Source organism: Thalassotalea sp. LPB0316, from assembly GCF_014898095.1.
In the GTDB taxonomy this organism is placed as follows: domain Bacteria; phylum Pseudomonadota; class Gammaproteobacteria; order Enterobacterales; family Alteromonadaceae; genus Thalassotalea_G.
Map to the genome: position 1 here is coordinate 980,415 of NZ_CP062946.1, position 57,671 is coordinate 1,038,085.

Annotated in this window: 49 protein-coding genes (2 of these 49 cut by a window edge); 39 read left to right on the plus strand and 10 right to left on the minus strand. The window is 41.8% G+C overall.

Going from position 1 to position 57,671, the window contains the following annotated elements; genetic code table 11:
* The 6 genes from hflX to LP316_RS04370 all read left to right on the plus strand — a co-directional run.
* On the plus strand, positions 1 to 912 hold the 3' portion of the coding sequence (hflX, locus tag LP316_RS04345; RefSeq protein WP_193022856.1) for a ribosome rescue GTPase HflX. It extends 369 nt beyond the left edge of the window; the window shows 912 of its 1,281 coding nt (coding positions 370–1,281); its start codon lies off the left edge, out of view; its stop codon occupies positions 910 to 912.
* A gap of 90 nt (positions 913 to 1,002) precedes the next feature.
* Positions 1,003 to 2,139: an FtsH protease activity modulator HflK gene (gene hflK / locus LP316_RS04350; protein WP_193022857.1), complete on the plus strand. Its 1,137-nt coding sequence runs from the start codon at positions 1,003 to 1,005 to the stop codon at positions 2,137 to 2,139.
* A 3-nt stretch (positions 2,140 to 2,142) separates the two neighbouring features.
* Positions 2,143 to 3,024: a protease modulator HflC gene (gene hflC / locus LP316_RS04355; protein WP_193022858.1), complete on the plus strand. Its 882-nt coding sequence runs from the start codon at positions 2,143 to 2,145 to the stop codon at positions 3,022 to 3,024.
* 75 nt (positions 3,025 to 3,099) lie between these two features.
* Positions 3,100 to 3,288 (plus strand): DUF2065 domain-containing protein, encoded by a 189-nt coding sequence (locus LP316_RS04360; RefSeq protein ID WP_193022859.1) that lies wholly within the window; start codon positions 3,100 to 3,102, stop codon positions 3,286 to 3,288.
* A 160-nt stretch (positions 3,289 to 3,448) separates the two neighbouring features.
* Complete coding sequence (locus LP316_RS04365) at positions 3,449 to 4,744, plus strand: adenylosuccinate synthase (RefSeq protein WP_193022860.1); 1,296 nt, start codon at positions 3,449 to 3,451, stop codon at positions 4,742 to 4,744.
* A 445-nt stretch (positions 4,745 to 5,189) separates the two neighbouring features.
* Positions 5,190 to 6,431 (plus strand): malic enzyme-like NAD(P)-binding protein, encoded by a 1,242-nt coding sequence (locus LP316_RS04370; protein WP_193022861.1) that lies wholly within the window; start codon positions 5,190 to 5,192, stop codon positions 6,429 to 6,431.
* Between the two features lie 744 nt (positions 6,432 to 7,175).
* Here LP316_RS04370 and metJ read toward each other — a convergent pair.
* Positions 7,176 to 7,505 carry a met regulon transcriptional regulator MetJ gene (gene metJ / locus LP316_RS04375; RefSeq protein ID WP_193022862.1) on the minus strand — a complete coding sequence of 110 codons (330 nt, stop codon included), beginning with the start codon at positions 7,503 to 7,505 and terminating at the stop codon, positions 7,176 to 7,178.
* A 167-nt stretch (positions 7,506 to 7,672) separates the two neighbouring features.
* On the opposite strand from metJ, the gene metB reads away from it, so the two are divergent.
* The 9 genes from metB (at position 7,673) to argA (ending at position 20,616) form a co-directional block, all read left to right on the plus strand.
* Positions 7,673 to 8,833 (plus strand): cystathionine gamma-synthase, encoded by a 1,161-nt coding sequence (gene metB / locus LP316_RS04380; protein WP_193022863.1) that lies wholly within the window; start codon positions 7,673 to 7,675, stop codon positions 8,831 to 8,833.
* 34 nt (positions 8,834 to 8,867) lie between these two features.
* Positions 8,868 to 11,306 carry a bifunctional aspartate kinase/homoserine dehydrogenase II gene (metL, locus tag LP316_RS04385; RefSeq protein WP_193022864.1) on the plus strand — a complete coding sequence of 813 codons (2,439 nt, stop codon included), beginning with the start codon at positions 8,868 to 8,870 and terminating at the stop codon, positions 11,304 to 11,306.
* A gap of 132 nt (positions 11,307 to 11,438) precedes the next feature.
* Complete coding sequence (locus LP316_RS04390; RefSeq protein ID WP_193022865.1) at positions 11,439 to 12,917, plus strand: hypothetical protein; 1,479 nt, start codon at positions 11,439 to 11,441, stop codon at positions 12,915 to 12,917.
* 376 nt (positions 12,918 to 13,293) lie between these two features.
* Positions 13,294 to 14,334: an N-acetyl-gamma-glutamyl-phosphate reductase gene (gene argC, locus LP316_RS04395; RefSeq protein ID WP_193022866.1), complete on the plus strand. Its 1,041-nt coding sequence runs from the start codon at positions 13,294 to 13,296 to the stop codon at positions 14,332 to 14,334.
* Entirely contained in the window at positions 14,334 to 15,107 is a 774-nt protein-coding gene (argB, locus tag LP316_RS04400) for an acetylglutamate kinase (RefSeq protein ID WP_193022867.1), read from the plus strand. The genes argC and argB overlap by 1 nt, the downstream gene beginning before the upstream one ends.
* A 49-nt stretch (positions 15,108 to 15,156) precedes the next feature.
* The gene (locus tag LP316_RS04405; protein WP_193022868.1) at positions 15,157 to 16,071 is read left to right on the plus strand and encodes an ornithine carbamoyltransferase; all 915 of its coding nucleotides are present in this window, start codon (positions 15,157 to 15,159) and stop codon (positions 16,069 to 16,071) included.
* A 42-nt stretch (positions 16,072 to 16,113) separates the two neighbouring features.
* The gene (locus LP316_RS04410) at positions 16,114 to 17,349 is read left to right on the plus strand and encodes an argininosuccinate synthase (RefSeq protein WP_193022869.1); all 1,236 of its coding nucleotides are present in this window, start codon (positions 16,114 to 16,116) and stop codon (positions 17,347 to 17,349) included.
* Positions 17,350 to 17,351: 2 nt separating this feature from the next.
* Positions 17,352 to 19,283: an argininosuccinate lyase gene (gene argH / locus LP316_RS04415; protein ID WP_193022870.1), complete on the plus strand. Its 1,932-nt coding sequence runs from the start codon at positions 17,352 to 17,354 to the stop codon at positions 19,281 to 19,283.
* 10 nt (positions 19,284 to 19,293) lie between these two features.
* Positions 19,294 to 20,616 (plus strand): amino-acid N-acetyltransferase, encoded by a 1,323-nt coding sequence (gene argA / locus LP316_RS04420; protein ID WP_193022871.1) that lies wholly within the window; start codon positions 19,294 to 19,296, stop codon positions 20,614 to 20,616.
* Between the two features lie 215 nt (positions 20,617 to 20,831).
* Here argA and LP316_RS04425 read toward each other — a convergent pair whose 3' ends face one another.
* From LP316_RS04425 to LP316_RS04445, 5 genes are all read right to left on the minus strand, one after another.
* Positions 20,832 to 22,586, minus strand: a complete 1,755-nt coding sequence (locus tag LP316_RS04425; protein WP_193022872.1) for a sugar phosphorylase — start codon at positions 22,584 to 22,586, stop codon at positions 20,832 to 20,834.
* A 17-nt stretch (positions 22,587 to 22,603) separates the two neighbouring features.
* Positions 22,604 to 23,824 (minus strand): glycosyl transferase, encoded by a 1,221-nt coding sequence (locus tag LP316_RS04430; protein WP_193022873.1) that lies wholly within the window; start codon positions 23,822 to 23,824, stop codon positions 22,604 to 22,606.
* A complete protein-coding gene (locus LP316_RS04435) occupies positions 23,817 to 24,689 on the minus strand; it encodes an HAD-IIB family hydrolase (RefSeq protein ID WP_193022874.1) in 873 nt (290 codons plus the stop codon). Before LP316_RS04435 ends, LP316_RS04430 begins: the two co-directional genes overlap by 8 nt.
* On the minus strand, positions 24,679 to 25,548 hold the full coding sequence (locus LP316_RS04440) for a kinase (protein ID WP_193022875.1): 870 nt from the start codon (positions 25,546 to 25,548) through the stop codon (positions 24,679 to 24,681). Before LP316_RS04440 ends, LP316_RS04435 begins: the two co-directional genes overlap by 11 nt.
* Positions 25,549 to 25,733: 185 nt before the next feature.
* Positions 25,734 to 28,340: a penicillin-binding protein 1A gene (locus LP316_RS04445; RefSeq protein WP_193022876.1), complete on the minus strand. Its 2,607-nt coding sequence runs from the start codon at positions 28,338 to 28,340 to the stop codon at positions 25,734 to 25,736.
* Positions 28,341 to 28,466: 126 nt separating this feature from the next.
* Here LP316_RS04445 and LP316_RS04450 point away from each other — a divergent pair, with 126 nt between their 5' ends.
* The 9 genes from LP316_RS04450 (at position 28,467) to LP316_RS04490 (ending at position 37,441) form a co-directional block, all read left to right on the plus strand.
* Positions 28,467 to 29,546 carry a pilus assembly protein PilM gene (locus LP316_RS04450; protein WP_193022877.1) on the plus strand — a complete coding sequence of 360 codons (1,080 nt, stop codon included), beginning with the start codon at positions 28,467 to 28,469 and terminating at the stop codon, positions 29,544 to 29,546.
* A complete protein-coding gene (locus LP316_RS04455) occupies positions 29,534 to 30,112 on the plus strand; it encodes a PilN domain-containing protein (RefSeq protein WP_193022878.1) in 579 nt (192 codons plus the stop codon). Before LP316_RS04450 ends, LP316_RS04455 begins: the two co-directional genes overlap by 13 nt.
* A complete protein-coding gene (locus LP316_RS04460; protein WP_193022879.1) occupies positions 30,109 to 30,702 on the plus strand; it encodes a type 4a pilus biogenesis protein PilO in 594 nt (197 codons plus the stop codon). The genes LP316_RS04455 and LP316_RS04460 overlap by 4 nt, the downstream gene beginning before the upstream one ends.
* Complete coding sequence (locus tag LP316_RS04465; RefSeq protein ID WP_193022880.1) at positions 30,699 to 31,235, plus strand: pilus assembly protein PilP; 537 nt, start codon at positions 30,699 to 30,701, stop codon at positions 31,233 to 31,235. The genes LP316_RS04460 and LP316_RS04465 overlap by 4 nt, the downstream gene beginning before the upstream one ends.
* 17 nt (positions 31,236 to 31,252) lie before the next feature.
* Positions 31,253 to 33,289 carry a type IV pilus secretin PilQ gene (locus LP316_RS04470; protein WP_193022881.1) on the plus strand — a complete coding sequence of 679 codons (2,037 nt, stop codon included), beginning with the start codon at positions 31,253 to 31,255 and terminating at the stop codon, positions 33,287 to 33,289.
* 341 nt (positions 33,290 to 33,630) lie between these two features.
* A complete protein-coding gene (aroK, locus tag LP316_RS04475) occupies positions 33,631 to 34,149 on the plus strand; it encodes a shikimate kinase AroK (RefSeq protein ID WP_193022882.1) in 519 nt (172 codons plus the stop codon).
* Positions 34,150 to 34,152: 3 nt separating this feature from the next.
* Positions 34,153 to 35,220: a 3-dehydroquinate synthase gene (gene aroB / locus LP316_RS04480; protein WP_193022883.1), complete on the plus strand. Its 1,068-nt coding sequence runs from the start codon at positions 34,153 to 34,155 to the stop codon at positions 35,218 to 35,220.
* Between the two features lie 13 nt (positions 35,221 to 35,233).
* The gene (locus tag LP316_RS04485) at positions 35,234 to 36,565 is read left to right on the plus strand and encodes an SPOR domain-containing protein (protein WP_193022884.1); all 1,332 of its coding nucleotides are present in this window, start codon (positions 35,234 to 35,236) and stop codon (positions 36,563 to 36,565) included.
* 45 nt (positions 36,566 to 36,610) lie between these two features.
* The gene (locus LP316_RS04490; protein WP_193022885.1) at positions 36,611 to 37,441 is read left to right on the plus strand and encodes a Dam family site-specific DNA-(adenine-N6)-methyltransferase; all 831 of its coding nucleotides are present in this window, start codon (positions 36,611 to 36,613) and stop codon (positions 37,439 to 37,441) included.
* A 1-nt stretch (position 37,442) separates the two neighbouring features.
* Here LP316_RS04490 and LP316_RS04495 read toward each other — a convergent pair whose 3' ends face one another.
* Positions 37,443 to 37,634, minus strand: coding sequence for a DUF2970 domain-containing protein (locus LP316_RS04495; RefSeq protein ID WP_193022886.1), 192 nt, complete (start codon positions 37,632 to 37,634; stop codon positions 37,443 to 37,445).
* 205 nt (positions 37,635 to 37,839) lie between these two features.
* Here LP316_RS04495 and LP316_RS04500 point away from each other — a divergent pair, with 205 nt between their 5' ends.
* Both LP316_RS04500 and LP316_RS04505 read left to right on the plus strand, forming a co-directional pair.
* A complete protein-coding gene (locus LP316_RS04500) occupies positions 37,840 to 38,475 on the plus strand; it encodes a PEP-CTERM sorting domain-containing protein (RefSeq protein ID WP_193022887.1) in 636 nt (211 codons plus the stop codon).
* A gap of 118 nt (positions 38,476 to 38,593) precedes the next feature.
* Positions 38,594 to 39,700 carry an MltA domain-containing protein gene (locus tag LP316_RS04505; RefSeq protein ID WP_193022888.1) on the plus strand — a complete coding sequence of 369 codons (1,107 nt, stop codon included), beginning with the start codon at positions 38,594 to 38,596 and terminating at the stop codon, positions 39,698 to 39,700.
* A gap of 71 nt (positions 39,701 to 39,771) precedes the next feature.
* On the opposite strand, the gene LP316_RS04510 is transcribed toward LP316_RS04505, so the two are convergent.
* The 3 genes from LP316_RS04510 to LP316_RS04520 all read right to left on the minus strand — a co-directional run bounded on the left by LP316_RS04510 (position 39,772) and on the right by LP316_RS04520 (position 43,682).
* A complete protein-coding gene (locus LP316_RS04510) occupies positions 39,772 to 41,769 on the minus strand; it encodes a polysaccharide biosynthesis protein (protein WP_193022889.1) in 1,998 nt (665 codons plus the stop codon).
* Between the two features lie 101 nt (positions 41,770 to 41,870).
* Complete coding sequence (locus LP316_RS04515; RefSeq protein WP_193022890.1) at positions 41,871 to 43,049, minus strand: DegT/DnrJ/EryC1/StrS family aminotransferase; 1,179 nt, start codon at positions 43,047 to 43,049, stop codon at positions 41,871 to 41,873.
* A gap of 24 nt (positions 43,050 to 43,073) precedes the next feature.
* Complete coding sequence (locus LP316_RS04520; protein ID WP_193022891.1) at positions 43,074 to 43,682, minus strand: sugar transferase; 609 nt, start codon at positions 43,680 to 43,682, stop codon at positions 43,074 to 43,076.
* A gap of 128 nt (positions 43,683 to 43,810) precedes the next feature.
* Between LP316_RS04520 and LP316_RS04525 the strand changes: the two genes are divergently transcribed.
* The 13 genes from LP316_RS04525 to ompR all read left to right on the plus strand — a co-directional run.
* Positions 43,811 to 44,248: a serine O-acetyltransferase gene (locus LP316_RS04525; protein ID WP_193022892.1), complete on the plus strand. Its 438-nt coding sequence runs from the start codon at positions 43,811 to 43,813 to the stop codon at positions 44,246 to 44,248.
* Entirely contained in the window at positions 44,238 to 45,362 is a 1,125-nt protein-coding gene (locus LP316_RS04530) for a glycosyltransferase (protein WP_193022893.1), read from the plus strand. The genes LP316_RS04525 and LP316_RS04530 overlap by 11 nt, the downstream gene beginning before the upstream one ends.
* Positions 45,355 to 46,467, plus strand: coding sequence for a glycosyltransferase (locus tag LP316_RS04535; protein WP_193022894.1), 1,113 nt, complete (start codon positions 45,355 to 45,357; stop codon positions 46,465 to 46,467). Before LP316_RS04530 ends, LP316_RS04535 begins: the two co-directional genes overlap by 8 nt.
* Positions 46,468 to 46,728: 261 nt before the next feature.
* Positions 46,729 to 47,784 (plus strand): O-antigen ligase family protein, encoded by a 1,056-nt coding sequence (locus LP316_RS04540; protein WP_193022895.1) that lies wholly within the window; start codon positions 46,729 to 46,731, stop codon positions 47,782 to 47,784.
* A gap of 1 nt (position 47,785) precedes the next feature.
* Positions 47,786 to 49,297 (plus strand): oligosaccharide flippase family protein, encoded by a 1,512-nt coding sequence (locus LP316_RS04545; RefSeq protein WP_193022896.1) that lies wholly within the window; start codon positions 47,786 to 47,788, stop codon positions 49,295 to 49,297.
* Entirely contained in the window at positions 49,297 to 50,409 is a 1,113-nt protein-coding gene (locus LP316_RS04550) for a glycosyltransferase family 4 protein (RefSeq protein WP_193022897.1), read from the plus strand. The genes LP316_RS04545 and LP316_RS04550 overlap by 1 nt, the downstream gene beginning before the upstream one ends.
* 24 nt (positions 50,410 to 50,433) lie before the next feature.
* Complete coding sequence (locus LP316_RS04555) at positions 50,434 to 51,153, plus strand: AzlC family ABC transporter permease (RefSeq protein ID WP_226960802.1); 720 nt, start codon at positions 50,434 to 50,436, stop codon at positions 51,151 to 51,153.
* Positions 51,150 to 51,467, plus strand: coding sequence for an AzlD domain-containing protein (locus LP316_RS04560; RefSeq protein ID WP_193022898.1), 318 nt, complete (start codon positions 51,150 to 51,152; stop codon positions 51,465 to 51,467). Before LP316_RS04555 ends, LP316_RS04560 begins: the two co-directional genes overlap by 4 nt.
* Positions 51,468 to 51,496: 29 nt before the next feature.
* Complete coding sequence (locus tag LP316_RS04565) at positions 51,497 to 52,054, plus strand: YSC84-related protein (RefSeq protein WP_193022899.1); 558 nt, start codon at positions 51,497 to 51,499, stop codon at positions 52,052 to 52,054.
* A gap of 105 nt (positions 52,055 to 52,159) precedes the next feature.
* Positions 52,160 to 52,663 carry a hypothetical protein gene (locus LP316_RS04570; protein WP_193022900.1) on the plus strand — a complete coding sequence of 168 codons (504 nt, stop codon included), beginning with the start codon at positions 52,160 to 52,162 and terminating at the stop codon, positions 52,661 to 52,663.
* 265 nt (positions 52,664 to 52,928) lie between these two features.
* Positions 52,929 to 54,944 (plus strand): DUF3857 domain-containing transglutaminase family protein, encoded by a 2,016-nt coding sequence (locus LP316_RS04575; protein WP_193022901.1) that lies wholly within the window; start codon positions 52,929 to 52,931, stop codon positions 54,942 to 54,944.
* Positions 54,945 to 54,955: 11 nt separating this feature from the next.
* Entirely contained in the window at positions 54,956 to 57,109 is a 2,154-nt protein-coding gene (locus LP316_RS04580) for a tetratricopeptide repeat protein (RefSeq protein WP_193022902.1), read from the plus strand.
* A gap of 212 nt (positions 57,110 to 57,321) precedes the next feature.
* Positions 57,322 to 57,671 carry the 5' end (the start) of a two-component system response regulator OmpR gene (ompR, locus tag LP316_RS04585; protein WP_193022903.1) on the plus strand. 376 nt of this gene lie beyond the right edge of the window, so 350 of the gene's 726 nt are visible here — the first part of the coding sequence; its start codon is at positions 57,322 to 57,324; its stop codon lies off the right edge, out of view.

The window sequence follows — 57,671 nt, forward strand, 5'->3', positions numbered from 1 at the left end:
GTCGAACTTGCTCAATTGAGACATATCAGCACCCGTTTGATCCGAGGTTGGACTCACCTTGAACGACAAAAAGGTGGTATTGGTATGCGCGGTCCAGGTGAAACACAACTAGAGACCGACCGTCGATTGTTACGCGAGCGGATGAACAGCATTCAAAAGCGTTTAGAGAAAGTAGAAAAGCAACGCCAACAAGGCAGGCGTTCGCGCACGCGCGCTGAATTGCCAACCGTTTCTTTAGTCGGCTATACCAATGCAGGAAAATCTACTTTATTTAACACCATCACGCGCGCTGATGTTTATGCCGCAGACCAATTATTCGCGACACTTGACCCCACTTTGCGAAAAATCGAAGTCGAAGATGTTGGCCGAGTAATTTTAGCCGACACCGTAGGTTTTATTCGTCATTTACCACACGATTTAGTCGCGGCCTTTAAGGCTACGTTAACTGAAACTCGCGAAGCGCAATTATTACTTCACGTTGTTGATATTTCTGACGAGCGTCGGCAAGAAAATATCGAGCAGGTTGAAGACGTCTTAACAGAAATTGACGCTGGCGATGTTCCGCAATTATTAATTTGTAACAAAATAGATAACCTAAATGATATTGCACCGCGTATAGATAGAGACGAAAATGGCTTGCCTATTCGGGTTTGGTTATCCGCTCGGGCAAATCAAGGCATCGAGTTACTCTACAAGGCATTGGCTGAGCGCTTAGGCGTGCAAATTGTCAGGCATACCTTGAAAATTCCGCCTTCTGCAGGCAGATTGCGCGGTGAGTTCTATCAGCTTAATTGTATAACTGATGAGACCTATGATGAGCAAGGAAACTGCATTCTAGCGGTCAAGCTACCTGAAAAAGAGTGGAATCGGATTGTTAAAACGGAAACAATTGAACACTTTATTGAGTATTAACAGCCTGATATATTGTTTTTTCACCTGTTTTTGTCGAAAATGACAATATCATCAAAATTAATTTTTTATAGAGACTATTCGGAGAGCATCATGGCTTGGAATGAACCGGGGAAAGACGATAAAGATCCCTGGAAAAACAAAGGCGGTAATAACCAAGGACCACCTGACTTAGACGATTTATTTAAAGATTTAGGCAGCAAGTTTGGCTTTGGTGGCTCTGGAGGCTCGTCAAGCAGCGCCAATAATAGTTTCCCAAATGCCCTTATTATCGTGGCAGTTTTGGTAGCCGTCGTGATATACGCATACTCGTGTATTTACACCATTAAAGAAGCTGAGCGCGGTGTAAAACTGCGCTTTGGTGAATACGTAGAGCTCGTTGAACCAGGTTTGAGTTGGAAATGGACGTTTATTGAGAACATCATTCCAGTTGACGTACAAACAACGCGAGATTTGCCTGCAGCTGGCTTTATGTTAACGCAGGACGAAAATGTCGTGCGCGTTGAAATGCAAGTGCAATATCGTGTGGTTAATGCTCGTGATTATATCTTCAGTGTAACCAACGCCGATGAAAGCTTAAGCGATGCGCTCGACAGTGCACTGCGCTATGTTGTTGGTCAGGCTAAGATGGATGATGTGCTGACTAGCGGTCGTGAAGTGGTTCGCCAAAAAGTATGGGCGGAGTTAGACGATATTATTGAAACATACAACTTGGGCCTTTCAGTGGTAGACGTTAACTTTAAAGATGCGCGTCCACCTGAAGAAGTTAAAGAAGCGTTCGATGATGCGATTGCTGCTCAAGCAGACGAAGAACGTTATATTCAAGAAGCCGAAGCGTATGCATTGAGTATTGAGCCTCGTGCCCGTGGTCGTGTTAAGCGTCTTGAACAAGAAGCACTAGCCTATAAACAGCAGACAGTATTGGACGCAGAAGGTGCTGTCGCGCGTTTTGAAAAGTTATTGCCTGAGTATCAAGCAGCGCCAGAAGTTACGCGTCAACGTTTATATATGGCGACCATGGAAAAGGTTTATAGCAATACATCAAAAGTGATGGTTGATGTCGAAGGTGGTAACAATATGATGTACTTGCCATTGGATAAGATTATCAATCAACAACAAAGTGTCCCACGTACAATGCAGCAGCCGGTGCAATCGGTACCACAATCGGTACCAAGCTCAACCAACAGCTCAACTGGCCGTACCGATCGTTTTAACAGTGGGAGAAACTAACCGATGAAAAATTTCTTAGTTGCATTAGGTGCAGTAATTTTTGTAATTGCAGTTTCTTGTGTTTTTGTGGTTGCAGAAGGTGAGCGCGGTATTGTCTTCCAGTTCAAAAAAATCAAGCGTGATAGCGCTGGTGAAATGGTGGTCTATCAACCAGGCTTGCATTTTAAAGTGCCATTTATTGAAACGGTTAAAAAGTTAGATGCGCGTATTCAAACACTTGATGAAGCGCCAGACCGTTTTGTAACCGCAGAGAAAAAAGACTTAATGGTCGACTCATACGTGAAATGGCGTATCGTAGATTTCTCGCGTTTTTACCTGCGTACATCGGGTAGTTTTGATAACGCTTCGGCGCTATTAAAGCAAAAAGTTAACAACGGATTACGCACAGAATTTGGTACCCGCACGATTCAAGAAATTGTTTCCGGTGAGCGCGATGACCTCATGGCAAAAGCCCTAGAAAGTACAGCGAGTAGCCGTGACGAATTAGGTATTGAAGTGGTTGATGTTCGCGTGAAGGCGATCAATCTTCCAAATGAAGTCAGTAATTCAATTTTTGAGCGTATGCGTGCTGAGCGAAATGCCGTTGCTAAAGAGCACCGCTCTAAAGGTCAAGAGCAATCAGAGATCATTCGCGCAACAGTCGATGCAAAAGTTACCGTTATGTTGGCTGATGCGCAAAAGAAAGCGTTTGAAATTCGTGGTGAAGGTGACGCCTTGGCAGCGAAAGTCTATGCCGATGCATATAACAAAGACGCGGAGTTCTACAGCTTTTATCGCAGCTTAGAGGCTTATGAAAATAGCTTTAATAGCAAAAGCGATATTATGGTCGTGAAACCAGATAGTGATTTCTTTCACTATTTGAAAGACAATAAAAAAGCAAAATAGTTAAATTTAAGCCATGACAACGTCATGGCTTTTTTATATTAATCTTTTAATTAATCAAGTTGTTATCATCATCTTATGACACTCGAGTTACTTTTAACTGCGCTCGGTTTAGCTTTGATCATTGAGGGTCTTGTACCGGCGTTATTCCCTAACAAATGGAAAGCCTATGTTGCAAAACTAGGCCAAGAGCCGAGCAGTTCTATTCGCAACATCGGCCTGTCAATTATGACTATTGGTGCCGTGCTTTTGTGGATGTTAAATTAGTAACGATCATTGCTATCAATAAACTGATTATTAAAGTAAGCGTTAAAACAAAGGCTTGTGAAATAAATTGTAATTTGGTTAAAAAGTGCTCGATTAGCACTTTTACTACTACGTGATATTTGTTAGAATCCCCGCCTAATTTTCTTACCAACATGTGCAAATGGGTAAAAACGTCGTAGTTCTAGGCACCCAATGGGGTGACGAAGGTAAAGGTAAAGTTGTTGACTTATTAACGGACAAAGCAAAGTTTGTTGTGCGTTATCAAGGTGGTCACAACGCAGGTCATACATTAATCGTTAACGGTGAAAAAACCGTACTTCATCTAATTCCGTCAGGTATTTTACGCGATAACGTAAAGTGTTTGATTGGTAACGGTGTAGTGCTGTGTCCTAAAGCGTTAATGACAGAAATCAAAATGTTAGAAGAACGCGGCGTACCAGTACGTGATCGTTTGCTTATTTCTGACGCATGTCCATTGATTCTTCCATATCACAATGCATTAGATGCTGCGCGTGAAAAAGCGCGCGGTAGTAAAGCTATCGGAACCACCGGCCGTGGTATTGGTCCGGCATACGAAGATAAAGTTGCTCGTCGCGGTTTACGTGTGGGTGATTTGTTTTGCCCAGAGTCATTTGCTGCTAAGTTAAAAGAAATTATGGAATACCATAACTTTGTTTTAACTTCATACTATAAAGCAGAGCCGGTTAGCTATGATGAAGTACTTGCTGATGTAATGGCTGTTGCCGACATTATCAAGGACATGGTCGCTGATATCGCTGAGACATTAGATCAAGCGCGTTTAGCCGGCGATTCAATCATGTTCGAAGGTGCCCAAGGTACTTTACTAGACATTGATCACGGTACATACCCTTATGTAACTTCATCAAATACCACTGTTGGTGGTGTTGCAACAGGTTGTGGCTTTGGTCCTCGTCATATCGATTACGTTTTAGGTATTACTAAAGCTTATACGACGCGTGTTGGTTCAGGTCCATTCCCGACTGAGTTAAAAGACGAAATCGGCAATCACTTAGGTACCGTTGGCCATGAGTTTGGCGCTACAACAGGTCGTGAGCGTCGTTGTGGTTGGTTTGACGCTGTCGCGATGCACCGCGCAGTTCAAGTAAACTCAATTAGCGGTTTCTGTTTAACCAAGTTAGATGTATTAGATGGCTTAAAAGAGTTAAAAATCTGTACTGGCTACCAAACAGAACATGGTGACATTATCACTGTGCCACCGACAGCTGCTGAAGGCTACGAAAAAATTAGCCCAGTATACGAAACATTGCCAGGTTGGAGTGAGTCTACTGTTGGCGCAACAACGGTTGAACAATTACCTGAAAATGCTCGTGCCTACATTAAGCGCCTAGAAGAAGTAACAGGCGTACCAATTGACATTATCTCAACTGGTCCAGATCGCGTCGAAACGATGATCTTGGTTAACCCGTTTGAATAATAAACGTCAACGGATCAATGAAAGCCAACCTTAGGTTGGCTTTTTTTATGGCTGATAACAAAAAAATATAATGTACTTTATTAGATAATTATTTATCTAAAATCATGCTTGGCAATCACCTCATTGCCAAAACCTGCACGCTATTTACCGCAATTAAGATCACGAAATACACGGTAACAATCGCGAAAATTCTCGAACTGTCGCTACTGGTCGTTATTTTAAAATACTAACAAACTTTCATATTGGCTGATGCTATAGCGAATATTTAACAAAATTATGTGAATTTTGGTTAGAGCTGTTGCACTATTTTTATTGAAGAGGTAACTGGTAAGCTTTGTCAGCTCTTGAATTGCCGGAAAGTAATCACTTACCATAGGCGCGCCTGAAAGTTTAAAGAAAACTTTCATCTTCATTTTTATCTACTGTTAGCATTTTAGGAATAGCCATGACAGATTTACGTCAGCAAGCTTTGGATTACCACCAATACCCAACCGCAGGAAAAATTAGTGTAGAAATTACTACCCCAGCTGAAACTTCTAAGGATCTTGCTCTCGCCTACAGTCCGGGTGTTGCTGAGCCAGTACGTGAAATTGCAGCTAATCCTGACGATGTTTATAAGTACACGGGCAAAGGCAATACTGTTGCTGTTATCTCAAATGGTACGGCGATTTTGGGGTTAGGTAATTTGGGACCTATGGCGTCAAAGCCAGTCATGGAAGGTAAAGCGCTATTGTTTAAACGCTTTGCCGGTATCAATTCGTTCGACATTGAAGTTACCCATAATACAGTTGAAGAGTTTATTTCAACGGTAGCAAATATTGCTGATAGTTTTGGTGGTATTAACCTAGAAGATATTAAAGCGCCAGAGTGTTTTCAAATTGAAAAAGCCTTAATCAGTCGTTGTAAAGTACCGGTTTTCCACGATGATCAACATGGTACCGCTATTGTCACCGCCGCGGGCATGTTGAATGCCTTAGAGATTCAAGGTAAGAGTATCAAACATGCAAATATCGTTTGTATGGGGGCTGGTGCAGCAGCGATTGCCTGTATGGAGCTGTTAATCAAATGCGGTGCTCAGCGTGAAAAAATCTACATGCTAGATACCAAAGGCGTGGTTCATACTCGTCGTGATGACTTAAATGAGTATAAAAAGCTATTTGCTAACAACACAGATAAGCGCACACTTGAAGAGGCGATTGATGGTGCTGACGTATTTGTCGGTGTATCAGGACCTAACTTACTCTCTGCTGAGCAGCTTGCGTTGATGGCGCCAAATCCTGTGGTTTTCGCCTGTTCAAACCCTGATCCTGAGATTAAACCCGAACTCGCCAAGGCGACCCGTGATGATGTCATCATAGCAACTGGCCGCTCTGATTATCCAAACCAAGTGAATAACGTACTGTGTTTCCCGTTTATTTTCCGTGGTGCCTTAGATGTTCGAGCAACTAAAATTAATGATGCAATGAAAGTTGCAGCGGTTGATGCGATTCGCGAACTGGCAAAAGAGCCGGTGCCTGAGGATGTGCTAGTCGCTAGCGGTGATCAATCTCTTGAATTTGGTAAAGAGTATATTATTCCAAAACCAATGGACTCACGTTTATGCGCACGAGTTGCCAGAGCGGTGGCTTTAGCTGCAGTAGAGTCAGGCGTTGCCCAAATTGACATGCCCGAGAATTACTTCGTCTAATGAGTTATGATCTCGCGACTATATTGGATATTTTTAATCAAGGGGCTATTACTTTAACTTATGGTTAGTTAAATAGTATAAATACTTTCGAGTTTAGGACCTTTTCAGATTATATTGTCGGGGTGCCGACAGCACTAAAGAGGGAAAAAGCGCCTGTTTCCCTCTTTAATCTCCCTCGGCGCCCACGCAATAGACAACATTAATTTTTCACTTGTGTTTATCATACCAAGTTCATTAAATAGTTGGTCATTCAGCGAGAATTAAATGGCTTATAGGCAAGGCTTTGATTGCCGGTAATGGTTATTCCCTTAGCAAAATCAGTAACGAAGCATATAAGCCATTTAAACTCGCCCTTGGGAGCTCGTCAGAAAAGTGATAACTTTACAAATTGCCTTGATATGGAATAACCATACCTGCACCAATTTGCTTTGTTCTAACTTCCCTGACGTAGCTCTGAATGATTAACTATTTAACGAAATTGGTATTAGCTGTTCCTGAAGAAGATACGTCCTGTATGACATCAGTGCTCGGCGTCCTGCCTCGCCCAGCAATAAACATGGAAGTGAAAAATTAATCTATTGCGAATGGGAGTGGTGTGTAATTCGAGGCTCACTGTTTTATCCACTGATAAATATGAAAGCTCTATCATGGTTAGTACCTAACGCTGCTTTGGTTTAAAAGCAAAAAAGGGTCAGTGTGTTAAGCGCTGACCCTTTCTAACATCATTAGAAATAATCGAGAGTATTACTCTTCGTCGTCTTCAAAAATTGAAAAATCGGTGATGCCGTTTTCAACGAGTACTTTTCTTACGCTCGCCGGAATTTTTTCTGGATTGTCTTTAGCTAGGTCGGCGTCATCTGGTAATGGTTGGCCAGTGAATGCATGCAAAAATGCTTCGCAAAGCAATTCACTATTCGTTGCGTGACGGAGGTTATTGACTTGGCGGCGAGTACGCTCATCCGTTAATACTTTTAGTACACGTAAAGGAATGGACACTGTTATTTTTTTAACTTGTTCGCTTTTTTTACCATGTTCGGCATATGGGTTTATATATTCACCATTCCACTGCGCCATGAAAATACCTCTAAAAGTTTTTAAACCATAGGAATTGTACTGGTTGTATGAAAACAGTCAACTATGAATGTGTAGAAGTTTAGACGGCTAAAAACAGCTTGACCACTATAGCGAATACGTTTAGAGTTATAGACGTCTAAACGCCTATAAAATTTTGGATAGTGATCATGAGTAAACAACACATAGAAACACAAGCTGCCCGCGGTGGTATTAATATCGATCAACACCATGGTGCTGTTGTTGCTCCGCTACATTTATCGAGTACCTATTCATTAAAAGGGTTTAATGAAAAACGTGATTACGATTATTCCCGCACCGGCAATCCAACGCGTGCTACGTTCGGACAAACGGTTGCTGAGCTTGAAGAGGGCACGACAGGGATCGTAACTAGTACAGGAATGTCTGCGGTCCACTTGTTGCTGCAATTAGTGAGTGTTGGCGACAAAGTTGTCATCCCACATGATTGTTACGGTGGTAGCTATCGCCTGTTTACTTTTTTAGCAAAAAAAGGCAATTTTGAATTAATCGTTGTTGATCAGCGTGATGAGCAGGCTTTAGCTCAGGCGTTAGCGACTAAACCCAAACTTGTACTTATTGAAACGCCAAGCAACCCTTTATTGCGTATTGTTGACATTCAAGCCATTTCAGCCAAAGCTAAGGCGGTTGGAGCACTTGTCGCCGTCGACAATACCTTTTTATCGCCAGTGATTCAAAAGCCGCTATTACTCGGCGCTGATATTGTTTTCCACTCAACAACTAAATACTTAAATGGCCACAGTGATATTGTCGGTGGTGTTTTAGTGACTAAAGATCAAACGTTAGGCGAAGAGCTAGCGTGGTGGGCCAATTGTATTGGCATTACCGGCTCAGCCTTTGATAGCTATTTGGCATTGCGCGGTTTAAAAACCTTGCCGTTGCGCATGGCAAGGCATCAAGAAAATGCCATTAATGTCGCGGAATTTCTCGCTAGCCATCCAGCGATAGAACAAGTTTATTTTCCAGGTCTTACCAATCACCCACAACATGAGTTGGCTCAGCAACAGCAAAATGGCTTTGGTGCGATGTTGAGTTTCGAGCTTAAAGGTGGCGTAGCCGCGGTCAAAGCATTATTTGCTAATCTGTCTTTGTTCACACTTGCTCAATCGTTAGGCGGTGTGGAGAGTTTGATTAGCCATCCATCGACGATGACGCATGCCGGTATGGATCTCGACGCGCAAATAGCTGCAGGAATCAGCCAATCTTTAGTAAGAATATCCGTCGGCATTGAGCATATTGATGATATTATTGCTGACTTATCACAAGCGCTAGAATACAGCCAACAAGCCTAACTACAGCCTTTATCGAAATGAGTTGATGTAACTGATGACTATAGAAAACCTTATCAAGCACCCTGATTCTGCGACTGGCAAACTCGCGATCAATATTCACAAATTCGGTGGTAGTAGTTTAGCCAGTAGTGAGTGTATTGAGCGCGTCATCGATATTATTTGTCGTCATTGTCAAATCAACGACATTGTTGTGGTCTCGGCTAATGGTGGTGTAACTGATCAGTTATTTAATTTGTGCCAATTGGCAAAAGATAACGAGAACTATCAAGATGCGCTAGAGAATCTACATTTTCAATTAAAAGGCTTGATTGCACAGCTACTTAATGAACAAAACAGTACGTATTTAACCAAGCAATTAGCTGATGATTTCGCCTTGCTTGATTCATGGCTTGCTAAGGCGTTAGAAAAGCATCGCAATGATATTTTAGCATTTGGTGAAATTTGGTCGGCGCGTTTACTGTCAGCCGTTTTGAATGAGCGAATTTGCCCAAGCCATGCTGTTGATGCTCGTGATTTTATCGAAGTAGTATCTGAGCAAAATACCCAAGTCAACTATGATGTAAGCCGAGCTAAATTTAACCAAATAAAACAAGATCATCAACTTACCATCGCGACCGGGTACATTGCTCGGGATGTTGATGGTCGCTCGTGTACATTAGGACGCAATGGCTCTGATTATTCCGCAACTATTATGGCTGCCTTAACTGGCGCTGCCAATGTCACTTTATGGACTGATGTCGATGGTATTTATAGTGCCGATCCGAGAATAGTGCCAGCGGCGCGTAAACTGCATCGCTTGCCCAATGGTGTTGCTCGAGAATTAGGTCGATTGGGTAATCCCGTTTTACATGTCAATACGCTAAAACCATTGGAAGAGCATGCTACGCATTTGCATGTGGCCAGTTCATTTGATAGTGAAACGAGCGGCACTGAAATTGGTAAATTTGGCTTTTTAGCCAAGCAAGAGTTATCGGTAACCTATTCAAATGATGTGTTAATCGTTTCAAGTGAATTGCTATCTTCGCTGTCACATGCTGATGCTATCAAGCGTTTTGATCCTATTTGTTTTGATGAAAGCAAGGCCTTAATGGTCATCAAACAAGAACAACAAAAAACAGTGAGCCAATGGTGTGCTAGTAAAGTCGGCGAAGTGACTTTCAAACCAGCAGCTATTATTGCTGTGGTTGGCCATAAAGTGGCATCTCGTGGCGATGTTAAAGCGCGCTTCAAAAGAGCATTAGAGAATACTAAAACACTCGATATACTTTCATCTACTTCTGAGCACAGTATTATTTGTGTACTACCGGATTTTTGTAGTCCAGAGCTGACCAACTTAGTGCACCACGAAATGACCAAAGATGCTAAACACATTGGTGTTATCGTCGCGGGACTTGGCAATATTGGTAAGCGCTTTTTAGAGATTTTACCAGGACAAATTAAGCGCCAATCGGTGCTCGAAAACATTCATTTAGTTGGTTTGTTGAGCTCAAAGAAAGCCTTGATTAACACCGATGGTATTAGTCCGAAACAGGCGCTTATCCAGTTTGATAAACAAGCTAAAGATTACGATGAAGCATTATTGCTATCTTGGCTTAAGCATCATCCCTATGATGAACTTATCGTGGTTGATATTACACCGAGTGAAACCTTTAGCTTGCTCTATCGTGAATTTTTTAAAGAAGGTATTCACGTGATTGGCGCAAATAAATGGGCGGCGTCAAGCTCTACTGAATATTACAATGGTTTAACGGCATTAGCCGAGCAAAATGGTAGTATTTGGCTCGGTAATACGACCGTTGGAGCCGGTTTGCCGATAAACTTTGCGATCAACGATTTACGCCGGAGTGGCGATGAAATTCATGCAATTTCAGGCATATTCTCAGGTACGTTGTCATGGTTATTCGAGCAATATGATGGGAGCCAACCGTTTTCTAATTTGCTTAAAAGCGCGTTAGAGCGCGGGTTGACTGAGCCTGATCCACGCGAAGATTTATCCGGCAGAGACGTTCAGCGTAAACTGCTCATTTTGGCGCGCTTAGCAGGCTTTACCCTGTCGCTTGAGGAAATCGCTTGCCAATCTTTAGTACCTGATGAATTAGCGCAGTTGACCACTCAGGAGTTTTTAGCTCAAGCCGATGCCCTTGATGCTTCGTTTGCTGAACAGTTGAGTAAGGCTAAAGCACAGGGGAAATGTTTGCGCTATGTAGCTGAGTTTTCAGCCAAAGATAATCAGATAACAGCACAGGTTGGTTTAGTATTTATCGATTGTGACGATGCTTTTGCTAACTTAAATCCATGTGACAATATCTTTAAAGTTGAAAGCCAGTGGTATCAATCGAATCCACTTATTATTCAAGGCCCAGGCGCGGGCCGAGATGTCACTGCCGGTGGCATACACTCGGATTTGGTGGCAATTTGTGAACAACTTTCAACTAAACAGCATCAGGTTAAAATTAAAGGGATTAATGAATAATCCCCATGTCTTTGGCATTACTTATCTAAGTGTAACAAGGTGCAATAATTCACTCGATTTTCTTGTACTTAAGGCATTTATTAACTAGCATTTCGTATGAATTACACTATTTGCGCTAGTTGAAGTTATTTAATGGTAAAGCAGGCTCTCCAAGATTTAATTATCACAACCCAGATCAAGCGGCTACTAAACAAAATTTATGGTTTAGGGCCTGCTGATGATTCTATTTTGAAGCGTGCGATTGAGTTTTATGAAAACCAACCGGCGAGAGAAAGTCGCATACTAGCGCTAGAAGAAGAGATCAGCGAGCAAAAACTTAAGCTGCAGGCTGCGGTGACCAGCAAAGTCAAGATGAGGCAAAATGCGCTCGAGCATGCCCAGCTTCAGTTAGAAGAATTTAAACAAGAGTGTGATGCTGAGCGATTTGACCGCCATCGCCACTTCCTCGAGATCGCCAGAGAAGTGATTAGTTTAACTGAAGGTGAGAGTTTTGAAGAAACTGTCCGAAAATCTTCGCTACTACTTGGTACGATTCAGCTGCTAAGCCCTAACGAGGGCAGTAAAATAGCTGAAAAAAACGAAAAGCATAAACCGTTATACAAAGCCGTACTGAGCTTGCGCTTACTCGATGAGTTGTTGGCTGAAGAAGATCTTAATGATGAGTTTATTAGTCGCTATCTAGGGGATATCCCTGCTGATCGCTATCACGAATTTCAAAGTGTTAATCCAGAAGCATATCAATACTTTTGTGAGCAGGTAAAAATTAGTGTTGTTACTGCAGCAATAGTGCAAGACATTGGTAATTTTCACCCTGAAGCTCGCGCTATTTTATGCGGTGATAGCGGTAAAGAAAGTCCGTATCGAATGCTCGAAATTGAGCAACGCAAAGAGCTGTTGCAGGTTTCATTTAGAGAAATGATGAAATATGTCAATGAAGGATTGGGTACTTTAAACTATATAGGGAATTCAAAAGAAGATCGCGATCGCTTTATCAAAGATGAGAAAGCCAAACAGGTGTTTATTAAAAAGTTGCTCAAGCGCGCGGTTAATCCTCAACAAAGCATTGGTAACTTACTTAAAGTACCGCAGATATATGCATCTATCGTACTGTCGACGAAAGATAACTATAACTACAAGGTGTTGCCCAAGGTGTTTAGTGTGTTAAATACCAATGCTGAGCGCGGTGCTTGCCATCAAAGAGTTGTCGATAGCTTTTATAAAGTTGTTGGTATGTTTCCGCAAGGATACGGCGTGACCTATATTCCAAAAGCGTCTGATGGTAATTATATGGACAGTTATGAATATGCCATCGTGTGTTCTTTATATCCGAATAATCCAGAAGAACCGATTTGTCGGCCAGCAACTCGAGGACTCACTTTTATTAGTCATGGCCAAGATACAACAATAGAAAAAGCCAGCAACCTCCACTTTACTCAAACGGCAAAACGATTAGCGAGGGTGAGTAAAAAGCGATTACTTGAGATCCTTGAAGTTATTGCGTCAAATTATGAAGAGCGAAAAGAGCTCGACGTATTGCCACGTTGTTGGTACCCCAATGATTATTTCTCAATTAAAAATCATCAAAAGCTTTGGAATCGGTCAGTTTATTAATTGGGCTGAATTCGATGTTATCTTCAAAGCGTTATTTTAAGTTTTTATTCAAAAAATTTTCTCATCTTACTAACTCGTCATTATAACGAGCCATCAATCCCCCCTGTTCATCTGCAGAAACCGCCATGAAAAGCGTTGTCAGCTAATCGTTGATTAACGATGAGTAAAATTACATGTAAATAATTATGCTAAATTATTGCATTTATATTTTTATGCTGTTATCTTCTCTCCTAATTGTTACATAGCCCAATATTAGGTATTTAAAATGCATTCACCTGTTTTACGACGAAGATAGTTAATTTCCCCGTCTTTTTGAAGTTTTAGGAAAACTTCAGTTGTTATTAATAGTGAATAAAATTGCATTTTAGAGGTTGCCGTGAAGAAAGTTGCAATTATTGGTGCCAGTGGTTATGTCGGTGCTGAGTTGGCAGGATTGTTAGCTCAACACTCACAAGTTTCGATAGAACACCTAGTGATATCGGAAAACAGTACTTCCTATGGAAAACATTTTGCGGACTTACATGCTCGCTGGCAGGGGGTTATAGATGTACCTCTGTTTACTTTTTCCGCACAATGGTTTGAGCAATATGGAAGTCAATTAGACGCGGTGTTTTTTGCCACACCCCATGAATTTAGTGCCCAATGGGCGGCTAAATTCGTCGAAGCAGGCGTGAAAGTATTTGATCTTTCTGGTGGCTTTCGCCTTAAATCATGCGATCAATATCCGCAGTATTACGGCTTTGAACATCAATTTCCTGAGTATGTTAAGCAAGCGGTTTACGGTTTGGCTGAGTTTAATGAGCAAACGATTAGTCAAGCCTCGTTAATTGCCGTTCCCGGCTGTTACCCAACAGCTAGTTTATTAGCGATCAAGCCTTTAGCCGATAGTCAGCTAATTGATGAAAGCCAGCTTATCGTGGTTAACGGTATCAGTGGTGTTAGTGGTGCTGGCAGAAACGCTAATTTGGCAACAAGCTTTAACGAAGTGAGCTTAAAACCCTACAATATTCTGCAGCACAGGCATCAACCAGAAATTTCTCAAGAAGCTGGTTGTCAGGTTATTTTCAATCCACATCTTGCGCCGTTTAAGCGCGGTTTATTATCGACAGTTACTTTGTCAGTTCAATCGGGTGTTAGTAGTCAAGATGTGCAACAAGCTTATCTAACGGCCTATCAAGATAAACCGTTGATTCGACTCAAGCAATCGTGGCCGCAAATAGATCACGTAGCGCACACGCCGTTTGCCGATATTTATTGCCAAGTCGATGAGCAAAAGCAAGTCGCTGTGGTTAGTTGCGCGATTGACAACTTGTTGAAAGGTGCAGCTGCCCAAGCCGTTCAATGCTTTAATTTAAGCTATGGTTGGGCAAGTCACCTTCACTTACTCCCTAAAACTATTAGCTTAGGAGCTGCTTAATGAAACAGCCATTAGTGATTAAAGTCGGTGGCGCAATATTGACCAATGAACAAGCGCTAGCAGCGCTTTTTCAAGTGATCAAACAAGCCAAAGATCAGCAAATTGTCTTAGTACATGGCGGCGGTTATGTCGTTGATAACATGCTGTGCCAAGCCGGTTATAGTACGAAAAAAATTGATGGTCTAAGGGTAACACCGAAAAAGCAAATTCCGACCATTACCGGCGCATTAGCAGGCTATGTTAACAAAACACTGGTCGCTAAAGCCTCACAGCAAGCGCTAGTCGCGGTGGGTTTATCACTTGCTGATGGTCAAATGACCCGTTGCCAACTTGCTAATCCGAAACTTGAAGCGGTTGGACAAGTCAGTGCTCATTCATCTCAGTTATTAGATACTTTATTAAAATCGGGTTGTTTACCGATCATTTCATCCATTGGTGCGCTCGATGACGGTCAGCTAGTTAATGTTAATGCAGATGATGCGGCAGTGGTCATTTGTCAATTGCTCAATGCTCAGCTGTTGTTATTAACCGACGTTAATGGTGTGAAAGGCGCTGATGGTCAATATCTATCAGCGTTAACTCAAGGACAAGCCAATCAACTTATTGAACAAGGCATTATTGCTGGCGGTATGACTGCCAAGGTTCATGCGGCATTTGCAGCAGCAAATCATTTACGACGAAGCATCGCGGTTGCTAGCTGGCAATCGCCCGAGCAAATTTTATCGCTCGTTGCAGGACAAGCAGTCGGCACACAAATTCAGCCCAACTGTTAGTTACTTAGTTTTCAATTTTCGTTGTAAAAGTTTTATTTAAGGAAGCACAATGTCGTTTTCACATTTTTTGGCGGATGATCAACAAACTCAACCGCAAGTTAGCCAATTAATCACCTTGGCAAAACAGATCAAAGCAAATCCTGAACAATACACTAATGCGTTAGCGGGCAAATCAATCGTTATGCTGTTTGAGAAGCCGTCACTGCGCACTCACATCAGCTTTGATATCGGTATCCAAAAGCTAGGTGGCCATGCGTTGTATATCGGCCAACAAAACGGGCAATTAGGCGAGCGTGAACGCGTGGTTGACGTTGCCAAAAATTTAGCCTGTTGGTCTGATGCGATAGTCGCTCGGGTATTTGAGCATCAAGTACTTGAAGAGTTGGCCGAGCATGCCGGCATTCCCGTGATTAATGCCCTGTGTAACCTTTATCATCCTTGCCAAGCTCTTGCTGATTATTTAACCGTTGCCGAGCATTTTGATGATTTGAGCCAAGTGAATTTTGCCTATGTCGGCGATGGCAATAACGTGTCAAATTCACTGATGTTAAGTGCAGCAGTATTGGGTATTAACTTCACATTAGCCAGCCCGATGGGCTACTCAGGTGAGGCACATATTCTCGCCCAAGCACAAAAAATCGCCGAGCAAAGCGGTGCGAACATTACCTTAGTGAACGACATTAATGATCTTGGTCAGCAAGATGTCATCTACACTGATACTTGGGTGTCGATGGGCGATGAGGCAAAAGGCGCGAAAGTGTTGGAAAAATTTGCGCCCTTTCAAGTCAATCACGATCTCATGCAAGCGTGCCAGGCTAAATTTGTTATGCATTGTCAGCCGGCGCATTTAGGTCATGAAATCACACAAGAATTATTCGATAGTGACTACTCACTTGCTCAGCAACAAGCTGAAAACAGAATGTGGGCACAAAATGCTGTATTAGTTAGCTTATTTGGCAACTAATACCGAAGTAACAGATTAAGTAAAGAATTTAGGTAAAAGAAAATGGCTTTAGCAAAAAATAAACAAGTAAAAAAAGTAGTTCTGGCATATTCAGGTGGTTTAGATACTTCGGCAATTATTCCGTGGTTAAAAGAGAATTACGATGGCTGTGAAGTCATCGCATTTTGCGCTGATGTTGGGCAAGGTGAAGAAGAGTTAGCCGGTATTGAAGCAAAAGCGATTGCTTCTGGCGCGAGTGAATGTCACGTAGTTGATTTAAAAGAAGCGTTCGTTAACGACTATATATATCCTATCGTTAAAACAGGTGCTGTTTACGAAGGCCAATATCTCCTTGGTACATCGATGGCGCGTCCTGTTATCGCTAAAGCTCACGTTGAAGTAGCGCGCAAAGTTGGCGCAGATGCCCTTTGTCACGGTTGTACTGGTAAAGGTAATGATCAGGTGCGCTTTGAGGCGTGCTTCGCCGCACTTGCACCTGAATTGACCGTAATCGCACCTTGGCGTGAGTGGGATATGGTATCACGTGAAGATTTACTCGATTATTTGGCTGAGCGCGATATTCCATGCTCTGCATCACTTACTAAAATTTATTCTCGCGATGCCAACGCGTGGCACATCTCTCATGAAGGTGGTGAATTAGAAGATCCTTGGTGCCAGCCGTCAAAAGAAGTTTGGACAATGACCGTAGATCCGCTTGATGCACCAAACACACCAGACTACGTCACCTTAAGTTTTGAGCAAGGTGTACTGACCCAAGTTGATGGCAAAGCACTATCGCCATTTCAGGCCTTGATGTACCTCAATGATAAAGCTGGCGCTCATGGTGTTGGCCGTATCGATATTGTTGAAAATCGCTTGGTTGGTATGAAATCAAGAGGCTGTTACGAAACGCCAGGTGGTACAGTGCTAATGGCTGCCTATAAAGGGTTAGAGAGCCTAATTTTAGATAAAGAATCGTTAAAGTTTAGAGAGTCTATTGGCCTGGAGTTTTCACATGTCATTTACGATGGTCGTTGGTTTACGCCACTAGCTAAGGCGCAATTAGCGGCAGCTCAATCACTCGCTGAAAATGTCACTGGTGATGTCGTTGTTCAATTATACAAGGGCCAAGCCACGGTTACTCAGCGTCAATCGCCAAACAGCCTATACTCTGAAGCGTTTGCCACCTTTGGTGAAGACGATGTTTACGATCAAAAACACGCCGAAGGTTTCATTCGTTTATATAGCTTATCAAGCCGAATTGCGGCATTGTCTAAGCAGGCGAAAGTGGAGAAATAGTTATGGCATTGTGGGGCGGTCGCTTTAAAGAGCAGGCAAGTGCGCAGTTTAAGAAGTTTAATGATTCATTGCCGGTTGATTATCGACTCGCGGTTCAAGACATTGTTGGCTCGATTGCGTGGGCTGGTGCGTTAAATCAAGTCGGTGTCTTGAGCGACCAAGAGGTCGCGACGCTTGAATCAGCATTACTTGAATTAAAGACATCCGTTGAGCAAAACCCGAAACAGATTTTGGTATCCGACGCTGAAGATATTCACAGTTGGGTTGAGCTCCAACTTATCGAAAAAACCGGTGATCTCGGCAAAAAACTGCACACAGGGCGTAGCCGTAATGATCAGGTAGCGACCGACTTAAAGCTTTGGTGTAAAGAAACGGGTGGTGAGTTGTTATTTGCCTTAGTGAATTTACAACAAGCATTAATGAACTTGGCAGAGCGCGAGAGCAATACCGTATTGCCTGGCTATACTCATTTACAACGCGCTCAACCGGTAACTTTTGGTCATTGGTGTTTAGCTTATGTTGAGATGTTTAACCGCGATATCGGCCGGTTAAAAGATGCTTTATATCGCGCCGATACGTCGCCGCTTGGCTCTGGTGCGCTAGCCGGTACCGCTTACCCGATTGATCGCAATTTGTTGGCGCAAAACTTAGGTTTTAGAACGGCGACAATTAACAGTCTTGACGCGGTTTCTGACAGAGATCATGTGATCGAATTACTCGCAACCGCGAGCGTCAGTATGATGCATTTATCGCGCTTTGCCGAAGATTTGATTTTTTACAACTCTGGCGAAGCTGGCTTTGTAGAAATGAGTGATCTAGTCAGCTCAGGCTCCTCGTTAATGCCGCAAAAGAAAAATCCTGATGCCTGTGAATTAATTCGCGGTAAAGCAGGGCGTGTCTTTGGCTCATTAACCGGCATGTTGACTACGATGAAGGCTTTAGCACTTGCCTATAACAAAGATATGCAAGAAGACAAAGAAGGCTTATTCGACGCGCTTGATACTTGGCAAGAATGTATGGAAATGGCGGTTTTGGTTGCACAAGGTTTAAAGGTTAATAGCGCGAGAACGTTAGCGGCAGCACAGCAAGGTTACGCCAACGCGACTGAGCTTGCCGATTATTTAGTGAGTAAAGACGTGCCGTTTCGCGAAGCCCATCACATTGTTGGTGAAGTGGTATTAACGGCGATTGAACAAGGCGTGCCGCTTGAAGATTTAACGCTCACGCAGCTCCAACAATTTAGCGATAAGATTGAGCAAGATGTCTATCAGCACTTAACCATTGAGTCGACGCTCGATAAACGCGAAGCGCTCGGCGGTACTTCACGTGCCCAAGTGAAAAAAGCGATTGCCGATATTCAAAGTGATCACCAACAAATACTCAACACCCAAGTCGTCGGTGCGCCGGGTAAAAAACAAATTGAGTTTGCTTTAAGACAAGTACAACAACGCTTGAACGCTCAGCGGGCGGCGGCGATGTCGGTGCGGCGAGCAAAAATGTCAGACGTCGATAAGATTGAAGAGCTCGTTAGTTATTGGGCGCAAAAAGGTGAGATATTACCGAGAACTCGTGACAACATTATTCACGATATTCAAAACTTTGTTGTTGCCGAGCTCGACGGTGTAGTGGTCGGTTGTGCTTCGCTTTATATTTATCAAACCGATCTTGCTGAGATTCGCTCAGTGGTGATTGATAAAGCGTTTCACAAGCAAGGTCAAGGGCAAGCACTCGTGCAATATTTACTCGAATTTGCTCATCAAATGGAGTTAGGCAAAATCATCGTTTTGACCTACATTCCAGAATATTTTAAGCAGTTAGGCTTTGATTTGATCGATAAAAACTCATTACCAGAAAATATCATTGAAGACAGTGAGCCGAGCCCGTTTAAAAATGAAGATGACGAAGTTGCCATGCAATATTTAGTCGGTGCGTAAGAGAGCTTTAATGAACACACCCAATATTGATCAGCCTAGTTATGTAAAGTGGTTTCGCCACGCAGCGCCTTATATCAATGCTCATCGCGGTAAAACCGTGGTGATGATGTTTGGCGGCGAGGCGGTGTTAGATCAAAATTTTTCAAATATTATTCACGATATTGCGCTGTTGCGAAGTTTGGGCGTGAAGCTAGTTTTGGTTCATGGCGCGAGACCGCAAATCGACCAACGGATGCAACTACTTGGCGCAGAACAAACGTTTGAAAATAATTTGCGCATTACCGATAGTGATAGCTTAATGGCAGTAAAAGATGCTACCGGTGCACTGCGCCTTCACATTGAGGCGCTGCTGACCATGGGGCTAGCCAATTCGCCAATGCACGGCAGTGAAATTCGAGTAAGTTCAGGTAATTTTGTGATCGCAAAGCCAATTGGTGTTAAGCAAGGTGTTGATTATAAACACACCGGACTAGTTCGCCGTATCGACACCAAGGGGATTGAGAATCAGCTGGAGCTAGGCTCGATTGTCTTGCTTTCACCCGTTGGTTATTCACCGACAGGTGAGGTTTTTAATTTGGCGTTGGAAGATGTCGCGACGCAAGCGGCTATTGCATTACAAGCTGATAAGCTCATTGCTTTTACCAAAGGGCAAGGCTTACTCGATGAAACTGGTCAGTTAATTCGAAGCTGCAGTGTTGGTACGGTAAAAAGCTTGTTAGATAACAGCAGTGATTACAATCAGCAATTACTGTTGCAGGCGATTATCCAAAGTGGTGAAAACGGCGTTGAACGCTGTCACTGTGTGAGCTATCAAAGCGATACTGCACTATTACAAGAATTGTTTACTCGTGATGGCGCAGGCACGTTAATCGCCAAAGATCACAAAGAGCAAATTTCAACGGCGACGATTGATGATGTCGGTGGCATTTTGGAGTTGATCGAGCCGCTTGAAGCCGAAGGCGTGTTAGTAAAGCGCTCCCGCGAATTACTCGAGCTCGAAATCGATCGCTTTTTAGTATTGAAAAAAGAAGACGTCATTATTGCCTGTGCCGCATTATATCCCTACCCTGAAGTTGGTTGTGGCGAACTAGCCTGTGTTGCCATCCATCCCGATTACCGCAAGGGTAATCGAGGCGAACACTTACTCAGTGCGGTAGAGGCCTTTGCTAAGCGACAAAAACTCAATGAGCTCTTTGTGTTAACAACTGTTAGTGCTCATTGGTTTTTAGAAAAAGGTTTTGTTGAGAGCTCAGTTGATTACTTACCTGAAGGTAAAAAGCAAATTTACAACTTACAACGCAAATCAAAAGTCTTTGTTAAACGCATCGTTTAATCTATTTAACCTGAACTCGGGATAAGAAGTTAGCTAACCTATTAAAAGTAAAAACTTATAATCACTGTCAACTGTTCTAGCGAGGGATTTTTTCTTAGTACTAGACAAATTTGTTTGGAATAGCCCGCTATTGCACACAAATTTAACAACGTAATAAGGAAAAATAACCGCTAGAAAGCAATTTGTTATCCCGAGTTCAGGTTATTTAATTGAGCTTACTCGCTGACTGAGTTAGTTAGCCATACAGTTTGGTATGGCGCTAACTCGAGATGCTCGCTAAAGTCATTAATTGCTTGCTCACTAATTAAGTCATACCAGTTTTCTGTGATGATCAAATTCAACTCACTCACCGGTACTACTTGTTGTTGATTGGTGATATTAGAAATACAAAAAATACTTTGTTTTCGATCGAGCGACTGACGCCAAAAGCCAAACAGCGATAAACCGACATTTAAGGTAAATTGTGTCGCATTAGGATGAAACGCAGGTTGTGCTTTTCTTAGGTCAATCAGTTTAAGCAACGTCGATAATATTTTCGCGTGCTGGCTATCTTCATTATTGAGGTGTTCATCGAGTAAGTCTTGGTACCAACGACGGCGATTAATCGCACGGTTGTGATGGGTGTGATTGAGTTTCTCATAGTCATTGGTTGTGCCCAGTAAACTGTGAATATAGATACCCGGTATCCCTTCAAGGGCGAGCATAATAGCATGAGCGCAAATAAAGCGTTCAAAACCCAACTCGTCGGCTCCCTCAACCGTACCTTTTAAGGCATCAACTAAAGCAATATTCATTTCATAGGCTTTTTGCTGACCATCTGGCGTTGAGCGCCAAGAGATAACACCGCCAAAACTTTGCATCGTTGATATCAAACTATCGACTTCTTCTTCCGATAAAATACCCTCAACTGGGCGCAAGCCAACGCCATCGTGTGAGGCGATAAAATTAAAATACGTGGTGCCGTTTTGCGCTGGCGGCATACTCATTAACCAGCGTTTTAAGTGTAAACAATTGCCGGTAATCAAGGTGTTAATTAACAAGGGTGGCAGTGAAAAGTTATAAATACAGTGAGCTTCGTTAGCGTTACCGAAATAGGTTAAGTTTTGGGTGTTGGGAATATTGGTTTCGGTAATGATCACCGCATTAGGCTCGGCGTGTTCGATTAAACTTCGCAACAATCGGATAATTTCATGGGTTTGAGCCAAGTTAATGCAGGTCGTGCCCAGTTTTTTCCAGAGAAAGGCAACGGCGTCTAGGCGAAAAATTGTCACGCCGGCGTCGAGGTACTGACGGAATATTTTAACAAACTGCGCCAGTACGGCGGGGTTGCTGAAATCAAAATCTACTTGGTCGTGGCTAAAGGTACACCAAACGTGCTTTTCACCATTGGCTGTCATGGTTGGCCTGAGCAGTGGCGAGGTTCTTGGTCGAACAACCTCACTGGTATCAGCACTGGGATCGCAAGTAAAAAAGTAATCGTGGCCTGGACCTTCGCCTTTAATGAAGTTTTCAAACCACATACTTCTGCTAGAGCAGTGATTGATGACAACGTCAGCCATTAACCGCCGCTCGTTTGCGATAGCTCTAATATCGAACCAGCTACCATGTGCTTCATTAACGCTTGAATAATCAATCACTGAAAAGCCGTCATCTGAACTATAGGGGAAAAAGGGCAAAATATGCACGCCGTTGATAGAAGCGCCAAGATATTGGTTCATAAAGCTACGCAACGTTACTAACGGCAATTCATTTTCACTGATCACGCTATCGGCATAGGTGATCATAATGATATCTTGCTCAGACCAATGGTTTTGGTAGGGCTCTGGGCTTTGCACCGAAACTGAGATTTGCATTAAATCAATGAGTTCTTGAGCAAAGGCCAAATAATCTAACTCGATATCGACATCTTGGTAGATGATCGCTAATTGGCCACTAATTTTTAGGGCTAAATTATCTAAAACCGCCGTCATATTCGCTCCTAGTCGCTTTAGCTAAATTCTATGTGATCTTGCTCTACCGCATCTTTTAATTCTTCAAGAATGTCAGGTACTGCGCTTTGTACTCTGTTCCACGTAGGCATAAATGGCGTTTCCATCGGTCGGTCGAGGAACATTTGGCCGGCGGCAACGATATTTTTAGCAAACATTTCTATGGCTTTTTCTTCGTTGTGAACGTCGAGGGTTAAGCCATTCATCAAGGCATCGTGACGATAGGCTTCCACGTAATCCAGTGCAATGCGAAAGTAAGTCGCTTTAATTGAACGGAAGGTTTCGGTGCTGAAGGTTTGCCCTTGGGTTGCCAGTTTTCGGAAAAAGGCTTTGGTAATATCAATCGACATTTTTGATAAGCCGGCATTTTGGTTATCAAGTGATAAATCTTGGTGTTTGTGATCGTAAACATCAGCGATATCAACCTGACAAATTCTATTGTGGGCATAGTTGCGTTGCATTTCGCTTAACACACCAATTTCAAGCCCCCAGTCGCTTGGAATGCGTAAATCCGACAAGACATCGCGGCGGAATGAAAACTCGCCAGCTAGCGGATATCTAAAGCTATCCATATAATCTAAATATTCGTTGCAACCGACAGTGCGTTTTAACGCTTTGATCAAAGGCGTAACCAATAAACGCGAAACGCGGCCATTGATTTTGCCGTCAGCGATACGGGCATAAAAGCCTTTGCTAAATTCATAGTTAAACTGAGGATGAGCAACAGGATAGAGCAGGCGAGCCAGTAACGATTTTTCATAGGTGACGATATCGCAATCGTGCAGCGCCACGGATTCTGCTTTATTGGTTGCGAGAATATAGCCCATGCAATACCAAACATTACGGCCTTTACCAAGCTCTTTGGGGGCGAGGCCGAGTTTTTCTAATTTGGCATCGATTGCTTGCAGCCTAGGACCATCGTTCCACAAAATTCGATGATGTTGCGGTAGTTTATTAAAAAACTTCAAAGCGTGTTGATATTGCTGTTGGTCTGCTCTATCTAAACCGATCACGATTTGGTTTAAGTAGGGCACCGTTGTTAGTTCATCGACAATAGCCGGCAGCGCTTCCCCCTCAAGTTCGGAGAATAGCGAAGGCAGAATTAAACCTAGCGGACGTTGCTTGGTGAATTTTAGCAAGTCTTTTTCGAGAGATTCGTGACTGCGCTTTGACAGGTTGTGTAAGGTTGTCACCACACCATTTTGATAAAAATCAGCCATATTTTCTCTCCTTTGTCGTGCTACAGTTGTTGTTTGTTGACCAAATACTGGGTATTAAAAATGCTAGCGCTTCTGACCAGCCTGCCGGGCCATAAGCTTGGCTTTGGTAGGTAAACTGGCTTGTTGATAATTTCGGAAAGCCATGAGCTGGTGAGCGAATTTGAATGGCAATACTTGCTGCCTCTAGCATGGCGTTGTCGTTTTCACCGTCACCCAGTGCTAGCGTAGTTATTGGCGCACTATTTGATTTTTGATAAAGCGCCGTTAACCATTGCAGTGCTTTGCCCTTGTCGGTGAAATCGCCAATGTGAATAAAGCGTCCACCTCTAAGTACATTGGCACCGCGGTTTTTCATATGATTGATAAAGGCTTGAGCTTTTTGTGCCGTGTCATGCCATAACACTGGCTCGTTAAATAGTCGCTGATTCGCTTTTTCAGCTTGCGATAATGATAAGCCGGTTAAGTTGGCGATGGTTTTCGTTGATAATTCTGAAAATCCTTGAAATTGGTCTTGATATTCCTGTGCTTCATTTTTAAGTAGTGTTAGCCAATAGGCCCTTGGTTGGCTAAAGCTTTTAAGCCAGTAATTTTGGAAGTCAACACAGCCGGTAGGGCAGGCCTTAAACTGCGACTTTGGTAGGAAAATCGCAGCGCCGTTTTCAACAATAAAGGGCGCCTCTATATCGAGCGAGCCCTGAATATCGACAACTTCAGCAAACGTTTTACTGGTGTTAATAATAATCGGAATATTAGCTGCTTGTAACTTCACCATCATAGGCATTGCCGCTTCATGGCTATAGCTAAAGTGATCGAGCAAGGTGCCGTCTAAATCGGTAAAAACTAAACAAGGGGGATTAAATGGCATGCATACTCCTTAGTGCGTTGATTGCGCGGTCACTTGCTAATTCAAAAACGTAATCACACTCAACAGGTAATCTTGCGATAGCGTGGCTGGTTAAGCGTTCAAAATGCTGAATAAAGCGAGCAATTTGCTGCTCGTTCATCACTTTGCTGTTGTTTGGCTTTGCGACTTTTTGACGCAATTTTTGCTCTTGTTGCCAGCGCCACTGCGCGACGCAGTCGAAATTGGGGGCCTTAAGCATTAACCAGCAGTGCATTTGCTTGTAAAAAGGCAGGAAATTGGTTAATTGTTGATTAACGTAATTGCGCCACTTGCCATCAATATCTTCATTTTCCTCAAGCGCATTGATTGGCGAGGCTAATTGAAGCTGGCTTTGTGGTTTGACTCCCCAACACCAACCTTCAAATATAACTATTTCTGGCTGTGTTATTTCTGGCCATTGGCTTTGTGGTAGCGGATCGTCTGTAGCTTTATCAAAACGCGGTAATTTCGTGGTTTGTCTGTTTGATAAAGTATCAAAGACCTTTTTCATTAAGGTTACATTGTGTGTGCCCGGTACGCCGCGTGTTGCAAGTAAGGGGTGGATAGTGTCAGCGAGTTCGGCTCGCTTAGCTGATGGCAGATAGAAGTCATCTAAAGACAGTACCGCAACGCTTAAGTTTAATCGCTGCTTAAAATAAGTTGATAGAAAATCCGCTAAGGTTGACTTACCTGAGCCTTGACAGCCGTTAATACCAATAAAAAATGGTGACTGCTCAGGCCGTTGTGAACTGAGCTGCTTGGCAACAGGGATAAACCATTGCTCAGCTGTTCGTGCAAAGCCTTCTGGTAATTGGTGTTGTTGAATGAACTGTTCAAGCATTTCAGTCGCCTCTCTTGACCTACCAATAGTTAAGTCATTGGTGTAAGTATGAGAAGAATCAACTAATATGCCACTAATTAAATAGTGTTATAAATCAGTTTGTTAGCCATTATTTGTTGTTTTGGTTAGCTTAATTTGACTGATTTTTGTACCTGGCTTGCACCGAGTTGGTGCAAGCCTTGGGCTTAGAAAATATCGTCAGCTGGCGTGGTTTCAAATATTTCACTACTGGTATCTTTGCGGACAAACTCTGTTGGCTCACTGCCGAGTTTAAAATATTCAAACATTGTTGTTTTATCCGTTTTCTTGGTTAGCTTACCCGTTGCTTTATCGATTCTAACCGTGACGATATCGACCGGCTGACTAAATGGTTCATAGGGGTAATTGTTCAACGCTTGTTCCATAAAAGTAATCCAAGCTGGTTGTGCTGATTTTGCGCCAAACTCTTTGCCCGTGATCTGATCTTTACCTAAATTGCGATTGTAGACGGTTTGACCTAAATCGCGCGCTGGATCGTCAAAACCTATCCAACTGGTTGCCACGATTCTACGGCTGAAGCCAGAAAACCAAGCATCTTTGGCTGAGTTCGTCGTCCCTGTTTTACCAGCAATATCGCGACGTTTTAACGAACGAGCTCTAAAACCAGTACCTTGCCAACCCGGTTTTATTGACCAATCAGCGCCCCAAATGGCACTGTTGAGCGCTTCTGTCATCAAATAAGCGTTTTGTGCACTAATCACTCGCTCTGCTTGAACAATTGGTTGAGTTGGTTGTACCTCGGTTGAATTTGATATGTCACTTAGCTGTGTCACCATCGCGGCTGGCGTTTTAATTTGCTCAACAGATGCGACTGATGTCGATAGTTCAGATTGCTCACTTAGTTGCGCTTGGCTTTCTTCTACCAAACATGGATCACAGGCTTGTGCAGGATTAGCTTGGAAAATTACGTCGCCAAATGAGTCTTCTATGCGTTCAATCAAATACGGTTTAACTAAAAAACCGCCATTGGCGAAGGTTGCAAACCCCGTTGCGACTTCTAATGGTGTTAATGAAGCTGAGCCTAGGGCTAGCGATTCATTTCGCGGTAAATCGTCTGGTGAAAAACCAAAGAGTGATAAATAGTCGATAGTGTTACTGATACCGACTTCGCGCAATAAGCGGACTGCGATAACGTTTTTCGACTCAGCAAGCGCCTGACGAATGCGAATAGGGCCAGCGTATACTGGCGGTGAGTTTTTCGGGCGCCACGCAACACCTGATGTTCTATCCCATTTATTGATCGGCGCATCGTTAACCAATGACGCCAAGGTCATGCCTTTTTCAAGCGCAGCTGAATAGATAAAAGGTTTAATATTTGAACCGACTTGGCGCTTGGCCTGGGTAACGCGGTTAAACTCACTTTGTTTAAAACTAAAACCACCAACGGTTGCTAAAATGGCACCGTTATCAGGGTTTAACGCGACTAAAGCACTTGAAACTTGTGGTAGCTGACTCAGTGCAAATTGCTGCTCGTTGATTGATTTGACAAAAACCACGTCACCGCGCTTGATGATATCGTCAGGCGTTTGAGGCGGAGGTCCTTGCTTGTAGTCACTAATAAATTCACGTGCCCAACTCATGCCTTGCCACGGAATTTCACCGGTTGATAAATCCTCAAAAGTCACCATCGCCATGTGTTCATCGACATAGGTCACTACCGCCGGTATAAGTGATTGGAAGCCAGTCATCTCACTTAAGGTTTCAACTATTTCTTCTTCGGTAACTGGCGTATCAGGGGTTATTTCAAGCGTTTGACCGACTTCAAGTGAATCAGGTAACGGGCGTAACTCTTTTATTGGTCCGCGGTAGCCGTGACGTAAATCGTAATCAAACAGGTTTTTAACAACAGCGTGTTGAGCGGCGAGTTGGAGATCAGATGGTACGGTTAAGTACACTTTGTAACCGCCGGTGTAAGCTTCTTCGCGACCGTAACGCGTTAACATTTCTTGGTGGGCCATTTCCGCAACATAAGGCGCATTCACTTCAATTTCAGCACCGTGGCGTTTACCGGTAATTGGCGCATTTTTGGCTTCTTCGTATTGTGCTTGGCTAATTTTTTCAGTGACTAACATGCGCTCTAGAACAACAGCTCGGCGATCTCTGGCGCGCTCCGGCGAGCGAATTGGATTCATGGTCGATGGCGCTTTTGGCAGGCCAGCAAGTACTGCAATTTGGGCAAGCGTTAACTCTTTAACGTCCTTACCGTAATATACTTGCGCGGCGGCACCAAAACCAAATGAGCGATGCCCGAGGGCAATTTTGTTCATGTACAATTCTAGAATTTCATCTTTTGTCAGTATGCTTTCTATGTGCAGAGAAATAAAAATTTCACGAATTTTACGGGTGTAAGTTTGTTCTCGTGATAAGAAAAAGTTACGTGCAACTTGCATGGTAATGGTTGAACCACCACCTTTGTTCTGGCCGATAATTTGACCGACAACAGCACGGGCCAAACCAATTGGGTCGATACCAAAGTGATAATAGAAGCGCTCGTCTTCGGTGGCGAGAATAGCGTCGATGAGTTGTTGCGGCATTTCATCTAAAGAAAGAGGTATGCGTTTTTTCTCACCGAATTGTGAGATCAGCTTGCCATCGGCAGTAAAAATTTGCATCGGCGTTTGCCAATTCACTTCTTTAAGTGACTCAACACTTGGCAATTCATCGCGCATACTGATATAAATTATTATCAATGCGATAACGCCAGCGAAAAATCCTATTAACGCTAATTTAAATAAGTTTTTTAACGAAAACACAAATTAAGCCTAAAAATTTGTTAAAAAAAGTTGATATATCGCTAGTATATCGTGTTAAACCATGTAATAAATGTATTTATACATATAAAATGTCATAAATAATTATAAAAAAGCTAGTAGGACGTTATGCTAAGCAGCCTATGGAAAAAGAAAGCACCTATGATGGTTGGCATTGATATTGGCTCTCACAGTATCAAAGCCGTATTACTAGGGCAAGATGCTAGCGGCTATACCCTTGAGGCGATAGCCGTTGAAGCAATGCCCAGAGGCGCAGTTATCGACAGAGAAATTCAAGATATTGAAGCTGTTGGTAAGATTCTATCGAAAGTGCGAAAAAAAATAGCCAGTAAAATTAACCAAGCAGCGGCGGCTGTCTCAGGGCAAACCGTAATCACGAAAGTGATCTACATGGATGTTAATTTGACTGAAGAAGAATTAGCAAACCAAATCGAAATTGAAGCTGACAGCTTAATTCCATACCCCCTCGATGAAGTGAGTCTAGATTTTGAAACACTAGACGTAAATGAGTCAGATCCTAGTAAAGTCAATGTTTTGTTAAGTGCAGCTCGTACCGAGTCAGTCGAGGCGCGGGTTTCGGCACTTGAAGCCGGCGGTTTCCAAACTAAAGTCATCGATATTGAGTCTTATGCGGTGAGCCGCTCATACGACTTATCGCTGCCGTTATTACCAAGCGATGCTAATGAGAAAGTCGTTGCTTTGGTCGATATTGGTGCAACCATGATGCTGTTTTCGGCGACTGATAAAGGTCAGCATATTTATAGTCGTGACCAAATGTTTGGTGGCGAGCAATACACGCGATCGATTGTTTCTTACTACAATAAATCATTTGAAGAAGCTGAATTAGCAAAAATATCTAAAGAGTTACCGCCTAATTACACGTTTGAAGTGTTGGCACCGTTCCACACGACCTTGGTTCAACAAGTGCGCAGAGCTATTCAAATGTTTTTAACTTCTAGTGGTAAAAGTAAAGTCGATTACTTGGTAGTGTCTGGTGGTACGGCGATGGTCGAAGGGCTGCAAAACCTATTATCAGAAGAGTTGGGTATTCATACGGTAATAGCCCAACCATTTAAAGAGATGGTGATCGCCGATACGGTTGATAAAGAATTATTGGCCAATGTTGAGCCACAATTAATGGTGGCTGCTGGTTTAGCGATGAGGAGTTTTAGCCCATGGCATATATAAACCTGCTACCTTGGCGTGAAGAAGCCCAAAAAGCGAAACAGCGCGAATATTTTACTGTCTTAGCCGCGGTGGTTTTTGGTGCGTTAATTATTGTGTGGTTGATTGGCGAATTCTATCAACTTCGTATCGACGGGCAAGCAAAACGCAACCAATATTTGCAAGCTGAAATTCAAAAGCTCGACGCACGGATTGGTCAAATTCAAACGTTGAAAGAGAAAAAATCTGAGCTTGAAAAGCGGATAGCAGTTATCGAACAGTTGCAGTTGAGCCGTAATGTAGGTACTCAGGTACTTGATGAGTTGGCAAAAATCGTTCCCAATGGGATTTATTTGACCAGCCTTGAGAAAAAAGCAAACATGCTTGAAGTTATAGGCAAGAGTGAATCGAATAACCACTTGGCAAACATGATGCGCGCGATTGAGCGCTCGGATTTACTTACCGATGCAAATTTGGAGTCGATTGTTAATGACGACAAGAAGAGTAAATTGCTAAGTAACTTCAAGATGAAAATCCGTATTAAAGGCATTACGGAAAACCAACCTCAGCCTCAAGGAGATAAAGTGTGAATATAGATCTGTCACAATTTGATAACCTTGAACTCGACAATATTGGTCAGTGGCCCAAAGCTGCGAAAATCCTACTAGCCGTCTTTTTGAGTGTTTTAACGTTAGCGCTAGGCTTTTTTCTCGTGGTTAGTGACAAAATCGGCAACTTAGAGTCGATTACGAATCAAGAGCAAACCTTAAAGCAAGAGTTTCAAGCAAAGTATCACGTTGCTGCTAATTTAGAAGCGTTTCAACAGCAGATGATTGATGCTGAGGCGATGTTCGCAACCCAGTTGAAAAGTTTACCAGAAAGCCATGAAACGCCGGGATTACTCGACGATATCACTTTTGTTGGCACAACCAGTGGGCTTAATTTTAAACATATCAACTGGCAGCCAGAAATCGTCCAAGAAATTTATATTGAATTACCTATTGATATTGAAGTTGTTGGTGACTATCACGACTTCGGTAGCTTTGTCTCTAAGATAGCGGGCTTGCCGCGTATTGTAACTATTCAAGACTTTAAAATGACGATTAACAATGAGTCGAAAAACTTACTGACGCTGAAGTTACAAGCAAAAACCTACCGCTATAGGGAGAGTCAATCATGAAAAAACTGATGGCACTTGCGGTAGCGCTGACACTCAGTGGTTGTTTCTCTGATACAAGCGACTTGCAGGCCTATACTGAGCAGGTAAAAGAAAACACCACAAATTACGTTGCGCCAATGCCGGAAATTTTGCCGTTTAACCATTTCGAATATTCGGCACAGCAACTGCGCAGCCCGTTTGTTGAACCTCAACCCGAAGCGATTCAAGAAAAAATGCAACAAATGGCTGGCTGTCTAAGCCCTGATCCTCGCCGCCGTAAACAACCGCTAGAAAAGTATGCGCTAAGTAGCTTGACCATGCGTGGCACATTAGGTGAATTAGGGGTTACTTGGGCACTAGTTGAAGCGTCCGATGCAACATTGCATCGCGTGACAATTGATAGTTATTTAGGTTTATACCACGGTCGCATTATCGATGTGACTGATGATTATGTTAAAGTGATTGAACTAATACCTGATGGCACAGGTTGTTGGTCTGAACGAGAGACTACCATCGCAATGAGCGATGGAGCGTCACAAGGGCAAGGGAAGTAAACTTGTTAGAAAATATTATGAATAAGAATAATTTAAACTACAAAATTCAAGGCTTACGCGCGCTGTTAGTGGCGACGTTGTTATTACCGTTTTCTCTGGTAGCAGCCCAATTAACAGGTCTTTCCTACAATACGTTGCAAAACGATGAAATAGAGTTGCGCTTCAGTTTATCTGACGTAATTACTGTGCAACCGAGTGTCAAAACGTCGATGTCTCCTGCGCAAATTAGTATTACTTTTGAGGCTGACAGCTATGATCCTCAGTTAGCTAAAACTGTCGTTGAACACGCGGGTGTCGATCACGTATCCGTCGAAAAGTTAGCAGGTAAAGTTGTCGCGACGATTCATTTAGATTCTCTGAGCATATTTGATGTCAAGCAATCACAAAATCAATTTTCACTCTTGTTGAACAAAGCCGTTGAGAATTCGCCGGTCACTAAAATAAGCCCAGTGGGTAGTAACTTTATCAACCGAGTCGATAATATTGATTTTCGCAAAGGTCGTAATGACGAAGCTCAAGTATTAGTGTTTTTAGAAGACTCAATGGTAGCCGTTGATGTCAGCGATAAGCTTGGCAAGTTGTTTATCGAGTTTCACAACACACAAATTGCCGAAGATCTGTTATACAAGCTCGACGTTACAGATTTTGGTACTGTGGTTTCGGGTATTGAAACCTTCAAAGATGGTCGTAACGCGCGTTTAGTCGTAGATATTGATGGTGCATTTACCTTTAAGCATCAGCAAGTGGGTAACGTTTTTTCACTTGCTGTCGTTAAGAAAGTTGAAGTACCTGGTTATTTAGGTGACAGCGATGACTTCACGGGACGTGCAATTTCACTTAACTTCCAAGATATTTCAGTACGTACTGTTTTACAGATCATTGCCGATTATAACGGCTTTAACTTAGTTACCAGTGATACAGTCAATGGCAATATAACATTGCGACTCGATGGTGTACCTTGGGATCAGGCGCTTGATATTATTTTGAAAGTAAAAGGTCTTGATAAGCGCATGGAAGGCAACATTTTAATGGTTGCACCAAGTGATGAATTGGCCGCTCGAGAAGCGCGCGATTTACAAGCTAAACAGCAAGTTGCTGAGCTAGCACCACTGTACTCTGAATATGTGCAGGTTAATTACGCCAAGGCAGCCGACATTGCTAATCTTGTTAAAACTGAAGAAAACAGTATTTTATCATCGCGCGGCAGTGTCAGTGTTGATGAGCGAACTAATACCTTATTAATCCGCGATACAGCAAAGAGTATTGAAGATATTAAGCGCATGGTGACAGTGCTTGATATTCCAATTCGCCAAGTGGTTATTGAGTCGCGTATGGTCACGGTTAAGGATAACATCAATGAAGAGTTAGGGATCCGCTGGGGTGTAACAAGCACAAATGGTGAAAATAGCTCTTCTGGTAGTTTAACTGGGGCTGATTCAGCAGGTGCTGGCGCAGTGCCGAGCATCAACGATCGCATGAATGTTAATTTACCGGTGGCAAATCCAGCCGGTAGCATTGCATTTCAGGTTGCTCGTTTAGCTGATGGCACGATTCTCGACCTGGAGCTAAGTGCACTAGAGCGTGAAAACAAAGGCGAAATTATTGCTAGTCCGCGCATTACTACATCAAATCAAAAGCAAGCGTATATTGAACAAGGTGTCGAGATTCCATACCAAGAAGCGGCGTCAAGTGGTGCCACTTCAACCCAATTCAAAAAAGCGGTACTAAGCTTAACGGTAACACCACATATCACACCTGATGATAGAATCATTCTCGATTTAGTGGTTACCCAAGATACGGTCTCTGAAGTACAAAATGGCAGTGCACCGGCGATTGATACGCAGCGAATTGGCACACAGGTGCTAGTGAATAACGGTGAGACGATTGTTTTAGGTGGTATCTATCAGCAATCGATCATCAATTCAGTATCTAAAGTACCAGTACTTGGTGACATTCCATACTTTGGCTGGGCATTTAGAAACACTAATAATTTTAGCGAGAAAAAAGAACTGCTTATTTTCGTAACACCGCGCATTGTTACAGAGCGTTTCTAAGCAAACTTCAATTGAGTGGTCGCTTGAACAAGCCACATGCCTCGTTCAAACGACCGCTAGCTAAATCTTCTAGGCTAATTCGTTATTTTAAATAATACCAATTTCATTCTCGCTGAATGACCAAATATTTAGTGAACTTGATATAACATATTGATAAATAATTGAATTGTTGTGCTTGTAAGTACAAGGCTGGCTTGAGTTAACAGGTAAGTAAGTACTTTTATTAACACCTACTTGCATTTTACCCTCAACAATTGCGATAATTGCGCCCTTGAAAAAATCGCGAGGGAGTTCCCTCTTACCCTAAATCAAATTATTTAAGAGTTGTAAGTAAGTCGAAAATGGCAGAGAAGCGTAATATTTTCCTTGTTGGCCCAATGGGCGCCGGCAAAAGTACCATTGGTAGAGAATTAGCAGATAAGTTGCATTTAGAATTTTTTGATTCTGACCAAGAAATCGAACGCCGTACCGGTGCTGATATTTCTTGGGTATTTGATCTTGAAGGTGAAGAAGGATTTCGCAAAAGAGAAGAATCGGTAATTGATGACTTAACTGGTAAGCAAGGTATTGTTCTAGCAACCGGTGGCGGCTCAGTAATTAGCAGCCTTGTGCGCAACCGTTTATCGGCTCGCGGCATTGTTGTATATCTTGAAACAACTATCGACAAGCAAGTGGCTCGTACACAGCGCGATCGTCGTCGTCCTCTTTTACAAACGAAAGAAGACCCACGCACTGTTTTAGAGAACTTAGCAAAAGATCGCAATCCACTTTATGAAGAAGTTGCTGATGTTGTCGTTCAAACGGATGACCAAAGCGCTAAAGTTGTTGCGAACAAAATTGTTGAGCGATTAGACTTTTAATAAATGGCTAATTTAGTTGTTGATCTGGACGATCGCAGTTACCCCATTTATATCGATTCAGGGCTATTATCTGACAATAGCCCAATAACCTCACACATCAAATCAAAGCGAGTTTGCATAGTCACCAATGACGTTGTAGCGCCTTTGTATTTAGCCAAATTAAAAACACAACTAGCTGACTTTAGTGTTGATGAGGTGGTTTTACCTGACGGTGAAGCTGAAAAAACACTGGCTAATTTTGAAAAAATCTTATCTCACATGCTTGCTGGTGCACATGGTCGCGATACGACTATGATAGCCCTTGGTGGCGGCGTGATTGGCGATATTACAGGTTTCGCCGCTGCTTGTTACCAACGCGGCGTGCCGTTTATTCAAGTGCCAACAACATTGCTTTCACAAGTTGACTCTTCAGTTGGCGGAAAAACCGCGGTTAATCACCCATTGGGTAAAAACATGATAGGCGCGTTTTACCAACCACAGGCAGTGATTATCGATACCGATAGCTTAGCGACATTACCCGTTAGAGAATTTAACGCTGGCATGGCGGAAGTTATTAAGTACGGCATTTTAGGCGATGGTGAGTTCTTTACTTGGTTAGAGCAAAACAAAACACACATAAAGGCGGGTGACAAAGCGGTTTTAGCGACAATGATCGAACGTTGTTGTCAATGTAAGGCCGATATTGTGGCAAGCGACGAAACTGAGGCCGGTGTACGAGCACTGCTGAATTTGGGTCATACCTTTGGCCATGCGATTGAAGCCGAAATGGGATATGGCGTTTGGCTTCATGGTGAAGCTGTTGCTACTGGCATGGTACTTGCCTCTACCTTAGCTGAAACGTTAAATTTGTTGAGCCCGTCAGATTGTCGACGCATCGAAGCATTAATTGCTTATTTTGATTTACCGATACACGCGCCAGAAACCATGGATTTTGAAGCGTTTATCAAACACATGCGCCGTGATAAAAAGAATCTTGCTGGCAAAGTACGCCTCATTGTACCAACGGCGATTGGTCATTCTGAAATTCGAGACGATATAAGTGAGGATGTGCTAAAACAAATTTTATCTTAATAGAAGGTTTGTTATGTCAGCACTGAAAAACTTTACACATATTGCTCAAGCTACCGCGCCAAACTCTGGCCAGGGCAATCAACCTGTTACAAATATTAGTGTCCACGCACGTGTTGATTATACGTTGAGATTTTCAACACCTGCGGTTTATGTTTTGGGTGAAAACCCTCAGGCATACAGCCACGTTGCATCACATTACATCGAATCTTTAGACAGCGATCGCAATATTGCCTTTATTGCCTGTGCTAGTCAGTTAAATAATATTCAAATGCGCTGCCGGATAATTGAACAATTATTTGGTGAGCAACTCTTTGATCCCGAAGAGCCGTTGTCTGTCAGCATTATCAATTTAATGAAAAAGCAGTCGCAGCCGTTGTCGATTGTTTTAGAACACAGCCAGTTTCTTTCATTGCAAGTAACCCATGAGGTTTGTCAATTAGCGCAAATTGCCAAAAAGCGTGAACTCGATATCCAAGTGTTATTAGTTGGCAATCCCGAAACCGGCTACTTAATGGCAGATAACGCACTGCTATTTAAAGATAAGGTTGCGATTGTTCAAGCGAACAACGCGCAACTGATCAACTTGCAATCTAAAGTATTAAAACGGCCATCTACTTTTTTCTCTATACCAAAAGGCGTTAAGGTCTTTGCTTTGTTTACACTCCTTTCAGGCATATTGCTAGCAGGCGTTTATAGCTTATGGCAAATGGATGTTGTCAACTTTTCGTCACTTCCAAGTAAGCCGGTAACACAAATCGCAGACACCTCTGAGAAAATGGTCACTAGTCAAGCGAAAGAAGCACAAGTAAATGAGCCGAGTAACCAAAAATTAATGACGTTAGCGACAGCGTCTGATGTCCTAAATGCGTTACATGGTAATACAGAGCAAGTAGCGTCTGTGGAAATAGAGCAGGCAACGCCAAATGATGTGCTCATGGCTATTACTACTGAGCTGCAAACACCTCAAGTAACACCAGTGCAAAACACCGAACTGACGGTTAGGGAAGTTGTAGAGCCAACTGTTAACGAATCACCAAAATGGCCTGAACACCAAATTTTTAAAGGCACTGAAAGTGGCTTTGTTATTCAATTTGGTGGCTTTACTAAAGAGGCAGTGAAAGCGAACTTTTTAGCGCGATACCGAATCACCGATTATTTGACTTATCAGCGCGTATTAGCACAAGGCGTGATGCAGGTGATTACATCACCAGTGTTTGAAACCCGAGAGCAAGCACAGGATGCTTTGGATAAACTGCCAACAGATCTGAAGGAAAGAGGTATCTGGGTCAAAAACATCAGTGCAATAAAAGTTGAAATCTCTGCTTTTGAAAGCTCGCATTTATAGATACAATCTACGCTTTGTGGTTAACGGTAGGCAGTTAAGGCTGTAATGAAGAAAAAACAGCGGGCATTTCTGAAGTGGGCTGGTGGTAAATACAGCTTAAGTGATGTGATCAACAAAATGCTGCCTCGTGGTGAGCGCTTAATCGAGCCATTCGTTGGTGCCGGTTCTATTTTTCTTAATAGCGACTACGATAACTATTTGCTCAACGATATTAACCAAGATCTTATCAACCTCTATCAAATCCTCAAAGAAAGCCCTGATAGCTTTATCGACGACGCTCGAAAGTTTTTCACGCCAGAAAACAATGACTCACAAGTGTATTATCAACTGCGAAAAGCATTTAACGACAGCGATGATAAATACTTTCGTTCGTTAATGTTTCTCTATATGAACCGCCATGGTTATAACGGCTTATGTCGATACAATAAATCTGGCGGTTTTAATGTGCCCTTTGGTAAATACAAGAAGCCTTATTTTCCCGAGCAAGAATTGAACTTTTTTGCTGAAAAAGCGCAAAAAGCCACGTTTGTTTGTGAAGGCTATCGTCAAACCTTTACTCGCGTAGAAAACGGTGATGTGGTTTATTGCGATCCACCTTATGTGCCATTGAGTAAAACGGCAAGCTTTACCAGTTATGCGGGTAATGGCTTTGGATTGGACGAGCAGGCAGACCTTGCCAATGTTGCAGAAGAAGTGACTAATGCTTTGTCTAGCGCCTCAGTGCTCATCAGTAACCACGATACGATTTGGACGCGAAAAATCTACGAACATGCCACTAAAATTAAAAAGCTAAAAGTGGCAAGAACGATCAGCCAAAAAGGTAGTAACCGCAAAAAAGTTGGTGAACTTTTAGCACTTTACCGCTCGGCTAAGTAGATCAGTTGAGCACTAGGTTGACAATTAAAACCAGTGACAAGATAAAAACAACTACGGCTATTAGCCCTACCACAATAAAAGTCACGGGGTTACCATGGTTAAAATCCTGCGCGCGGTTGTTTTCACTTTGTACACCAAGTAATGCCCATAATACACTTTGAATTGTTTTTATTAATCGCAGGTTGTTTTTCATATCCACCCATCAGTGCCGTTCATTATAATTGTGCAAGTGCATAGCTAAATTTTGTCTGTTTTTAAGCCTAGTTATATGAAATAAGGAAAAAATGTGCAAATTTTCCCCATTAGCTATTGTTAAAATGTTGTAAAAATGAGATAAAACGCACCATTGAAGTTGTACCAGATCAACAAATAACAATAATTTAGGCTGGAGAGCATAAATGAAAAAGTTCGTCTTAGCGATAGTCGCGTGTTTGAGTATGTCTGCTAATGCAGGGTTAATTGCTGAATCAAATTACGTTATCGATACTGACCAAGGTTTAGATTGGTTAAGGTGGGATGAAACTAACAACCGTTCATATAATGATGTTGTCAGCAACTTGTCAGCAGGTGGTGATTATGATGGCTGGCAATATGCCACTGCTGAGCAGGCGGAAACTTTTTTAGCTAGCTTTGGCTTAGTTGGCTATTCATCTGTTACTAAACAAACGACCGATAGTGCTTTTAAAGATTTAACGTCCTTGATGGGGGTTGAATCAACATCATCGCAAGCCTGGATCTATGGGATGGTTGAAAGTGAGGGGACTAAAGCCAGAACTTATAGTCACTATGACTATTCTTGGAGAGTATCGCCAGAGTTTAAAATATTTAATTTAAGCAAGACATCAGTAGCTGGGTATTTAGGTAGCTTCCTTGTCCGAGATACTAGCTATGTTGCACCGAGCGCCAAGCAAGACCAATTACCTATTTCTAGTGGCCCACTTAACGCTATTGTTCAGGTAAGTGAGCCGTCGACAATTATATTAATGACACTTACCTTAGGTGGCCTATTAATGATGAGAAGACGCCAGCAATAAACTAATATTCTTTAATGAAATAGAGAATATCGATTAAAAAAGTAGCTTCGGCTACTTTTTTGCTTTTTGGCTCACTAGATATGGTATGGTGGCACTTTATTTACCTTGATATTTTGTCATGTATAAGTTTGTTATCTGCATCACTTTACTCACAATATTTTTTTCGCCAGTTAATCGTGCTGGCACTTTTATCAAACAAAATTCCTTTAACATTGCACCGTTTACAACAAACCATAGCGAACAGCTGTGTCAGGTTGCGCGCAGTGTATTAAAGTATCAAGCCGTAGAGGCGGCCGATTATGCTTGGTCGACAAAGCCCGCACTGCCCGTTGAAGTGAGCGAACAAAGAGTAAAGGCAACTTTGAGCTATCTCTGTCAATTGGTGGAGCAAGGACAGGGCGAGCGATTAACTGATCCTCAATTCTTAGAAAAAAACTTTGATCTTTACCAGTGGCAGCCTGATCTAAAGACTGCTCATAGCCTAGCTAAAGCAAGCAATAACCAGCGAAAATCTGACATGCTGATGGCGATACCCAGCGATAAAATTTTCCTCACGAAATACTATACCAAGCGTTTGAAAGGGAGCGAGCGACAAACTAACGAGTATTCGGTAGCACTGTATCAGTTGCCAGAAGATGAGCAAGGTTTGAGTAAGGCACAGGCACTTAAGCAAAAATCTGCCTTGACGCGATTTAAATATACTCGCCAACAAATTATTGCTGGTGCGCTAGATAAGCAACAATTAGCCAAGCCACTAATTTGGCTTTCTGAGGATAGTTTACACGATGTCTTGTTACAAGGGACCGGGGTGTTAGAGGTTGACGGTAAACTGCGCTACTTTAATGTTCATCGCAACAATGGTATTGCCTATGACTACACCCTAGGTAAGCGTGAACAAGCGCGTTATTGGTACTTTAAAGAGGTTAATGGCATAAAAGGCTATGGTCACTCGATAGAGAGCAAGATCGATTTGCAGCCGCGTGTCAGCTTTGCCGGCAATATAAAGCAAATTGGTTTAGGGAAGTTGTTTTTAATTAGTTTTGAACAAGTGAGTTTCAGGCAGTCACACCTTGGTATCTTAGCTGATGAAGGTGGTGCTTTTGACGATAACTTATTTCAATTAGATTGGCTGGTAGAAAGCTATTTTGGTTGGCAAGATTATTACCAAGCGAATAAGCAGTACCCCGACTACGCCAGTGCTTGGTTGTTACTTAAAAAACAATGAGATAGGTATACTAATAAGATAAAAGCCGCATTGTCCTCTTTTAACATGCGGCTTTACATGTTGCATGTTAATTAACGTTGCTGAAAAGCTATAACGTTTGATGAAAAGCTAGACACTGCTTTCAGTTTGGCTTCGGTTTCTTCAAGTCGTTTTTCCTCCGACTCTTTGAACGCCTGAAGGTCACTAGCTTTTGTTTCACTTTGAGCGGTTTTCTCGCTGTCTTTGGGTTGATAACCTAAAGGCGCATCCATCAACAGCTGTTTAATTTTACTAATGTCCTCTTCTTCCATGGCTTCGGTTAAGCGTAAAAGAATACGAGAAACTTCCATCCAGCTAATTGATTGCTCATTAGCTGTTAAGATCCGTTGGTGGTAGGTTTCTTGAGCATTGTCGTCAATCAATAACTCTTCATAAAGCTTTTCACCAGGACGCAGGCCAGAGAATTTTATCTCGATTTCACCTTCTGGATTGTCTTTGTCCTTAATCGTTAAGCCCATCAAATGGGTCATTTTGTAGGCCAAATCAACAATTTTTACTGGTTCACCCATATCGAGCAGAAATACATCACCACCTTTACCCATAGCGCCAGCTTGGATGACTAATTGTGCAGCTTCTGGAATGGTCATGAAGTATCGAATAATGTCTGGGTGGGTAACTGTGATAGGCCCACCAGCGCGTATTTGTTTCTTAAACAGTGGTACCACTGAACCGGAGGAACCAAGCACGTTGCCAAAACGCACCATAACAAATCGGGTATTGTGATCGCGTTTTGCCAAACCTTGCAAGACTAATTCGGCCATACGTTTGGTTGCACCCATAACATTCGTTGGCCTAACGGCTTTGTCCGTAGAAATTAAAACAAACGTTTCCACCTCGCAAAAAACAGCAGCTTGGGCTATTTCATAAGTGCCCAAAATATTATTAGTGATACCAGCGATAACGTTGTTTTCAACCATAGGTACGTGCTTATAGGCGGCTGCGTGATATATCGTTTGTACCTGATGATGGTTAAAGATACGCGTCATCAACATACCATTTTGGACATTACCAATAAGTGGCACGAGTGGTATATTGATTGATTGCTCTACGAGATACTCGGTAAGCTCTTGGTTTATTTCATATAAAAATGCTTCACTAACATCAAGCAAGATGAGTTTAGCAGGTTTTTGGCCAATAATTTGTCGACAAAGCTCTTTACCAATTGAGCCGCCAGCTCCTGATACCATGACCACTTTTTGGTAAATGTTTTCAGCTAACAACTCTGGGATTGGCGTGACCGTTTCTCGGCCAAGTAACTCATCGACACTAACCTCGCGTAATTCATCAATTTTGCGCTTGCCAGAAACGATCTCTTGCATGCTTGGAATAGTTAATAACTCTAAAGCGTATGGCTCAAGTGTCGCAATAATGTCGTGAACCCGAGAAGGTTCGACATTACTCAATGCAAGTAAAACTTTAAACTGGCCATGCTTTTTGATTAGTTTATTAAGTTTATCTGGTGAATAGGTTTTTAAGCCATTAAGAGAGCGACCGTGAAAGCGACTTTTTTGATCGATAAAAGCAAGCGGCTGATATTTTTTCCCCTGAATTAATGTTTCAGCCAGTTGGCGACCGGTTGAAGTTGCGCCATAAATAACAACACCTTCGCGTTCTTCTAACCATTTTTTTTCCGCAGCTAAACCAACTAAAGCACGAGCGCCAGCAATCAGTAGGAAAGATAACACGAAGAATGTTATCGGTACTGAACGCGGTACAAAGGCATCAAAAATGAAACCGGTTGAAAAGAAAACAACGGTTGTGAACAATAGTAAAAAAAGTAACTGTACTGTGTTTTTTGCGTTGAAATAGCGCACGACGGCGCTATATATGCCGGTAAAATAAAACAGGCCTATAGCGGTTAATGCGGTAACCGAGAAGGTCAGTATCTCGGCACTGGTAAATGTTACTTCGGCAATCCCTAGCCTAATTATATAAGCTGAAAAAAATGCTAACGTTAGCGCAAATAAGTCGTAGCTAATCGCCAACGTTAATTTTATTGAGCTTGGAATTAAATCAATTGGTCTTGCCATTACATCCAGCCTCTTATTTTTATTTAATTATCGATAAGGCTACTACCTAAAAGCATTGTGACAATGTTTTGTTACAAAGTCATTAACTGATTCGTTTTATCTTATAATTTTGTTAATTCGGCGCAAATTTTACCGATCGCGTTACAAGTTTTGTCTATTTCTTGCTGTGTTAATGTTGGGTGAACTAAAAACATTAAACTCGTTTCGCCAAGTTTGACAGCATTCGGCAATGGTTGCGCTGGGCGGTAGTTTGTATTGTCGAACGCTTTTTCTTTGTAAACTTCTGAGCAACTGCCGCTATAACAAGGAATACCGGCTTGGTTTAACTTATCGATAATCTGGTCTCGACAAATTCCTTGCGGTAATCGCTCAGGTTTTACTTGGACATAACACTTGTAAAAAGCATGCTCAACATCGTTTGGGACTTCAGGCACATCGATAAAATCAAACGAACGACAACTCGCAAAAATTTGTTGTGCATAACGGTTTCTTGTTTCGAACCATTGAGGCATGCGCTTGGTTTGAATGCGGCCAATAGCCGATTGCATTTCAGTTAAGCGCCAATTGGTACCAAAAGATTCGTGTAACCAACGGTAGCCCGGTGGGTGCTCTTTTTCATAGACGGCGGCGTACGATTTTCCGTGATCTTTGTACGCCCATGCTTTGCGCCATAACTTTTCGTTGTTTGTCGTTAGCATACCGCCTTCGCCGCCGGTGGTCATAATTTTGTCTTGGCAAAACGACCAAGCGCCGACATCACCGATTGAGCCAACAGAGCGACCTTTGTATTTGGCACCATGTGCTTGCGCACAATCTTCAACAACAAAAATATTATGTTGCTTGGCAAGTTCAATAATAGGATCCATATCACACGGCCAACCGGCGAGATGAACACAAACTATAGCTTTTGTTTTTGGCGTAAGCACCTCACTAATCGTACGGGCACTAATATTTTGGCTATCAAGCTCAACATCAGCAAAAACTGGCGTTGCACCGGCATTGATAATTGAACTGACAGAGGCAATAAAAGTTCGCGAGGTTACTATCACTTCATCGCCCTCGCCAAGTGCTAATGCAGCAAATGCCAGATCCAGAGCTAACGTACCATTGGCCACGGCAACGGCGTATTTACTGTCGGTATATTCGGCAAATTCTTTTTCGAATTGACGACCTTCTTGGCCAGTCCAGTAGTTGACCTTATTTGAAGCAAGTACAGCGCTAACCGCATCGATTTCTTCTTGGCTAAAGCTTGGCCATGGAGAGAAAGGAGTATTTAACATAATGGATAACTCTTAGAACATCATTTATTGAGGTTGTGAACCGGTAAATTTTGGCATGGTCACTTCGCCCTGAGCGCTGATCCCTTCTTTAATAAAGACCTTTTTAACGGTTAAAAACAGTATTTTTATATCAAGCCATAACGACATATTTTCTACATACCAAACGTCGTATTCGAACTTTTCTTCCCAAGTTAAGGTGTTGCGGCCATTGACTTGCGCCCAACCGGTAATGCCTGGCTTGACATCGTGACGCTTAGCTTGGCGTTCGTTGTAAAGTGGCAGGTACTCAACTAATAACGGACGGGGGCCGACTAAGCTCATATTACCTTTAAGTACATTCCACAGACCAGGTAATTCATCGGCGCTTGAATTGCGCAATTTATGGCTAAATGGGGTCATACGCTGTTCATCAGGTAATGGATTGCCCTGTGCATCGGTTGCATTTTTCATACTGCGAAACTTGTACATATTAAAGACTTTTCCATTAAGCCCTGGTCTAGGTTGAGTAAAAATTACGGGGCTGCCTAGGTTGCGCTTCACTTTTATATAAACAATGAGGAAAACTGGAGAAAGTAAGGTTAATGCACTAGCTGAAATGATGATATCAAGCAGGCGCTTAAACAATGGATACATGATTTACTCTTTTTATTGTTATATCGATTTTCATCGGTTGTTCGCTTGTTTTACATCGTTTTTACTTTATTTTCCAGCATAACCAGAGTAAATTGGCTAAACAATAATAAAAAGCTTCTCGATTCAACATGCATGCTGTAGTTCGTTGGTATTACCTTTCTCGTCGCCTTTATTTAAAGGGCGTTCCATTATTACCAGTCATTATTTGGAAACTTATCCGCATTATTTTTGCCTGTGATGTTAAATACACCGCCAAGATAGGTGAAAACGTTGGCTTTTTTCACAATGGTTTAGGCGTGGTAATTCACAAAAATGCAGAAATCGGTGACGGTAGTGTTATTTATCAAAATGTCACTATTGGCGGTAATGGTAAATCTGGTGATGAAAATGGCGCGCCCATCATTGGCAGAAATGTCTTTATCGGCGCAGGTGCAGTTATTCTTGGCCCTATAAAGGTTGGCGATGGTGCAAAAATAGGTGCTAACTCAGTGGTCTTACAGGATGTACCCGCAGGTACTACGGTGGTTGGTATACCAGCCAAAGTGGTAAAAAAGCATGACGAATAATCAACCAACAAAGCCAAAGCGCGTCCTTCATATCCTCGTTACGTTGAATTTGGGAGGAGCAGAGAGTCGCGTGATGGACTTGTTTCGAAATCAAGACCCCGCACTATTGATTCATGATTTTGCTATCATGACGCCTGAAAAATGTTACTACAGCGATGAAGTGGCAAAAGCGAATGGTGTAGTACATGTAGTTCGCAACCCAAGAGAGAGCTTGTTTGGCCATATAATAGATTTATATCGAGTTTTTACGACGCAGCCTCAGTACAATGCGGTGCATGCTCATACATCATTTCACGCGGGATTATGTTTGCTGTTGGCTAAAATAGCAGGGATAAAAGCGCGTATCAGCCATGCCCGAAATACCAGTACTAGCACGCCTTCTATATTTGTTAAAGCTATGCTTCTACTTGGGCGAAGTTTGATCAGATATAGCTCGACTCATCGATATGCGATATCCAATGATGCTGGCAATTATCTCTATGGCAAGACTAACTTTGAAGTTATTCCCAATGCATTCAATTATCAGTTGATAAAGCATAAATCTGAAACAACAGATAGCGAAAAAGCAGCGCTAGGCATTCCACAAGCCCTTAATATTGTTGCTGTAGCTCGTTTTTATCCTGTGAAAAATCACGCGTTTATGCTGAAAGTTGTTGATGAATTAAAAAAAGTAAGAAGTGATGTGGTTCTTCATTTGATCGGCGACGGGGAGTTAAAGGAAGAAATTAGTAGAGCAGCGAATAAGCTTGGTCTGTCTCAAAATGTTGTTTTTTGGGGGAGGCGTAATGATGTTTATCAATTACTTCCTTATTTTGATGTGATGTTGATGCCAAGTATTACCGAGGGATTAGGGGTTGCGGCTCTTGAAGCGCAAAAAGCAGGCGTTCCTTGTTTAGTCTCAGATGCTTTACCTGTGGAGGCAGACATTAATGCAGGGCTTTTTTATAAATTATCGATAAATGAACCGCCTAAACTATGGGCTGAACGCTGTTTGTCGCTAATAGAGGTAGCTGTGCCTTCAAAAGAAGGTCTTGACACATTATTTGAGCAAAAAGGTTACTCCTTAAAATATAGTGAAGAAAAATTTTACAAGGCATATTGTTACGATGGCTAAAGCGATTCGAGTGCTCCAAGTGATTCCTCAGTTAGGTCCAGGTGGTATTTCATCAGTTGTAATGAATTGGCTGAGAGAGTCTAATGAAGAGAGAGTAAAGTTCGACTTTATTTGTTTTAATGATGGCCCACTAAGAGCAGAGCTCGAAAAGTCAGGTTCTCAGGTTTTTTGTATTCCAACCTTTAGACAATCACCTAAACAACATATCACTCAAGTACAGGCTATTTTTAAGGCTAAGCAAGGTGGTTATGATGTTATTCATGTGCATAATAGTTTTAAAAACTTTGTGATGCTCGGCTTAGCTAAGCGCCACGGTATACCCGTTAGAGTTTGTCATTCTCATACTTCTGGCCTTGAAAGTACTTGGTTAGCGCCAGTATTTAGTGTGATTAAGCAACTTACTAAAAAATTTAGCAATCAATTTGTTGCCTGTGGTGATAAGGCTGGCAAGTTCTTGTTTGGTGATGACGATTTTCTGATCCTTAATAACGCGATTAAAGTAGAAAAGTTTTTACCTTCAAAGGAGAGGCAAGCTGAGATATCTTCTGTTTTAACCAAGTATCATTTGCCTTCTGACAAGCAGTTGATTATTCACGTTGGCCGGTTTAGTGAGGTGAAAAATCATCAGTTTTTATTAACCTTGGCCAGTCATGTTAATTTAAATAAAAACATCCACTTTGTTTGTGTAGGCGATGGTCCTTTAAAGCAAGCACTTGCTAACGACATTATTGAAATGCGGCAAACAGAACGCTTTTCGTTATTACCAGCTAATAATGATATTGCGAGCTTATTAAACGCAGCTTCGGCATTTATCATGCCTTCATTATTTGAGGGCATATCTGTTGCATTACTCGAGGCTCAAGCGGCAAAGCTGCCTTGTTATATTTCAGATACAATTTCGCTAGAAGCGGATATTGGCCTAGCGTTAGTCGAGTTTTTACCTTTAGATACGCCTGACGACTGGGTGGAACAACTCAATCACCTGCAACCGTCTTTGCTAGACAACGATACAGTGAAACAAGCCTTTAATTATAGAAAGTACAGTATAGATACGGTAGTTGAGCAACTGCTGTCTATGTATGAGCAAGGATTGAAGGCAAAGTAAGTGATGATCAGGCGTTTACTGCATTGCCCTGAGTTGATCGTGTGTGGGCTGTTGATCTTGCTATTTGGTATGACTCAAGCTCACGTTTTATTACTTTTAGTTGTACTATTAGGTGTACTTGTCAGTTTTGCCTTACCATTTTACCGGTCTGTTCAATTGGCATTTTTTCTCATCCCATGTTTAAACGTGTTTGTAGGCTCGCCATATATCTCTATTTCATTGGCCACACTAATATATTTGGCGATATTTGCCCGATATATTATGACCCAACTATTTTACACTCAGTATTACATTCCTGGGGTGATTGCGACGATTGTTGTTGTTGGCTTTGAACTCTCCCATTTGATCAATAACCCTGTGATGTATTCAACACAAACTGTGCGTTGGATGATTCTGTTTGTTTTTGTCGCATTACTGTTATTTGATAAGCGTAAATATATTAACTTCGAGCAACTGCGCTTCGTGTTACTGTTGGGGTTTATTACCTCAACGGGCTATGGTTTGTTGAAAGATATTTTTCATCCCGCTGAATTTTTTCACGCTGATGCTATTGCGCGATTTGCAGGTGGTGCTGGCGATCCCAATAACTTCGGCTTATTGTGTTTGTTGTTAATTTTCTTTTATTTGCCCAGTGTCCCGAAACAGCCGATTAAAGCAAGCCAGTTGGTCATTGTCGCGGGTTTATTAGGGGCTGGCGCATTGACGGTTTCAAGAAGCTTTTTTTTGGTGTCGTTTTTTAGCTTGTTTCTCTATTTTTTATTGTATTTTAGAGCTGCATTAGGCGAAATCTTTTTTAGAGCACTATTCGGCTTATCGCTTGCGATTTTAGCAGGCATATTTGTTTTGCTCTCAGGAGCAATGGAGCATGTCAATTTAGATATAATGTCGCGCTTTGACACTGATAATTTGTCAGACCTAACAGGTGCGCGCAGTGATATTGCGAAAGAATATTTTAAAATGTATTTGGCACAAGAGCCTGATTTCATGTTACTTGGAGCCGGAATCAACGGTTATCTTGGTTATTACAATTATTATTTTGGTGTCGATAAAATATTTGAAGAAGTTGTCGGGCCTCACAATACCTTTTTAGAAATGTTGGTAAGCGTCGGTATAATCGGGAGTTTTTTGTTTACCTATTTTGTTTATGCTGGCTTTAAAGCCGAGAAAATTCGCACGCAAAATTTTACTTTTTACCGATTATCCTACTTACCTATTATTGTTTTTCTTTTGTATTGTTTAAGTCTTCAAAATTTAGGTAAATACAGTAGTTACTTTATCGTCATGATGATCATTTACAACACCTACCGGAAAGCGTGACATGGAAGCCCAACAACAGCGAAAACTTGGCGTCTTACTTGGCTATTTCTCGATAGCTATCCGCAATATCCTAGGCCTACTGCTTATTCCCTTTATTATCCACCATGTTGGCGTCGAGCAATACGGTGTTTATAGCTTAGTTTCATCGATCATTTTATATCTGATTATCTTAGAGATGGGCTTAGCTAATACTGCGATTCGCTTTCTATCAAAATATCAGGCAACAGGAGACTTTACAGGTCAAGCGCGGTTTATCGGCTTGATGTTAATTATTTACTCTGTTGTAACCCTAGTCGCGATGCTAGTAGGTGGTTTGTTGTATCAGCAATTACCTGCGATATTTTCGCACTCGATGTCGGTTGAAGAGATTAGCCTGTTACAGCAAACTTTTTTAATTTTGATGGTTAATATCGCCATCACATTGATGAGTAATACGTTTACCGGAGTGATTACCGCTAAAGAAAAGTTTGTTTTCGAAACGGGTAGCCAGATTGTCTTATTTTTGCTTCGCTGCACCGTTGTTGTATTGGTACTTTATCGCGGCGGCGATATTGTTGATATCGTGATTATTGATACGCTGATTAATCTGACTCAGTTGATTGTGCGACTGTTTTTCGTTTTCGGTCGTTTAAAAATTCAGGTGTCGTTCGAAGGTATCAACAAAGATTTGATCAAAGAAGTTTTTGGCTACACCCTGTTTATTGGTCTCAATGTGATTGTTAATCAAATTAATTGGCGGGTAGATAACTTTATTATTGGCGTGATGGTCAGTAGTGCTGCAGTTGCGGTATACAATATTGGCAATCAGCTGATCCTGAGTTTTATTGCTTTTGCCAGCGCAATCTCAAATGTTTTTGTTCCTAAAATTGTCAAAATGGTGACCCTAGATGAGTCACTTAGCCGAGTGACTGATGAGCTGATACGCATTGCTCGTATGCAAATGATGGTACTAGGCTTTGTTTTGTCAGCTTTTGTTGTTTTTGGACCACTGTTTATCGAGTTGTTTGTTGGTCAAGACTTTAAGCAAGCTTATTATGTCGCTTTACTGCCAATGCTGCCGTTTATTTTTGTCCTTGCACAAAGTTCTACCAATGCCGTGTTACAGGCGATGAATAAACACAAAGTTCGCAGTTTGATTTTGCTTGCAACCGCATTAATGAACATTGTTTTATCAATTATTTTAGTTGACCTTTATGGTCTGCTAGGCGCAGCACTAGGTACCATGATTACTTTACTGCTTGGCGAGTTGATCGGCGTTGGTATTTATCTATCTCGGGTTATTGGTTTAGAAATGAAGCGTTTTTACCGCCAAGGTTTTGGTTTTATCATACCAACACTACTTGTGGTAATTGGCTTTGGCTCCTTTGTTGAGAGTTACTTTACCCGTACTTGGTTTGGCTTGATCTCTGGGGTGTTTAGCTTATTGGTGGTTTATTTGGCTTTGGTTTTATTAGTCGCAGTAAACTCAACTGAGCGCCGAATTATATTCTCTATTTTTCAGCGAGTTAAGTGATGAAAGTTGTTGTTATTGGCGCATATCCTAATTCTATTGTCAGCTTTCGCGGCGCTATGATCAAAGCCATGGTGGATGCAGGCCATCAAGTGTTAGTAATGTCGGCCCCAGCTTCTGAGCAAGTGATTCAAGCGGTTGAATCACTTGGCGCAAGCTTTCAAAGTTATCAGGTTGAGCGCAATGGCTTGAATCCCTTTGCCGACCTTAGAACTTTTTGGCAATTGCGAAAAATGCTCAAAAGCTTCAAGCCAGATAAAGTACTCGCCTACACGATTAAACCGGTCATTTGGGGTGGTTTGGCTTGTCGACTCACCAAAGGTGTTGAGTTTTACGGCTTAATTACCGGTCTTGGCTATGCGTTTGAAACCGGTTCATTATTGCGCAATACGGTTAATGCTTTGGTTAAGCAGCTTTATCGCATCAGCTTGCGGCCAGCTAAACAGGTTATTTTCCAAAATAATGACAACTTAGCGTTGTTTGTCAGGTTAAAGCTGTGCACGCAATCACAAGCTCGGCGAGTACATGGCTCAGGGGTGAGTTTACGTCACTACCCGCAGACGCCTTTACCTGAGGAAACGCCAACGTTTTTGTTAATTGCTCGGCTACTTGGCGATAAAGGCATACGTGAGTATGTTTATGCCGCCCAGCAAGTAAAACAATTACATCCTGATTGCCGGTTTTTATTAGTAGGCCCAGAGGATAGCTCTCCAGACAAAATCGACATGAGCCAAATAGAACAATGGCATCAGCGTGGAACGATTGAATATTTAGGGGAAACCAACAATGTCGTACCCTTTATTCAAGCGTGCCATATTTATACCTTGCCGTCTTATCACGAGGGACTGCCACGCACTGTATTAGAGGCGATGTCTGTTGGGCGGCCGATTTTAACTACTGATGCCGTAGGCTGTAGGGATACGGTTATCGATAATAAAAATGGTCGTTTGGTTAAGGTAAAAGACGCCAATGCTTTAGCTCAAGCGATGCTGTGGTTTATCGCAAATCAAGCGCAATGGCCTGCAATGGCTCAAGCGAGCCGAGAGTTTGCAACCGAGTTGTTTGATGTTGATAAGGTTAATCGGGATATTTTGCAGATCATGGCGCTCGATTAATCAGATAATTTCAAGGAATAGCAATTGAAACAAAAATTTCACGTGATGCTTAAAGGCGCACAGCAATCTACCCCGTTGATTGTTGCGGCGATGCCTTTTGGTGTTATCTACGGTGCCTTGGGGCAATCGGCTGGTTTGTCAGACTGGGCGATTATTGCTATGTCTATTTTTGTTTTTGCAGGCAGTTCCCAGTTTATTGCTATTGGTCTACTTGCTGCCGGCGCTAGTGTCCCTGTGATCATAGTGACAACGTTTTTTGTTAATATTCGTCATATGCTATACGCGGCTAATCTTTTGCCTTTTGTTAGGGAATATAGTCAGAAAATACGATTGCCAATGGCATTTTTACTGACCGATGAAACCTTTGCTGTCTCTTCAGATTACTTGAGAAAGCACCCTCAAGCGCCATTTTTTAGTTGGTATTACTTTGGCTCAGCACTCTTTATGTATAGCAATTGGATTGTCTGTACACTGATTGGTTTGTACTTGTCACAAACCATGCCGAATATGGCTGATTGGGGGTTAGATGTTGCGATGGCCGTCGCCTTTATCGGTATCGTTGTGCCGAGCATATACAACAAACCTACCTTGATGTGTGCTTTGGTTGCTGCGGTGTTGTCGGTATTAACTTATCACTGGCCAAATAAAGTTGGTTTATTGTTTTCGTCTGTATGTGCCATTGGCGTTGCTTTATATCTTGAAAAGCAAACCACTAAACAGCAACCACAGGAGCAAATATCGTGAATGAATGGTTGTTGATTATTGGTATGATGGCGGTGACGTTTTCGAGTCGTTATATTTTATTTGCACTTGCGAATAAAATTGCTTTACCACATGGCTTACAGCGCGCCTTGAACTATGTACCTATTGCTGTACTGTCAGCAATCATTGCGCCGGCAGTTTTAATGCCTAAGTCGGCAATTTTTATTTCGTATGACAACCCCTATTTAATTGCCGCGATCGTTGCCATTATAGTGAGTTGGTACAAGCGCAATATGCTATTAACGGTCGTTTTTGGCCTATTGGCTTTTGCCTTAGCAAAATATCTTATAAGCTAAGCGTTAATATATTATCTGGAGAGTGAGACATGAGACTATTAGTCGTAGCAGCGGTTGCTTTGTTATTACAGGCTTGTCAGTCAACGGGTGATGATTTAACCCCTGCGCAAGAGCGCGCCGAGATTCGCCTAATGCGACATAACGTACTTAATGAGCTCACTAAAGTATCACCGCAAGCCAAGCAAGAAATAGAGCGCAGTGCTGGCTACGCTGTGTTTAGTAACGCGCAAATTAATATTATTTTATTTGCTGCTGGTACGGGTTACGGTGTCGTTAAAAATAACCTGACAGGCAAAGAAACCTTTATGGAAATGGGCGAAGCTGGAGTAGGTCTTGGGCTTGGTGCGAAAGATTTCAGAGCTGTGTTCGTGTTCCATACTGAAAAAGCCTTAAACCAATTTGTTGAGCAGGGTTGGGCGTTTGGTGCTGAAGCTGACGCGGCGGCCAAATCTAATGAAAAAGGCGGGCAAAAAAGTTACGGTGTTACCCTGGGCAATATTACCGTTTACCAACTCACTGAAAATGGTTTAGCACTGCAAGCCACGGTAAAAGGCACGAAGTATTGGCAATCATCTCGCCTTAATTAATCTTTTTTGGTGTTGTGCTGAAACGATAGCATGTAAATCAAAGTACAACACCGCAATCACTCCGTGTTAGAATTAACCTAGTACCTCGTTATTTTGGAGATATCAATGAAAAGGAATGCATTGATCTGCCTAACTGTAATCGTTGGGCTTTCATTTGCCATTAAGCCGGCACTTAGCCAACAAACTGCACCTGAGTCTAAAACACTTACCGAACAAGAGTATCAGGATTGGCTAAGAGATAAATTTGCCAATCAACACGAGCAACTTATTCCTGTAGTTGCCGTTGCTGATATGTTTTTCGCCTGTAATAAAGCAAAGAAAATGGAACCTGTTCCTTATCGGGTCAAAGATTTAATCACGGTCATGGATCGTGATCAGCTCGCCGAGAAGCTGATTGAATGCCTAGGTGATAACGATATCCAGTCAGACACTGCGATCAATTTTGGCTTAGAGGGGTGCTTTTATGAGCAACTTGCCGACAAACCGCAAGATGAACGAGATGAAAAAATGAAGTTGGTTAAGCGGGCTATTGCATCACTGTCGCGCGAGGAGAGGCAAAAAAGTTTAACGCAATGTGTGACGGATCAAGCGATAGATTACTTAAAGTAAGTTTTATAGGTTGGCTTGATGAAAACGTTGATATTAGTGCTATTGATAACCGCGGCACTTTACCTCTCACATTGAATATTTTCCGCAAAAGCCGCTATCGTATTTAACGCCAAGTTATCGAGATGGCCTATATCAGCTTGAAGAAGCGCTTATAACCCATTGTATGGTAAATAAGAGCTTCTAACTCACTGATGGTTTGTCCAATTTAACTAATTGTAAACTGCCTCATAAATGATAATATGGTTTAAAAAAATGGATTTTCTTCGTGAAGACAGTTACTTTCAAAACCCTATTACTCCTTGTATTCTTTTATATTCCTACTTTTTTGGTTGCCGCTGATATACCAGACGTAAAATTCGCAAAAACAGAGAGCTGGATTAGTGACACTAAACCCCATGATGTACCACAATCAGTTAATGATGCGAGTGTTAATTATTTACTCTTCGATAACCAAGTAGATATCAGAACCTCAATTAAAAAGCAGTTTTTTAGATATTCTTCTCAACCAATAAGTGAGCAAGGTCTTCAGCATGTCTCGCAAATTGAAGTTATATTCGCCCCTCAATATGAAACGTTAACGTTTCACACTATCGATATTGTAAGAAATGGGAAGTTAATTAACAAAATAGATAAATCTAAGTTAAAGGTATTTCAACAAGAAGAACAATTAAAAGAAAATATTTATAGTGAAAATTGGGTAGCCTTATTTATTTTGGAAGACGTTCGAGTCGGTGACATTATTAACTATAGTTACACAATTACAGGATCAAATCCTGTTTTGGGTAAGAAGAGTTTTGGCTATAGTCCCTTAAACTGGGGGGTGCCCGTTGCATTAACCCAATTTAGATTGGTCACCAATGCCAATGAATTAACTGAGGTTAATGTCCATAATAGTAGTAAAAAAATAGTGGAGAAGAGAGCAGGCGATTTTAGCGAATACTCTTTAATTCAACGCAACGTTGCTGCGGTAACGGAAGATGATTATATGCCGGCTTGGTATACCCCCTATGCATATGTCACTTATTCACAATATCGAGGGTGGGAAGATGTTAATGATTGGGCAATGGAGTTGTATGATACATCGCTAACGCTACCTAAAGAGTTAATTCGCCTCATTGAAAGCAGTAAAACCTCAAACACCTTGCAGACAGCAACATTAATGACCCAATGGGTTCAAGATAACATTAGATACTTTGGCATAGAGATGGGAGTAAACTCCCATTTACCAAGCTCGCCATCAGAAACGTTTAACCGAAGGTTTGGTGATTGTAAGGATAAGGCCGTACTGCTTATTGCCGTTTTAAAGCAATTAAACATCGACGCTTACCCTGTACTTGTATCCACAACAACTTCCAAAAATTTGCCAAATGAGACCCCGTCGCCTGGAGCATTTAACCACGTCATAGTGACTTTTGAGATAGATGAAAAAAGCTACTGGGTTGATGCTACAGTTTCCAACCAAAGAGGAAGTTTAGAGCAGATGTCGTTTCCTGATTATTATTGGGGGCTTGTAGTTAAGGATAACACCAGTCGCTTAACCTCAATTGAGCCCCACGATAACAATCAACTTAGGAGTAGTATAAATGTTACGAAAAAATTAATACTCGATGATGACTCTGGTAGAAATCAACTTATTGTTGAAACTGAGTATTCAGGTTGGCAAGCAGAACTAGTGCGTAATTATATTGATGGTGTGGGAATTAACATTTTAACTAAAGATCAGCTCAACTATTTTTCAAAATATTTCCCAAAGATAGAAACAGCAAAGCCGATAGTAGTAAAAGAGCACGAAAGTCTTAATAAACTAACTACGACTGAGAGCTATTATATTTTGAAGTTGGCTAATCAGTCTTCGCAAAACCAAAACATCTTTGTATACGCTCATCAGATTTTAGATAACATTTGGTTGCCCAATACCCGTAACAGAAGTGCGCCATTTATATTACCGTACTATCTAGACATTAATATGGATATTCAAATTATAGTGCCAGCAGCTAAAAACATTCTCTGGTACGAGGATGTAGAAATAACAAATAATGATAATAAATGGTTTACGTACGAGCGTCGGATTGAGAAGCGAGAAAATAGTATTTTCGTTAACTATGGATACCGATCACTTTTGCCTGAAGTGTCTGCAAGTGAATTTCATGAGTATGCCAGTTTACTTGAAGGTATTGAAAGTTCGTTAACTTATCCACTATTACTCAGGCAAAATTTGTCTGAATCAGATAAGACGACTAGAGCTAAAAATTTAGTAAAAATGCTAATGAAAAATCAATAAAAGGAATTTCTATGTTATCCCCTAGGTATTTTATCTTTGTTATTTACTTTATTTTGTCAGGATGCGCATCGACTTCAAGTGATAGTAAACAAGAAAATTTCGACAAAAATAAAAACTTTTACCAGTTGTTAAATCAGTTTAAATCGTCACCAGATTCAGTTTCCTATGATGAACTTTGGTTTGCGTATTTAAAGTCAGATCAAATAGAAAACTCGGGTATTAAGCAAGATGAGTATCATCAAGTGACTCAAAAGCTATTTAGTGGAGAGGCTAAATGTGAAGATATCAACTGGGAAGAAATCACACAGCTAAATTTTTGGTCTATTAAGCCTCATATTTCGGCTCAAACTTGTTATGAATCTATGGGCGTTTCAGATAAAGCTGATTTTCATGCGGCTAGTATAGATTTTTTATTAACGGGTATTCTTTCGAACGGTGATGGACGAAACTATTATTCTGCATATGAAATTGCTACCTGGGGTGATGCTTCAGATATCGTTGAGCTAGCTGGTTATGAAATTGTTGATAGCTACTATGAATTAAAACATTTTGGTCAAGCTTTGTACTTCATCTATATTGTTAATGACCCCGAAACAGGTTTTCAAAAAGAAATATATTTTGAAAACAATAAGTTCCTTCATGAAATACTTGATATTCAATATCCGTTTGCTTCTCTCAATAATTTACTACAAACAGAAGTTATAGACTTTTTCTCTCAAACAGACACAAACGCCAAAATTGCTAAGGCTAAAATATTAGTGTTAGAGGAGAAATATGATGATGCGGTGGTTTTATACTTAGATGCGATTCAAGATGGAAGCATTGTCGCAAATTATCTCCTTGGTATGTTATGTCACAGTGATAAACAAACGATACTTTTGCGATCTGAGTGTACAAGCTTTTTCTTTCAGGCTGCAGAAATGGGGTATGTCGATGCTAGTATCGCATTAGCATTTATCTATATGGAAGGCCTTGAAGTTGAAAAAAGTAAACAACTCGGCCTGCAGCTCATGTCTTCAATTGAAGGCAAACTCGAACCTGGTCAGGCATGGCATAAACTGGCATATTTTTACAATGATGTTTTGGGAATTCAAGATAAAGAAAAATATCGATATTACCTAAATCAAGCTGCAGCGCATGGTGATCAAGAAGCTCAAGCAACAACTGTTTTGTTAGATATACAGACAGTCGATGAAAATGATTTAGGAAAAATAGAAGCAATTATTCAACGCTTGAAAGGGATCGCAGAAAATGGCTTAGACACTGCTCAAGTAAGTTATGCAAATTTTCTTTTAACAACAAGCCAGAAGGGGAGCGAGAATTGGAATGAGGCAAAACTTTGGCTTGAGAAATCAGCAAATCAAGGCAATCCATTGGCCAACCATTTACTCGGGAATGCCTATCAATATGGCTACTTTGGCGAGAAAAATTTATTAAAAGCCTACTTTGCATATAACGATGCTGCGTTAAATTATTACCCTGATTCACAACTTCAAATCGGGTATTTTAATGACATCGGTAGAGTTGTCGAAGAAGACAAGCAGCTCGCAATCTCATGGTACTTTTTGTGTGCAAAAGCTTCTAATTTGAATTGTCTAAGAAATCTAGCTGTCTTTTTTCAAAATGGTATTGCTGTTGAGCAAAATTATGAAGCAGCGCTTCACTATTACACGATGGCAGCAAATTTAGGCCATGCACAGAGCATTACTGATTTAGCATTAATGTATCTCTTTGGAAATGGTACAGAACAAGATGTTGAGAAATCTAATGAGCTGTTTAAAAAAAGTTGTGATCTGAAGGATGGAAAAGCTTGCATGAACTTAGGTAACAACTACGTCAATGGTGAAGGTTTTAGCAAAAACATTGATAAAGCCAACGAACTCTTTGATAAAGCATGCCAGTATGGATTTACGGGTGGCTGTAATAACTTGGCTAATTCCTATGAACAAGGCAGGGGGGTTAGTAAAGATTATGGCCAAGCCGCTAAGCTTTATAAGCAAGCTTGCGATGCCGGTAATTCGATGAGCTGTTCTAATTTGGGTTATATGTATAGACATGGTAATGGTATGCCGCAAAACATTTCTAAAGCAAAAGAGCTATATTTGAAAGCTTGTAGTGGCGGTTACGATATCGGCTGTTCAAATTATCGAGGGTTACTTCAGTAACAGAGTGGTTAAAGCTGTTTGTTACATAGAGGAGGTAGTACCGATTAAATGTTTCATATTAAGATGATTTTTATCTTAATATCGATGCCCTTATTCGCTAAAGTTTATATTTTGTAACAATTTGCCGGAGTCAAATCCGGCTTTGTTGTTTCTGCAATTCATGTTTTTCACTTATAGTGTGAAGTAATAATAAACAACTTAATGGATAAGTTATGGGTCAAGAAACGCCAAAAATACTCGTTGTTGACGACGATATGCGCCTCAGAGCTTTACTAGAGCGCTACTTAGTGGAGCAGGGCTTTGTGGTACGAAGTGCGGCAAATGCTGAACAAATGGATCGCTTGCTAGAGCGCGAAAATTTCCACTTACTTGTACTTGATTTAATGCTACCGGGTGAAGATGGTTTGTCTATCTGTCGTCGTTTACGCCAACACAATAATGATATTCCTATCGTCATGTTAACGGCAAAAGGTGATGAGGTTGACCGTATCATAGGCTTAGAGTTAGGTGCCGATGATTATATGCCAAAGCCGTTTAATCCGCGTGAGTTACTCGCCCGTGT

What these genes read in the sequence shown, in the direction of transcription:
- LP316_RS04425 (WP_193022872.1), bottom strand. Translation starts at nt 22,586, where the DNA reads ATGACGGCGGTTTTAGATAATTTAGCCCTAAAAATTAGTGGCCAATTA.
- LP316_RS04545 (WP_193022896.1), top strand. Translation starts at nt 47,786, where the DNA reads ATGGAAGCCCAACAACAGCGAAAACTTGGCGTCTTACTTGGCTATTTC.
- LP316_RS04540 (WP_193022895.1), top strand. Translation starts at nt 46,729, where the DNA reads ATGACCCAACTATTTTACACTCAGTATTACATTCCTGGGGTGATTGCG.
- LP316_RS04440 (WP_193022875.1), bottom strand. Translation starts at nt 25,548, where the DNA reads ATGCTTGAACAGTTCATTCAACAACACCAATTACCAGAAGGCTTTGCA.
- aroK (WP_193022882.1), top strand. Translation starts at nt 33,631, where the DNA reads ATGGCAGAGAAGCGTAATATTTTCCTTGTTGGCCCAATGGGCGCCGGC.
- LP316_RS04530 (WP_193022893.1), top strand. Translation starts at nt 44,238, where the DNA reads ATGACGAATAATCAACCAACAAAGCCAAAGCGCGTCCTTCATATCCTC.
- LP316_RS04370 (WP_193022861.1), top strand. Translation starts at nt 5,190, where the DNA reads ATGACAGATTTACGTCAGCAAGCTTTGGATTACCACCAATACCCAACC.
- LP316_RS04465 (WP_193022880.1), top strand. Translation starts at nt 30,699, where the DNA reads ATGAAAAAACTGATGGCACTTGCGGTAGCGCTGACACTCAGTGGTTGT.
- aroB (WP_193022883.1), top strand. Translation starts at nt 34,153, where the DNA reads ATGGCTAATTTAGTTGTTGATCTGGACGATCGCAGTTACCCCATTTAT.
- argB (WP_193022867.1), top strand. Translation starts at nt 14,334, where the DNA reads ATGAAACAGCCATTAGTGATTAAAGTCGGTGGCGCAATATTGACCAAT.
- LP316_RS04525 (WP_193022892.1), top strand. Translation starts at nt 43,811, where the DNA reads ATGCATGCTGTAGTTCGTTGGTATTACCTTTCTCGTCGCCTTTATTTA.
- LP316_RS04450 (WP_193022877.1), top strand. Translation starts at nt 28,467, where the DNA reads ATGCTAAGCAGCCTATGGAAAAAGAAAGCACCTATGATGGTTGGCATT.
- LP316_RS04470 (WP_193022881.1), top strand. Translation starts at nt 31,253, where the DNA reads ATGAATAAGAATAATTTAAACTACAAAATTCAAGGCTTACGCGCGCTG.
- LP316_RS04510 (WP_193022889.1), bottom strand. Translation starts at nt 41,769, where the DNA reads ATGGCAAGACCAATTGATTTAATTCCAAGCTCAATAAAATTAACGTTG.
- LP316_RS04520 (WP_193022891.1), bottom strand. Translation starts at nt 43,682, where the DNA reads ATGTATCCATTGTTTAAGCGCCTGCTTGATATCATCATTTCAGCTAGT.
- LP316_RS04515 (WP_193022890.1), bottom strand. Translation starts at nt 43,049, where the DNA reads ATGTTAAATACTCCTTTCTCTCCATGGCCAAGCTTTAGCCAAGAAGAA.
- LP316_RS04360 (WP_193022859.1), top strand. Translation starts at nt 3,100, where the DNA reads ATGACACTCGAGTTACTTTTAACTGCGCTCGGTTTAGCTTTGATCATT.
- LP316_RS04580 (WP_193022902.1), top strand. Translation starts at nt 54,956, where the DNA reads ATGTTATCCCCTAGGTATTTTATCTTTGTTATTTACTTTATTTTGTCA.
- metB (WP_193022863.1), top strand. Translation starts at nt 7,673, where the DNA reads ATGAGTAAACAACACATAGAAACACAAGCTGCCCGCGGTGGTATTAAT.
- LP316_RS04535 (WP_193022894.1), top strand. Translation starts at nt 45,355, where the DNA reads ATGGCTAAAGCGATTCGAGTGCTCCAAGTGATTCCTCAGTTAGGTCCA.
- hflC (WP_193022858.1), top strand. Translation starts at nt 2,143, where the DNA reads ATGAAAAATTTCTTAGTTGCATTAGGTGCAGTAATTTTTGTAATTGCA.
- LP316_RS04410 (WP_193022869.1), top strand. Translation starts at nt 16,114, where the DNA reads ATGGCTTTAGCAAAAAATAAACAAGTAAAAAAAGTAGTTCTGGCATAT.
- LP316_RS04485 (WP_193022884.1), top strand. Translation starts at nt 35,234, where the DNA reads ATGTCAGCACTGAAAAACTTTACACATATTGCTCAAGCTACCGCGCCA.
- hflK (WP_193022857.1), top strand. Translation starts at nt 1,003, where the DNA reads ATGGCTTGGAATGAACCGGGGAAAGACGATAAAGATCCCTGGAAAAAC.
- LP316_RS04505 (WP_193022888.1), top strand. Translation starts at nt 38,594, where the DNA reads ATGTATAAGTTTGTTATCTGCATCACTTTACTCACAATATTTTTTTCG.
- LP316_RS04405 (WP_193022868.1), top strand. Translation starts at nt 15,157, where the DNA reads ATGTCGTTTTCACATTTTTTGGCGGATGATCAACAAACTCAACCGCAA.
- metJ (WP_193022862.1), bottom strand. Translation starts at nt 7,505, where the DNA reads ATGGCGCAGTGGAATGGTGAATATATAAACCCATATGCCGAACATGGT.
- LP316_RS04565 (WP_193022899.1), top strand. Translation starts at nt 51,497, where the DNA reads ATGAGACTATTAGTCGTAGCAGCGGTTGCTTTGTTATTACAGGCTTGT.
- LP316_RS04490 (WP_193022885.1), top strand. Translation starts at nt 36,611, where the DNA reads ATGAAGAAAAAACAGCGGGCATTTCTGAAGTGGGCTGGTGGTAAATAC.
- LP316_RS04495 (WP_193022886.1), bottom strand. Translation starts at nt 37,634, where the DNA reads ATGAAAAACAACCTGCGATTAATAAAAACAATTCAAAGTGTATTATGG.
- LP316_RS04365 (WP_193022860.1), top strand. Translation starts at nt 3,449, where the DNA reads ATGGGTAAAAACGTCGTAGTTCTAGGCACCCAATGGGGTGACGAAGGT.
- LP316_RS04455 (WP_193022878.1), top strand. Translation starts at nt 29,534, where the DNA reads ATGGCATATATAAACCTGCTACCTTGGCGTGAAGAAGCCCAAAAAGCG.
- LP316_RS04430 (WP_193022873.1), bottom strand. Translation starts at nt 23,824, where the DNA reads ATGGCTGATTTTTATCAAAATGGTGTGGTGACAACCTTACACAACCTG.
- metL (WP_193022864.1), top strand. Translation starts at nt 8,868, where the DNA reads ATGACTATAGAAAACCTTATCAAGCACCCTGATTCTGCGACTGGCAAA.
- argH (WP_193022870.1), top strand. Translation starts at nt 17,352, where the DNA reads ATGGCATTGTGGGGCGGTCGCTTTAAAGAGCAGGCAAGTGCGCAGTTT.
- argA (WP_193022871.1), top strand. Translation starts at nt 19,294, where the DNA reads ATGAACACACCCAATATTGATCAGCCTAGTTATGTAAAGTGGTTTCGC.
- LP316_RS04570 (WP_193022900.1), top strand. Translation starts at nt 52,160, where the DNA reads ATGAAAAGGAATGCATTGATCTGCCTAACTGTAATCGTTGGGCTTTCA.
- LP316_RS04390 (WP_193022865.1), top strand. Translation starts at nt 11,439, where the DNA reads ATGGTAAAGCAGGCTCTCCAAGATTTAATTATCACAACCCAGATCAAG.
- LP316_RS04435 (WP_193022874.1), bottom strand. Translation starts at nt 24,689, where the DNA reads ATGCCATTTAATCCCCCTTGTTTAGTTTTTACCGATTTAGACGGCACC.
- LP316_RS04500 (WP_193022887.1), top strand. Translation starts at nt 37,840, where the DNA reads ATGAAAAAGTTCGTCTTAGCGATAGTCGCGTGTTTGAGTATGTCTGCT.
- LP316_RS04550 (WP_193022897.1), top strand. Translation starts at nt 49,297, where the DNA reads ATGAAAGTTGTTGTTATTGGCGCATATCCTAATTCTATTGTCAGCTTT.